This window comes from Tianweitania populi, from assembly GCF_014652875.1.
Taxonomy (GTDB): domain Bacteria; phylum Pseudomonadota; class Alphaproteobacteria; order Rhizobiales; family Rhizobiaceae; genus Tianweitania; species Tianweitania populi.
In genome coordinates this window covers 340,318-394,792 of record NZ_BMZQ01000001.1, presented here as the reverse complement: position 1 = coordinate 394,792, position 54,475 = coordinate 340,318, and the positions used below count along the sequence as shown (strand labels likewise).

Sequence of the window (54,475 nt, the reverse complement as noted above, 5' to 3'; positions counted from 1 at the left end):
CCCGCGCCACGCCATCGCCAGTGCCAATCCTCTGATCCCGAGCCGCGATCGTCGCATCTGGCCGACACGACTTCATGTCGAACGGGTCGCGAAACCGAAACCCGTGTAGCGAGCCGCGCCGCGCCTCGAAGAAATCCATGATCTCATAGAGGTCACTCAGCGAGCGCACGCCGGTGCCCGCATCATAATGCCTGCGCGAATGGCGCAGCCGTGCATTGCGCTGCTCACGCCCCGACGTCATCTGCACGATCTCGACCCGCCGCTCCGGCCCGCCGGTCGCGCCGAAGGACACGGCTGCGGGAAACAGCACGTCATGAAACTCAGCCATTTCCGCTCCTGATTAACGTCCGCGCGCGCCGCGCGACACGGCCTGCGCCAGCATGCCGGTGATCTGCGCTTCCGATTTGCGGAACGAAGCCGCATCGCTTGCCGTCACGTTGAAGGTGATGTTGACCGGCGCACCACCGCCACCGCCCGACGCGACGCCCAGCCGCCCATCGGACCCCCGCGCCAGCGGCAGGATCGCTTCCGCGCCCGCTTCGCCCATCAACCCGGTGCCTGATGCCATCGGGAAGTAAGACGGCGTCGACACCACCCCGCCCTTGGCGAACGGCGTCACGCCGCCTGTCAGTCCGCCAAAGATGTTCGACAGCAGCGATCCGGTCAGCTGGCTCAGCGGCGCCAAGCCCGCCGACAACGCCCGCCCCGCCAGGTTCGAGCCCAGCCGCCGCAGAATGTCGTCCAGCGACTTCCCGCTCACCGCCGCACTCTTCAGCGCCCCAGTCAGATCCCGCCCGAACCCTTGCGACACCGTGCGCAAATTATCGAGCGTCGCCAGAAACGGCGCGGCATCCGCCTCGATGCGGATACGCACATCGTCAGCCATAAGGTCCTCCATCGGGGAATTGCTGCATCATGCGATCAAACTCGCTGCGCCCGAGCGGCTCGCCGCCGCCAGCCGGAAACAGCGGCTTGATCGCCGCCGCCAGTTCGATCGGCGTCATTGCCCAGAAAGCGCGGGGCTCAAGCCGCAGCAGGCCGAAACCAAGCGCCATCGCCTGGTCCCACGGAAAGGCCGCGCTCGCTTGCGCGCTTCCACCTGCTGCGGCACTTAAGGGTTTGCGGAAGGCGCTCCGAATGTCGCCTGCAGGAGATCGCTGACGATCTGCGCAAAGCCTGCCACGCCGCCCTGAGTCGTCATCCCACGCACCGTGTCGTCCTTAATGTCGTTGCCGCCGCCTCGCAGACCCGCGCTGATCACCGCGATCATGTCGCCAGCCGAAAGCGAACCGCTGGAAAAGCGCTGCACCAGCGCGCCCAGATCATCAGCCGCAAAGGCATGCTCCAGTTCGGCCAGCGCGCCCAGCGTCAAACACAGCCGATACTCACGGCCATCCAGAACAGCGGCCACCTCGCCGCGTCGCCGGTTCACGCTCATAGGGCCACGAACCCGACAGCACCCGCCGATTCGAGCGACACTTCAAAGGTCACCTCGCCGTCATGCGCGCCGGAATATTCCAACGCCGTGATCTGGAACGGACCCTCGACGGTCCCGAAATCCGGCACCAGAAACTGCCAGCGCCCGATCGCGCCGGAGAAGAAGGCTGAGCGCATCGCCGCATCTGAAGCTGCATCCTTGAAGATACCGGCCCCGCTCACCGACGCCCGCTGCACGCCACTTGCTGCCAGCAATTCGCGCCAGCGTCCGGCCGAATCCGCGTCGGTCACATCCACCGTTTCGCTGTTGAAGGCGAGCCGCTTGGTGCGGAGCCCCGCAACCGTGGTGAAGGCGCCGCCGGCCTCCATTTTGACAAGCAGATCCCTGCCCCTTTGAGCAACCATAAGCAGTCTCCAGATTGTTTGAGGACTTTGGGCCTTAAGCGGCCGGTTCGGTCACGGCGCGATAGCGCAGCAGCCCATGATAAAGGGAGAGTTCCTCATCGAACCGCGACTCCGCGAAATCCGGTGTGAGGTTCACGAGGTGATGGCCATGCGGCACGAGCTTGCCGTCGCGCAAAATCTCTTCGACGCGTCCCATCAGTTCGAGCGTCTCGGTCTTGCCCCTGGCCTTCGACCAGACATGGATCGAGAACAGGTGCTCGGTGCCGATCTCCGTGCCCGTGCTCCAGTCATAAGCGCTGCTGCGCCCGAAAGTGAGATAGGGAAAGCGGACATTGGCGGGCGCATGGTCGTGGATGCGGTTGCCCACCACGGCACTGATCGCCGCGTCACCCCGCAGCGCCGCGAAGATCACCTTCTGCAATTCAACCGCCGCGGCTGCCATCGCGCCCCTCCCTGGTTGCAGTCTCGCCATCGCGCAGGGCGCGACGTTCCGGCTGTTCGTCCGCCCCGCCCCATTGCACCTCATCCTGCACACCATGCAGCCGGGTGCGCAAGGCGCGAACCATGCCATCCAGCGTCAGCGAAAAACTCACCTTCATCGGCCCTGTTCCCGCGTTCGACAAACAAGATAACGGCCGGATTCATCAGGATCATGAACGGTCACGATGTCGAACAATCGCGCCCCCAACCGAAAGCGCATGCCGCTCTTCACAAGGTCGCGAAAACGAAGCGTCACCCGATGCGTCACGCTTTCCAGCGATTGATCCGCCCCAAAGCGCGCATCCGCCCGCACCGGCTCCAGCCGCGCAAACACGGTGGCGACTTCCGTCCAGTGTTCGACATGCCCGCCCGCGCCATCCTCGCTCAGCGTCACGTCTTCCAGCGCCAGCTCGGTGCGCAGGCTGCCCGGCTCGATGAAACTCACCATCTAGAGCCTCCGCGAACGATAAGGCGCAATCAGGCGCTCATAACCCTTCGGATAAGACGCCGGCTGATCCTTGGCTGACAGCACCGCGCGGAACTCGAACCAATGACTCGCCAGCATCACCACTGCGCGCTTGAGCAGATCGGGCACATCCGTTCCCGCCGGCCCGAAACCCGCGACGAAATCCACCTCGATCCCGTTCATCGCTCGCCCCGGCTGCGGCGCCTGGTCGAAGTGAAGGCGTGTCGGCCGCGCATCGGCATCGAGCAGCATCGTCGCCGGATCAACAATCGCCGCACCGCCATCCCTTCCATAGATCGTCACCGACAACACTTCGCGCACGGGATGCTTGTGGATCAGCACGCGGTTGGATGCCGGCCAGCGATCGATCGTCAGCCGCCAGCTTTGCTCGATCAGCGCACAGCCCGTGGCCTGTTCGACCTCAGCCCGCGCTGCCCGGATCAGATCCGCGATCAGCCCATCCTCGCTCGCATGATCGAGCCGCAGATGCGCCTTTACATCGGCCACGGTCACCGGCTCGGCCGCCGGCTCGACGGTGCGAAACAGAGTCATGAAAATCCCTCAAGCGTCTGGCGGAAAAGAAAAAGCCCCGGCAGATCATGCCGGGGCTCATGTGTTTGTTCAGGCTCGGGCGATCAGGCCGTCGCGAACTTCAGCAGCTTGATCGCGCTAAAATCCTGCACACCGCCGCCGACGCGCTTGGTCACGTAGAACAACACATACGGCTTGGCGGAATACGGATCGCGCAGCACGCGCACGCCGGTGCGGTCAACGATCAGATAGCCGCGCGCGAAGTCACCGAAGGCAATCGCCGTCGAGTCCGCCGCGATATCCGGCATGTCCTCGGCTTCCACCACCGGGAAGCCCATCAACGAAGCCTTCTGACCAACACCCGCCGGCGGCTGCCAGAGATAGTTGCCGTCGCCGTCCTTCATCTTGCGCACCGCGGCTTGCGTTTTGCGGTTCATCACGAAGGACGCGTTTTCGCGGTAACCGGCCTTCAGCGCATAGATAAGGTCAACGAGTTTGTCGGCCGGGTTCGTCGCGGCAAAGGCACCCGCCGCACCCGTTGCGATCGTGCCGAGCGAGCCCCAGGACCAGTTCGGCTCCGCGACCTTGTCGTAGGCGAGGAAACCCTTCGGCTTGTTGACGCCGTTGCCCGTCACGAAAGCCGTGCCTTCCTGTTCGGCGAAGGCGAGTTCGATCTCGTCAGACAGCCAGGTGTCGAGATCCACCGCGCTGTCTTCCAGCAGCGCCTGCGTGGCGGATGGCATGGCGTAAAGCTCGGCCGCCGGGAACTCGAGTTCGGCCAGCGTCGGGCTCGCCGTCTGCGTGCGCGCCGCCGTTTCGCCCACCCAGCCCGTCGCCGGACCGGTCAGCGCGAACGGCTTCTTCAGCACGGCCGTGGACACCTGGCGCACCGAAGCAATCGAGCGGATCGGCGACAGCACGGAAAGCCGCTTGGCGATCTCCGTTTCGGTCTCAACCGGCACGAGATAGCCGCCGTCCGAACCCGAACCAATGCTCATCGCTTTGGCTTCCACGGAGCGTATGCCGCGCTCGTCACCGGAGCGCACATAGGCTTCGAAGGCGTCCTTGTGCTCGCTCGCGCCCACCTCACTGCTGCGACCCAGCGCCGGGCGCGCCTTCTTCAAAAGCAGCTCGTCCAGCTTGCGTTGCTGTGCATCGAGCGACTTGGAGATGCGATCGACCTTGTCGGTCGACAGCACATCCGCCGTCATGCGCGTTTCGAGTTCGCCGAGGCGGGTGTCGTTAGCGTCCTTGAACGCCTCGAACGCGCCCATGAAATCGTCAAACGCGCCCTTCACATCATACGGCGCACCGCTCTTAGTTTCCGGCGCACGCTTGCTCTGCATGGTCTGCATATTTGATCCTCAGTTCTGGAACAGGTTTGCGGCCGCGCGGATTGTGTCCGCCAGCCTTTCAGGTCGGCCTTGCGCGGCGTCTCGCTCGCGCTTCAGTTCGGCGAAGCCCTTGCTGATCACCAGCTTGGCTTGCGCCCGCGACAGCCCAGCATCCTGCGTGAGCCAGCGTTCGAATTTACGGGTCGTGGGAAGGCTTTGCGCCCCGCTCTTCACCTGGCGGATGCGCGCGCCCGGCAGCATCGGAAAGGTCACCACGGAGATTTCCCAGAGGTCCGCTTCCAGAATGCGCCGGAACCCAGTCGCCGCTTCCTTGCGTGCCTTTTCCGCACGAAAGCCGATCGACAAACCGTCTAGCGCACCCGCTTTCATCAGCGCCAGGATTTCACGCCCCCGCGCCACCTCGCTCTGCAGCCGCCCGCGCACGAACAGCCCGCGTTCGTCCTCGCGCAGTTCGGTCCATATCCCGATCGGCTGCGCCGGATCGTGCTGGAACAGCATGCGCACGCCGCTGGCACCCCGCGCTCGCAGCGACTTCGCGAAAGCCCCGCGCTCCACGATGTCACGCCCAAGATCCGGCGCGCCGAACAGGCTGGCGTAACCGGTGAACGATCCTTCCGCGTCCACCTCTTCCACGGCAAGCGCCACGCGCTTGGTTTCGATCCCGCTCATCGCGCCTCGCTTTTTTCGGATTTGGTTGTGCCGCGCTCAAACAGCCGCATCACGAAGCCCAGCGCCCACCAGGCACAAAGGCTTGCGGCAGCCGAACCCATCAGCATCAGTTCGAAGGGACCGAGGGCCACGCCAAGGTCCAGCTCGTGGGCGATCTTCAGCCCCACGCCCCCGCCGAACACGACGCCGCTGACGAGGCCGACGGCAAAGCGCACCGCCGCCTCGCGTCGTCCGCGCGGCAGGATGTAGGCGAGCGAAATCGCCGAGCCGGCCGCGGCACCTACGCCGCGCGCCAGCCAGATCATGGCTGTGTCATTCATGATGATTGTCCTCACGGCAACGGCCGGTAGCCGACCGCCTCGCGTTTCTCGTCATCGGTCAGGAACGTCGCCGCACTCAGGCGCGACCACAGCGCCTCGCGCTCGGCCGCCAGCCCCTCGATCTGGTCCGCATCGAACCAGAGCCTCAGGCCCTCGCCGAATGACGGCCCCAGCCATGCCGAAAACTCCCGCGCGGTCTTTGCCACCAGCGGCAGCACCGTCAGGCGGTAAAAGGCGCGGTTGGCTTCCTGATAGTTCGCGTAAGTGTTGTCGCCGGGGATCCCCAGCAGCATCGGCGGCACGCCGAAAGCGAGCGCAATGTCGCGGCTGGCGGCATTCTTCGCCTCGATGAAGTCCATGTCCCTGGGCGAATAGCCCATCGCCTTCCAGTCGAGCCCGCCTTCCAGAAGCAACGGACGCCCGGCGCGCTTGGCACCGGAATAGCCGTCCTCAAGCTCCGCCTTCAGCCGTTCGAATTGCTCGTCCGTGAGATTGCCGCCCTCCTTCGGCGCATAAACCAGCGCACCGGAAGGCCGCGCCGAGTTGTCGAGCAGCGCCTTGTTCCACTGCCCCGCCGCATTATGCGTATCGAGCGCCGTCAGTGCGGCTTCCAGCGGCGCAAAGCCGTAATGATCGTCCACCGGATGAAACAACTGGAGCTGCAGCGCCCCATCCGGCCCCAGCGGCACAGTTCGCTTATCGCGCCCCTCGCCCACATTCAGCGCCACGGGCCAGCCACGCTCGTCCGTCGCCACCCGCGTCCGGTCCGGCCGCAGCAGATGTAGCTCACGCCGCTCGCCCGCGCTCACCAGCTCGACATAGGCATTGCCCGAAAGCAGCAGGTGGCCATAAAGCCCTTCCAGGAAGGCCGCGCCCGCCATGCGCCGGTTGGGTCGCGCAAGCAGCTTCAGCAGCGGATGCGCGTCATGCTCAGTGACGCCTTGATAAAGCAGCCACGGCACCGCCGCCGCCGCTTCCGCGATCATGCGCACGGAGCGATGCACGATCGGGTTCTTCATATAGCCTTCGCGGGCCAGCGCGCCGTAATCGCGCCGCGTCCAGTGCGCTGCGGCTTGCCCATGCAGCGCCACGAAGCCGATCCCGCCGGCTTCCTTGCGCTCCGGGCTTAGGGCCACGCTCCGCCACGGCCAGTTCCATGCCTTCATCATCCCAGCCTTATCTCGTGAGTTCAGGTCAGCGCATCTGCCGGATGCGCGGCTGAGCATCGCCAGCGGCCATCAACTCGCTGATTGCCCAGACAAGCGCATCCACCCGGTCCGGCGAACGGCCATCGGCCAGCCCATCCGCGCCGAAGTCGCACATTTCGTCTTCCAGTTCGGGAAAGCGTGTCGCGTGGATCACGCGCCCTTGCGCATAAAGCGCCGCGATCGGTTCCGCCCGCAGCCACTTGCCGCGTTTTGCGCGAACAGCCTTCACCGGCACGCTTGCATCCACCGCCCGCAGCACGCTTTCCACCATCGCGCCGCCCTGGTTCACTTCCGCCACGATGCAATCGGCATTCAGCTTGCCGTAAAGCCGCACCACGACCGCCGCCCATTGATGCGGCGCGACACCGGACACTGTCGCATCTGCCAGCACCACGGCATGCCCCCCGGCATCCAGCCCCGCCGCGACAATGCCGCAGCGGTTGCCCTTGCCTTGCCCACCAGCCGGCGGATCGACCGCGACCACGATGCGCCCGATCTCCCCCACCGGCCGCCTCGCCGACTCTAGCAGAACCCGTGTCCAAAGCGCGTCCTGCCGGTCGTCTATCAGCTCGCCCTCGAGCTCCTGCCGCCCCAGCCGCGTGCCGCCGTAAAGCCTGTTCACGGTCGCCATGAAGCTCGGCGCGAGATTGTCGGCATTGTCGCTCGTCTTCATCCGCGTTACCGCGACCGTCGCATCCGCCAGCAGCCGCTTCATCAGCGGCGTCGGCTTGGGCGTCGTGGTCAGGATCTGTCGCGGCCGCTTGCCCAGCCGAAGCCCGAACTGCAGCATGTCGAACACGCTTTCCGCGTTCTTCCATTTCGCAACTTCATCGCACCACGCCGCCGCAAACTGCGGCCCCCGCAGACTTTCTGGATCTTCGGACGAAAAGATCTGCGCCACCGCGCCATTGTCCCAGACCAACCGCCGCCGCGTCGCTTCAAAACGCGGCCGGTCATGCCGTGCGATCGTCACCAACCCGGACGGCCCGTCGATCATCACCTCGCGCACATCGCCCAAGGTTTCGCCCACCAGCGCGATCTGCCCATGCCGGTCACCGAGTTCCGCGAAAGGCGGATAGCCCCGCACCATCGCATTGACCCACTCCGCCCCCAACCGCGTCTTGCCCGACCCGCGCCCGCCGATCACCAGCCAGGTGTCGGGCTTGTCATCGAACAGCGGGTACTGCTGCGGTCGGGCGATCGCGATCCATTCCCGCGCGATCAGCCGCGCCTCGTCTTCACTGAGGTTAGCCAGGTTTGTTGGCTGTTCCCCTTTCTGTTCCTCGGGCGAGATCGAGGATTCGCTGGTCGATCCGTTGGATAATGGTGCCGACCCGCTCATCTCTTTCCCCACTCCCCGCCTGCGCCTCCGCTTCCTGGGACGAGACCATGTCCTTCAGCTTTTCGATGGCGCGAAACAGCACGCCGATCATGTCGATGCGTGATTTGTCGACGGTGGGACTGGCTTCGCTTTCGCCGATCAGCGTATCGATCAGCTTTTCCAGTTTTTCGATCCGGCCTTGCAGCCGAAGCTTGCGTCCTGCCCCGGTGCCTGCCGCATAGGCATCCACCCATTTGTCCCGCAGGGCCTTGGCGAAAATGGTATCTTCCGGAATACGGCCCGCCGTGGCGAGGATCGGAAGTGTGGGTCGCGCCCCCTCATAGATCGCGCGAAGAGCCGCCCAGGTCGGCCCGACCTTTGCTGTCATGTCTAAAATCTATCCCCGGCTGATGCGTCTCGTGCGACTGTCCGCGTCGACGCTTTCCCGCGCCGCCGGCTCTCAGTCACAACTGTCTGACGATAGCTGTAACCTACCCGAGCACCGTCACGGTGTCAAGGACTATTTTCCTATTTGGGAAATGCGTGCGGCCTATGTGGAAGGACATCGGCCGACGAGCTGCGCATTCAGCCCCGTCTAAAGCTGTTCGCGCAGCTTCGCTCCAAGCATGGCCTTAAGGCGCTCAAGCTCTGGGTCGGTCCACCCCGAAGGCCGCGTTACATAGACCCAGCCGTCGATATAATGCTCGGGCGCGTAGACATGGCCGTAGCCCATCGGGGTCGTCGTGGCCGTCATAAGATCGACTACCAATTGCAGGAACGTGATGACCGGATACCAGCGCAGATCGGGGGACACATCCGGCGCCCGCTTACCCTCCAACCAGGCCGGACGTCGATAGGCGGCACGGGTATCGAAGAAGGTGATGGGGTCGCTGCCATATTGCAGAAAAGCGATGCGAAACCCGTTGCCGGCACTCTCCAGACCAAGCTGGTTCGTCTGGTTGGTGAAGCGGATCGGCCAAGCACTGTCCAAACGCGGCAGCCAGGCCGGCGAGTTGGGCAAGCGCGCCTGCGTGGCTTCGCGCCAGGTCGGCGTGTTGAAGGGCGGCCCCACCAGGAACACGCCGTCAAACGGATCGTCGATCACCTGGAACAGGTTGGTAGACAGATCGGAGTTCAGCGCGCCCAGACTGAGGCCATGCAGGTAAAGCCTCGGCCGGGTTTTCGTGGGAAGATCGCGCCAATAGCCATAGATCGCCGCGAACACGGCCCTCGATGTCTCGGCACCGACATCCGGCTCCGCAAGAAGCGCTAGCCAACTCGCCAGATAGGAATATTGCACCGCCACGGTAGAGACGTCGCCGCGATGCAAATATTCCAGGGGTTGCTGGGATGCGGGATCGAGCCAGCCAGTGCCTGTGGGCGTCGCGATCACAAGAACCGAGCGATCGAACCCGCCGATGCGCTTCAACTCCTCGAGAGCGAGTTGCGCGCGATCCTCGATCGTTTCGGCTGATTCCACGCCGACATAGACCCTGAGCGGCTCCATTGCGGGCGCTCCGGTGAAAGCCTCGATATCGGCTTTATTTGGCCCCGCCGCGATTGCCTGCCGTCCCGTCCGGCCAAGATGATCCCACTCCAGCAAAGAAGCGGAGCTGCCGGTTTTCAGCGGGTCCGTCGGCTGTCCGACGCTGTCTTCGATCAAGGCATCGAACTGTTGGTAGGACGCATCCATCACACGGAACACGGCGCTTGCCAGCAAACCGTTGCCCAAAAACCAGAACAACCAGAAGGCCAGCACCAGCGCGATCAGATAGGAAAGCCGGCGCGGCAGGTGACGTTTCAAGCGTTGCGCGATGGTGAAGAACGCCATGCGAAACAGCCATCCGAGGGTGGTCAAAACAAGTGCCACGATCAGCGCAATGCCGCCCACGGCAAACGGCCTCACGCTGGCGACCGGCTCCAATCCCATGAGAAGCCGAACGGAGTTCTGCCAGGCGGACGCCTGCCACAAAAAGACCGCTCCGACGACGAGCGCGATCATCGTGATGACGATCTTCACGCTGAAGGCATGGCGGCGGTGAACGCCTTTGTGCAAGCCGAGATAGAGCCCAAGCCACTTCAGAAGCATCGCAATCGCGTAGCCGACCGAAAAGGCCACACCCGACAACAGGCCCTGAACCAGGAAGTCCCTCGGCAGAAGGCTCGGCGTCAGTGATGCAGCGAAGAAGACCGTTCCCAAGCACAAGGCCGGCACGGAAAAGGATCGGGGAAAGCTAAGAAACAGGTCTTTCATGCGCGTCCGATACCCCGAAAGACCCGTCGATATCAAAAGCTGATCGCAGCTTGCGCAAAGGTTTCGCGATGCAGAGCGGCGGCCCGGGCTCTCTCGGTCAGAGCTAAATTGGAGAACCGACGCAACGTCACCGAATCTCTTACAAGTTCGTTAGGTCAATCGCCCTACCGTGCCTTCAGAAGTCGCTGACGCTGCACCGCTTTCTCCTTGAAGTGTGACATGAAAGCCTGCCATCGTAATTCCGGGCGAAGGGACGCGCCCGACCTGCTTGCACTTGTTTGTTTCGCGTAGAAAAGCTTGCCGGACCGTCGCCATGGATGAGCCACAGAAACCTCGCGGGAAACGCGGTCGCCTGTCTGCCGCAATGCTTGCGACGGATGCCTGGCTTGATTCCAGCCTTTATGAGGCGCGCTTCCAGTTCGGCCGTGCTTGGGAAAACATCACCATCTTTTCGCGCCGCTTCCGCGTGCGCGGCTGGCGGCGCGGTCTGGTCGAGCTTGCGTCCGAAGGCTTCACCATGGGTGCGGTCGGCACGGTGATCCTCTTGGCGCTCGCGATGCCCGCCTTCCAGGAAACCAACACCGACTGGCGCAATCAGGGCGATTTCGCCGTTACCTTCCTAGACCGCTACGGCAACGAGATCGGCCAGCGCGGCATCATCCAGCGCGATTCCGTGCCGATCGACGAGATGCCGGATCATGTGATCCAAGCACTGCTTGCCACCGAAGACCGCCGCTTCTTTACCCATTGGGGCATCGACTTCCTCGGCCTCGGTCGGGCCATGAGCGAGAACATGCGCGCCAATGGCGTGGTCCAGGGCGGCTCGACGCTGACGCAGCAGCTCGCCAAGAACCTGTTCTTGACCAACGAGCGCACCTTTGATCGCAAGATCAAGGAAGCCTTCCTTGCGATCTGGCTGGAAACCAACCTCAGCAAGAAAGAAATTCTCCAGCTTTATCTCGACCGCGGCTATATGGGCGGCGGCACGTTCGGCATCACGGCGGCGGCTGATTTCTATTTCGGCAAGTCGGTGAAGGACCTCAACCTGTCGGAAGCCGCCATGCTGGCCGGCCTGTTCAAGGCGCCCGCCAAATACGCGCCCCACATCAACCTGCCGGCCGCGCGAGGTCGTGCCAATGAAGTCTTGAGCAACCTCGTTCAGGGCGGCTTCCTTACCGAAGGCCAGGTCTTGTCCGCCCGTCTGCATCCGGCAAGCATCGTGGATCGCGGCGAGCGGCCGAGCCCGGACTATTTCCTCGACTGGGCCTTCGAACAGGCCAAGCAGATCGCCGAACCCTATGGCATCCGCTCCATGGTCGCGCGCACCACGATCGACCTGAACCTGCAGCATGCGGCCGAAGAATCGCTCGAATTCATGCTGCGCCAGCACGGCAAGCAGTACCGGGTCGACCAGGGCGCGCTGGTGATGCTGGAAACCAATGGCGCCGTGCGCGCCATCGTCGGCGGACGCGATTACGGCACGTCGCAGTTCAACCGCGCCACCAAGGCGCTCCGGCAAACCGGCTCGTCCTTCAAGCCCTATGTCTATGCCACCGCCATGGAACACGGCTTCAAGGCTGATTCCGTGATTTCCGACGGGCCGATCACCTGGAACGGCTGGTCGCCCAAGAACTACGGCCGCTCCTTCTCCGGCCGCATGTCGCTGACCACCGCTCTCGTAAAGTCGATCAACACCGTGCCCGTGCGCCTCGCCAAGGATCATCTCGGCATTCCGCCGATCAAGGCGATGGCCGAATCCTTTGGTGTGGAGTCCAAGCTCGAAGCTCACAAGACCATGGTGCTCGGCACATCCGGCATGACCGTGATGGATCAGGCGACGGGCTATGAGGTCTTCGCAAACGGCGGTTATGCCGGCATGCGCCACGGCATCACTCAGCTGTCCAACCATTCCGGCAAAGTGTTCTACGACCGCGAGCGCGACGCCCCGCCGCCGCACCGCGTCCTGTCGGAACAGGCCACGGCCTCGATGAATTCGATGCTCGTGCAGGTGCCTGAAATCGGCACCGGCCGTCGCGCCGCCCTGCCCGGCATCCGCTCGGCCGGCAAGTCGGGCACGACGCAGGCCTATCGCGATGCCTGGTATGTCGGCTTCACCGGCAACTATCTCGCCGCCGTCTGGCTCGGCAATGACGACTTCACATCCACCAACGAGATGACCGGCGGTTCTATGCCCGCCATGGTCTGGCAGCGGCTGATGGCTTATGCGCATCGCAATGTCGAGTTGAAGCCGATCCCGCTGATCGAAAAGCCCTTCATCGACAAGCCCGCCGACGCCCAGGCCATCGCCGGCCTCGCCTCCAATGCCGGAGACAGCCCCATGGATGAAGCGCCGCGCATCCTGTCGCCCGCGACCACACGCGTCCTGGCCGAGATCGAAGCGGCGTTCGCGGGCAGTGCGCCCGCTCAGATTTCTGCCCGCGACAAGCTGTCGGCGCTTTGAGGCATTGCACTTGAGCAGTCGCGCCGCTTGCGGCGGCAACCCGGCTCACGCTATGGCGGGTCACCTCGCCACGGCGCTTTCATGCTGAAAACCGTTCTCCTTGTTGGCCTCACGCTCGCGATCGCCCTCGGCGGCGGTGCCGGCAGCGTGCTTTATGCGCTGAACCATAGCGCGAGCTTCGGCGCGATCCGCGTCGGTCCATGGGTCGCCTTGCCTGATGTCGGCACGCCCGATGCAGATCCCTACATGCAGGCCCGTTACGCCCGCGAAGGCAGCCTTGCGCTTGGCCGCGCTGAAGGCGTCGAGTTCCGCGCGTCGGTGGATACACAAAACCAGCCGCTCAGCATCCAGTGCCGCTATGCGGTTGAAGGCGAAACCCCGCCTGCCCGCTTCTGGACGCTCTATGCCACGGATGAAAAACAGGTATCCTTGACGGGCATCGGCGAACGCGCCGCCGCCACCAGCTCGCTCGCCATCCTGCGCGAAGCAGAAACCACGCGCTTCGTCGTGGAAGTCGGCGCCGAGCCCGCATCCGGCAACTGGCTGCCCATCTCCGGCACCGGCTCCATGCAGCTTGTTCTGACGCTCTACGACACGCCCTTGGCTAACCGTTCGGCCTCCGACACAAACCTTCCCGTCATTCGCCGGATCGCCTGCGATGGGTAAGCTTCTTTACGCAATTCTGGTCGGCCTGGTGGGTGCCGCGATCATCCACATCGCGATCCTGTTCCTCATCCCGCACACCACGAGCCGCGATGCCTGGAGCCAGCTGGAAGAGGCCGGCGAGCTTTATCAGGTGACACCGGCCACCGGTTCAAGCGCCGATGTCGTGCCGCTTGTGCGCAACGGCGATCCGCTCTTTCGCGCCGCCGCCTGCCGCTTCGATCTCGCCGATGGCGGCTTGCAACTCTCCTCGCCGCACCAACTGCCGTTCTGGAGCCTGTCGATCCATGACCGCGCCGGCCAAACCACCTACAGCCTCACCGACCGCGCCGCATCCGCAGGCCTGCTGGACGTGGTGATCATGTCGCCCTTGCAGATGGTCGAGATGCGCCGCGCCATGCCGAACGATCTCGAGCGCGCCGTGTTCATAGAAAGCACGACCAGCGAAGGCATTGCGCTCGTGCGCGCACTGGTACCCGATCAAAGCTGGAACAGCGTCGCCGACCGCTTCTTCCGCGATCTCAACTGCCAGCCGCTGCCTTAACGCCTCAGCCCTGCAACAGCGCCGGAACTGTCGCGGTCGACCGCAAGGCAATGTCGCGCCGAGCCGAGACTGTGTGGTTGCCCTCCATCCGCTCATAGCGAATGCCCGGAAAGATGATGATGTCCGCCGGTGTCTCCGGGCTGCGCTGTCCCGATTTGCTTTCGGCACGCGGTTTGAAGTTCAAGATATTCGTCATGATCTGCAAGCCCTCTCATTTCGATAGGAGCAAGTGACTCAACGCCTCCGTCTCCCATCCAGCCAGCTGACGGTTAATGGCTTGCTAACGCCTCCCAGCTAATTTGATTGATAGGCGCTTGGGCGCCTTTCATGCACCCTTTTCAACCCAACAGACATGACCGCGTCACAGGATTTCCGCCATATCGCTGAGAAGCACGATGCGAGCCGCGCGGACCGCCTGTTTCGTGCTGCGATATCGGCATTCTGTGCGCTGACACGGCCGAGCCGGCGCGACATCATCCAGCTGGAGGAGCTTTGCCTTCAGCTCTATGACAACGTGTCGGAAGACTCGCGGCGCTATGTGTCCGCCGTTCTCAGCGAAAGCAAGTTCGCCCCGCCGGCCCTCGTCCGTCGCCTCGCCGGCGAGCGCATCGAAATCGCCGCACCGCTTCTGCTGAAATCCAACGCCTTGACCGATGTCGACCTCGTCGCTCTTGTCGGCCGCCGCGGTGCCAGCCATGCGCGCGTCATCATCCAGCGCAAGGATCTCACGCCTACCACAGCGGTGCTGATCGAAAAGGCGCTGCTGTCGCGCCAGCGTCTTGCCAAGCCCGGCATCGCCGAAGCCGCGCGCGAAAGCCTGCGCGCGATGATGCAGCCGGGATCGCCCGCCGGCCCCGCTGCCGCCACACAGCCAGACCCTGCTCATCCCGCCTATGAGACACTCCGCGCAACCGCTTTGACGGGCTCACTTCCATTCTTCGAAACGGCACTTGCCGAAGCGCTGGAGATCGAAGGCGGCCAGGCGCATTCCATCGTGGCCTCCTCCGACAAGCGCGATTTCTCGCGCGTGCTGAAGGCGCTGCGGCTCATTCCGGAACAAGCCTTCCTGCTTGTTGCCGCAACCTTTCCCGCCGGCTTCGGCCACGCCCAGGCCATCCAGTCTTTCGTGTCGCGCTATGAGGCGATCTCGCCGGAAGAAGCCGCGGCAACCCTGCGCCTTTACCAAGCCGATGCCGTGTTCGCCGGCGTCAGCCGCCGCCTGGCGGGCAACGGTAATGCTGCATCCCAACCGCAGCGGGCCCATCAGGTCGCTTAAGCCGCGACCGAGAGCAGTTCATCCACCGTCAGCTTGCCGGGCTCGATTTCGATCACCCAGATATCGGGATCGAAGCGCATTTCCTTCGCCAGCCGCGCTTCCACAGCCGCATCGTCAGCGCCTTCGAGCATGAGCGAAAACTGCCGCTCGCTCGGCCGTTCCTCGTCATAGCTCGTTTGCGGCGCCGGCCCGAACAGGGTCACCTCGCCCATGCGGTTGCGCGTTGTCACGAACACCGCGCCCGCTTCCGTTGCGCCCTTACGAACAACCGCGGCAAAGCCGCCATCGCCGAACACGCGCCGTGTCAAAGCCGAAACAAAGAAGTCCGAGGTCAGCCGCATCTCAGGCCGCCTCGTCCATGCGTCTTGTATCGAACACGTCCTGCGCGCGATGCACCTCGGCCATATGATCCAGCGTCCACTGGTTCAGCGCCATGAACGGCTCCTTCAGCGTCACGCCTAGCGGGGTCACCGAATATTCCACGGCGATCGGCGAACCTGACAGCACCCGGCGCGCCACGATGCCGTTGCGCTCCAAGCGGCGCAGACATTGCGTCAGCGCCTTCTGCGTCACGCCACCCAACTGCCGCCGCACCTCGTTGAACCGCAGCGGGCGCTCGCACAGGGCAGCCAGCACCGCGATCGACCATTTGTCGGTGATCTGATCCAGAATGACCCGGTTCGGGCTCTTCTCGCCCGCGGAATATCCAGGTGTCGACGGCATCGTTTCTTCTCCCGGTTCGTTGCAACAAAGGACCCTGGTATCTTCCGGCCTACCTGGTGTCGATCAGGCGCCTCATTGACACCTGGTATCTAGTGTATACCTCAGCCGCGTAATCCACGGAGTTTTTGCTTTATGTCTTTGTCGAATGTCGACGTCCTGTTTCAGCCGTTCAAACTGAAGTCGCTCGAACTGAAAAACCGCATCGTCATGGCCCCGATGACGCGCACCTTTGCCGCCGAAGGCATCCCCGGCGAAACCAACGCCGCCTATTACCGCCGCCGCGCCGAGGGCGACGTCGGCCTGATCCTGTCCGAAGGCACGGTGATCGACCGCCCGGGCTCGCGCAACCATCCGGGCATTCCCTTCTTCCATGGCGAAGCCGCTCTCGCCGGCTGGAAGACTGTCATCGACACGGTTCATGCCGCCGGCGGCAAGATGGGGCCGCAGGTCTGGCATACGGGCTCTACGGTCATCGCTGGTTTGGACTGGGCACAGCCCGAGCCGATCGAAAGCCCGTCCGGCCTCCTTGCACCCGGCAAGCCGCACGGCATCGCGATGACCGAAGAGATGATCGCCGACACAATCGCGGCTTATGCACGCTCGGCAGCCGACGCCAAGCGTCTCGGCTTCGACACGGTCGAACTCCATGGCGCCCACGGCTACCTGATCGACGAGTTCTTCTGGAGCGGCACCAATGAGCGCACCGACGCCTGGGGCGGCTCAACCATAAAGGAGCGGTCGCGCTTTGGCGTGGAGGTCGTCAAAGCCGTGCGTGAAGCCGTCGGTCCGGACTTCCCCGTGATCCTGCGCCTCAGCCAGTGGAAGCAGCAGGATTACACGACCCGCCTCGCCAACACGCCGGACGAAATGGCGGATTGGCTGGTGCCTCTGGTGGAAGCCGGAACCGATATTCTCCATTGCTCGCAGCGCCGCTTCTGGGAGCCCGAATTTGCGGATGTCGATGGTGCGGAAGGCCTGAACTTCGCGGGCTGGGCCAAGAAGCTCACAGGTGCGGCCACGATCAGCGTCGGCTCGGTCGGCCTGTCCAGCGACTTCATGGGCGCCTTCAAGGGCGAGAACTCGCAGCGCAGCGATATCAGCCAGCTGTTGCACCGCATGGAACGCGAGGAGTTCGACCTGATCGCGGTGGGCCGTGCCCTGATCGCCGATCCACAATGGGTCACGAAGATCCGCGCGCAGGACGAAGCCGGCTTGAAGAACTTTGACGCCACCACGCTCGGCGAACTCGTTTAAACGACGTCGGCGACCGGCCTGATCTTAACTGGTCAGGCCGATTTCCCGCATCTTGACGTACAGCTCCTCGTCGGGTTCGCCGGTCACGGCCAAGCCGAACAGCGACTGGAATTCACGAATGGCATTGCGGGTCTTGGTGCCCACCATGCCATCAATCTCCACACTTTCGTTGCCGAACGCCCGCAACCCCGCCTGTATGCGGCTGATGCGCTCCTGCGTCGGCAGGCCGGATGCCGCGACAGAGCCCGTCGCTGCTTCATGGGCGCGCGCGGCGGGATCAGCAGCCGACGGAGTTGTCGAAGCCGGCCTGATCGAAGCCGTGCTGCCCGTGCTGGTCGTAACGCCGAGTTGCGACAGAAGCGCGTCGTCGATCTCGCCCGTCATCGGCTGACCGACGATTTTCTGATAGGTCAGGATTGCCTCGGCCGTGTCCGTGCCCAGCGCACCATCGACCTTGCCGCGATAAAGCTTGAGGTCCTGCAGCACGGTCTGCACCTGCTGCACGGTAGGGTCGCCGGACGGCACCGCCTCGCCGGTTGTCGTGTTCCTTTGAACCGGCTCCTGGCCTTCCAGCGGCAACACGTTCTGCGGCAGGTCGCGCGTCGGGAAGAACGCGCCCTTATGGAAGTGCGGCTGATACCACATCGCATTCGCCGACACGAAAAACAGCGCGATCAGAAACGCCGTCGTGCCGCCAACCATCATCGGGTTGCGCGCAACGGCCGCACCGCCAGCAGCCGCGACGCGACGCACCAGGCTGTCGGCGGCCGGCGGCGGCGTCGGTTGCTTACGCGCTCTTGCGGTAGGTTTCTGCGTTTTGCGTGCCATGATCCACCATCCAGTCCATTCCCTCGTTCATCGAGGTTTGATCCGGTCCATCGACCGGAAGCGTCACCGTCACCGTTGTGCCTTCACCCGGCGTGCTCGCCACGGAAAGCGTTCCCTTATGCAGGCCCACCAGTCCCTTCACGATCGACAGGCCGAGGCCAGCACCCTCGTGGTGACGGGTGTAATCGTTGCGCACCTGCACGAACGGCCGCCCGATCTGCGCCAGATCGCAGTCGGCGATGCCGATGCCGGTATCGCTGATCCAGAACTGCAGCTTCCGCCCCTGCCGATGCGCGCCCACCGTCACCGCCCCGCCTTCGGGCGTGAACTTGATCGCGTTGCCGACGAGATTGATCAAGGTCTGCTGGATTGCGCGACGATCACCGCACAACTCGCCGACATTGCGCTCGATCTGCACCCGCAGCGCCACATGCTTGGCCGAAGCCTGCCCCGCCAGCATCGAGCGGCAGAATTCCACGGCTTCCTCGAAGCGGAACGGCTCCGGCGAAATCGTGTAAGTGCCCGACTCGATCTTGGACACATCCAGGATCGAGTTCACCACCGACAGCAGATGCTGGCCGCTATCCCGCACGATCCCGACATATTCAGTCTGCCGCGGATCCGCGAAGGGACCAGCCATGCCCTGGATCATCATGTCGGAAAAACCGATGATCGCGTTCAGCGGCGTGCGCAACTCGTGGCTGACGGCGGCCAGAAACCGGCTCTTGGCGACATCCAGACTATCCGCCCGTTCGGTCGCGATGGTCGCCTGGCGAAGAAGGTCGGCGTAGTCCTGCCGGTTGCGGATCAGAAGGAACACGCTGAGATCGGCCGCGCGCTGCGTCATCGACACCGTGAACAGCCTGATAGCCGAACCGGTCTCGCCTTCCGGCACGCGGATGCGCAGATCCACCATCTGCATCGCGCCCGTGAGCCGCAGGTTCGCCAGCGCCGTCATGTAGATCACACGATCCGACACATGCAGGCGATCAAACAGCGCCGAACCCAGGAGATGCTCCGTCGGCAGGCCCAGCACGTCCTTGGAGCGCGCATTGGCGCTCAGGACTTCGCCCGATGTATCGAGCCGCAGCACGGCGCAATCCGATAGCGTGTCGAGCTCCGAGGTCGCTTCGTCGCGCAGAACCACGCTCGGGCCAACCCAATCGTCGCGGCGCAGAACCAGCGTCAGCAGATAGCCAACCGGCAGCAGCCAGTGCCACAAACCGCCCGGCACATCAGGCAGCATGTCAAAGGCGTGCAGTCCGACGATCGCACCCAGCGTAGCCGCGCCCACCAGGCTGCCCGCCTGCAAGGCACGGCGGCTGCGGCCGGCCCACCAGGCTTCAATCGGCAGAGCCGCCAGAACCAGCGCCACCGGCGATCCAGCGCCGCCAGCACAGGCCACGACGGTCGCCAAACCTAGGGCGCCCAGCACCAGCGCACCAAGAGCTGCCGGCGCGAAGCGGCCGGTGGATGCGAGCGCGGCGACGGTCGTCCAGGATGCGGCAATGGCAGAGCAGATCAACGCCAGCATGATCGGCGCGGAATAGACTACGGCAAGGTAGGGCGTTGCGAGCGCGGCCAGCACCAGCGGCCCGAGCAGAAGGAGGCCGGTCAGGCGCAGGTGCCGCTTCGCATCCCCTTCCGAGGCGCGCACGTTCACCAGCCGACGGCAAGCAGCGGCAAGACCAGCTTTCCAGTCGCCAGATCTGCGGGCTGAATTACTCAATACAACGCACTCACTTCAGTCGCGGGGCACGAAACTTCATCGAGGGCGAAAGTCGCATCCAGCGTTTAAGGAAGAGATAAGCTCGCGCTAAAGGTGCCCATTTCCGTCGTACCGAAACGGCGCATCCGGGCGTTCCAAGCGGTTCGATTTGCCTTATGGTTAATCGTAGGTAGCGTGAGCTCCGACAGACTATGTGGCCATGTCTAGATACTTACGAGCCAACTGCCGGCACCTCACCATCCAGCCTAATCAACACCTTACATGGTTAATCAATTCTTACCGCGAAGAACCTGATTTAATTCGCCTTTTCCTTGGTTGAACGCCCATGACAAACCCCCTCAAATTACCTAAAATGCGGGGGAATGCCGCAAGCTGGCTTTGCCGGCTGCGGTTCAGGATGGCTGGTTCGAGGCGCCGGATGCTGGCCTCATTGGGGATGTCGCGATGACGTTTCTGTTGCGGATGGGATTTTGGTTCTCGCTGGTGCTTCTCGCACTGCCGTTCGGCTTTGGCGGCGAAAACAGCGAAGCGCCCTCTGTCGGCCCGATCCAGACCTTCTTTGCCGCTAAGGAAGCGATGAGCGACGTCGCCGGCCTGTGCGAGCGCAAGCCGGATGTGTGCGAAACCGGCCGTGCCGCCTTCGACACGATCAGCGTTCGCGCCCGCGAAAGCGCGCGGCTCGCCATCGAGATGGTGGATCCCGAAATCCCCGAGAAACAGCCGAAGCCGCCGGTCAGCGGCGCGCCTGATGTCATCAACCCAGCTGCCGCGCTCCTGCCCGCTCCGGCCGAAGCCGCTGTGGCTTTGACGCCCGACAGCTTCGTGATCCCTATCCCCTCGGCACGCCCGCTCGACGCTCCACATTCCTGAAGCTTTCTTGATTTCAGCCGCAATGGCTGGATGACGCTCGGCCCGTCGTCACCTATATCCGCGCCATGACCGCTTCCATCGACACGATCCGCTCGGACTTCTCCCTTCTCGATGATTGGGAAGATCGTTACCGCTATGTCATCGAGCTGGGCCAGGACCTGCCGCCCTATCCCGAAGCCGCGCGCGACGAGGCGCACAAGGTGCGGGGCTGCGCCAGCCAGGTCTGGCTGGTCGGCCAGACGTCCGGCGACCATGATCCGGTGATGACCTATCAGGGCGACTCTGACGCCCATATCGTGCGCGGCCTCGTGGCGATCGTTCTGGCGCTGTATTCCGGCCGCCACGCGTCGGAAATCCTCGCCATCGATTTCGACGAAACCTTGCGCACGCTCGGCTTGAACGAACATCTCAGCCCGCAGCGCTCCAACGGTCTGCGCTCGATGGTGCAGCGCATCCGCGCGGACGCGCAGGCCATCGCTGCCTGACCATCAACCGATCGTCGGTCGGTAATCTTCTGTGCCCCAATGGAAGCTGCGCGGCCGCGTCGAATGAGGGCGTGGCGGCTCGTAAAAGCGCGCCAGCGCACCAAGGGCGGCCTTCAGCATCACCTTGCCCGACCGAACCGGCCAGCCGCGCTCGGCTTCCACCTGTTCCAGCCCTTTGAGGAAGCAGCAGATATCGAGCAGCACGCCGGACAGTTCCGGCCCCGTCGCTTCCACGGCCTTTTCCACCCGCTGGCGCGCGGCGAGTGCCGCATCCGTCAGGTCCACCGCACCACCGGCCCCACCGCCGCGCCGGCTTGAACCCGGCATCGCCTGCCAGGTCGCGCCCAGCTTCGGCATCAGCTGGCCGCGTGTGAAATCGCTGCGCAGCCGCTCGCCGGCCCGCAACTCCGCCTCGCTTAAATAGCTTCGCCCATCCTTGCCGCGCCGCCGCGCGATCTGCGCCAGCGGCGATTCCGCCAGGTTGATCGTGACGCTTTCCCAACCCTCTTCCGTTTCCATGCTGGTCTGGTCGAGCTCCCGATGCTGCGCACCGAAGCTGTCCGCCTGCTCCCGCCGCGCAAGCTGTCCTGCTTCCGTCAGGCTGAGCGCATCGCCATCGCGTGCCACCAGCCGCTGCTTGAGCAGGCCGGCAACAACACCAGCCGCAACCGCAATCACCCCGCGCTCGCTGCGCAGCATCACCTTGCCGGTCGCCGTTGTTTCCAGCGTGGCATCCTGTTTTCCCAGGAAGGCCAGCACGCGGCGGCTCTGTTGTTGTGTCTCGAAATCACTCATCGCAGGCTCCACACTTTGCGGCCGCGCATCACCGTCTTGGCGATATGTTCGGTGCGGGCCAGGATCGCGTCGAAGGTCGGGTCGTCGCGCAGGTCCTCGATCAGGTGAACGGCATGCAGCACGGTTGTGCGGTCACGCCCGAAGCCGCGGCCGACCTCGGCCATGCTCATGTCGAGGACGGTGTGGGCGACATACATGGCGATCTGCCGGATACGCGCGACCTGGCCGCGAGACCGACCGGGCATCCGCAACTCCTTGCCGCAAACGCCGTAGAAGGCGGATGCGAGATCGATCACACAATCGCAGAGTTCCACGATCGCTTCTTCGCGTCCCTGGCGGTCTTCCTCACCCCCGCCCTCGCATTCGTCCTCGATCTGGCCAACCCGTTCTGCCGCACTCGTTCCCACCACGCGCTCTCCCGATATAGGAATACGTTCTTATACCGGGTTCGTCCTGGCATGTGAACAAAAAAGGAACATGCGAGAACAGTGAGAAGATCTAACATGTTGATCTCGTGGGGTGATTTGTGGTTCTGCAGTGTTTTTGCACAAGGATCTGATCCCCACCCCCTCCTGGCCAAGGTGATGATCTCCGCCTGTTTGCAAGCGGAGTTCATCTATGCCTATCGGACAAGAAAAGGCCGCGTTCCTGCGCGCCAAGGCGGAGTATAGCGATCATGCAAGGCAGACGGCCGCCGTGTTCATCTTATGCGGGATCGATCTGGCTGCGGGCCTTCGATCGCCTAAGCCGGAGCGTTTGAAGCTGGTCGCCAGACTGCGCCGTTTGATCGAGCGCGAACGGCTGCGTGGCGTCAATCGCCACTGGAGCTACGATCTCAACCGCCATATCGCGATGAAGCAGGCGCTGGATCGCTTGATTCGAGGCCAGAGCGGCGCGCCGCTGGCCCTATAGTGCAGGCAAACAGCCCAGAATCAAAAAGCGGCGCCGTGGCGCCGCTTCGATCAGATCAAATCCGGAAAGCTTAGCGAGCTGCCTTCGGCTTGCGGCCAAGACCCATGGACTTGGCGAGCTGCGAACGCGCTGCCGCATAGTTCGGCGCGACCATTGGGTAGCTGGAATCGAGGCCCCACTTCTCGCGATACTGCTCAGGCGTCATGCTGTAATGGGTCATCAAGTGACGCTTCAAAGACTTGAACTTCTTCCCGTCTTCGAGACACACGATGTAATCATCGTGAACCGACTTCTTCGGGTTTACGGCGGGCTTCTGCTTGTCCTGAACAACAGGCTCCGCAGCGGCCACGGAACTTCCAACGCGGCCCAATGCAGCGTGAATATCGGCAATTAGATTTGGCAATTCAGAAGCAGGAACTGAATTGTTGCTGACATAAGCAGCCACAACATCGGCGGTCAGTTCCATCAAAGCATCATCATTACGAGCAGGAGTATCGTCAATTTGCATAATGGGGGGCCCCAAGGCAGTTCGTGATATTGTTTAGTGCGCTGGAAGCGCTGATGGGCCAAATCACCATGCGTTCGGCGCAACGGGATAAAGCATGCACCCTATTTGGTGAAGACTTGGGCCCCTGTCAAATGAATATTCATTAATATAGGACCCTAACTGAGCACTGAGCCAACCCTTTTTGTAGCACATCGAAGGGAGGCAATAGCTTATTTGACGGGCAGTCTGCAGGAGAAGTGGAGTCTATTCGGACGCTTCAGCCGGTTTTGAAACGGGAGCGTCAATCATATTATCCATTTCGTTGCGCACTGAGCCGCGCCAAAGCGGATAACCTGCGGTCAGTGCCGCACGGGCGAGCAGATGTGCTGAGATCGGCGCCGTTATAATGAAAAACACGATGGCCGCTAACACCCGTGTGGCGACCGCCAGATCGGCTTCAACCACCGCCAAGGCCAGCAAAATCACGCAGGAACCAAGCGTTCCGGCCTTTGAAGCGGCATGCATGCGTGAATATACATCAGGAAGCCGCAGCAACCCGATGGCGGCCGTCAAAGTAAAGAGCGAACCAACAAGCAAAAGAATGGCAGCAATGCTGTCACATATCGCATCCATCATGTGCCCTGCTCTCCATTCAAACGCTTTTCTGTCTCGTCGCTGCGCTGCTGGATCTTGCCCTGCAGGCTGAGCGTAAAGCGTGCGAATGCGACGGTGGCAAGGAAGCCCACCAATCCCAGCGCCAGTGCGATATCGACATAGAGCGTAAAGCCGGTCTTGATCCCGATCGTCGCGATGAAGCCGATCGCAATCACCACCAACGTATCGAGCCCCACCACCCGGTCGGGCAGGGTCGGTCCACGCAACACGCGCCACATCGCCATCAGAAAAGCGAGGCTGAGTACGCCTAAGGCGACATGGATCGCAATCCATAGGAAGTCGGCGGCAAGGTTCATCCGAATGCCTCCAGAATCCGACGCTCGAAGCCGCTTTCGATATCGGCGCGAATGCCCTCGGGATCGGCTGCGTCCAGCGCATGGATGATCAGATGGCTGCGGTCAGCCGTCACATCGACCGTCAGCGTTCCCGGCGTCAGCGTGATCAAGTTGGCCAAAAGCGCGATCTGGAAATCACTTTGCACCCGCAGCGGGTAGACGATGATGCCCGGCTTCACCTGCATCCGCGGTTGCAGCACCAGCACCAGCACGCGCCAGGCGGACTTGATGAGTTCGACAATGAACAGCACCAGAAGCGCGACGATCTTTCCAGGACGCCGCACACTTTGCGGCGTGCCGAGCTGAAAGCGCACCAGCGTCAAGGCGACAGCCGAAAGCAGCAGGCCAAGCAGAAGGTTCGGCAGCGTCCAGCTACCGGTGATGCCAAGCCAGATCAGGGTGAACAAACAGGCAAGCAGCACGGGCATCAGTTTTGCCCTCCGAACACTGCCTGCACGTAGGCCGCCGGGTCGAGCAGCCCGTCGGCGGCGCGGCTTGCTGCCTGCACGAAAGGCTCGGGATAGAGGCCCATCAGGAGCGCTACCGCCGTCAGCGCCAACATCGGTCCCGGCCAGGACGATCGCTTGCCTTCCGCCAAAACAGCATCTGCAACTGCCGGACGCCAGACGGTGAGCAGAAAGAACCGGCCAAGCGTAATGATCGTCAACAGGCTCGATACAAGGATCGCCGCCGTGAGCCAGCCATGCTGCGCTTCCAGCGCCGCGCGCACCACCATGATCTTCGGCCAAAGCCCCGAGCCCGGCGGCAGACCGGCGATGCAGAGCATCAGGATGAACGCCACGCCCGTCAGAAGCGGAACCGAGGACAGCCCGCCCAGCACATGCAGGGATGCGCTGCCGGCACGATCGGCAATGAAGCCGGCCAGCAGATAGAACGCGGTCAGCGCGACCATGGAGTGCAGCGCGTAGAAGATGCCGCCCGCCAGCGCCGGCCCGGTCCCGATCGCAAGACCCGACAGCATCACGCCCACGCCGGAAATCACCAGAAACCCCACCATGCGCCGGATATCGCTTTGCGCCAAAGCACCCAGCGCACCCAGCACCATCGTCACCGCCGCAATCCAGGCCATCACGCCCGACAAACCGGCCAGTTGCATCGGAAACAGCAGAACCAGAACCCGCAGCAGCGCATACACGCCCACCTTCGTCAGCACGCCGCCGAAGAAGGCGGAAGTGACGACATTCGGCGTATGGTAGGCGGCCGGCAGCCAGGCCTGTACCGGGAACGCCGCCGCCTTCATCGCGAAGGCGGTGAGATAGAGCGCGGCCAGCGTCATCAGCGGGGCGCCATCGAGTTGTGGCACTTTTCTGACGATGTCGGCCATATTGAGCGTGCCGAGCACGCCATAAAGGTAGCCCGTCGCGATCAGGAAGAGCGTCGTGCCGATCAGGTTCAGCACCCCGTATTTCAGCGTCCCGTCGAGCTGAGCCCGGGTCGAGCCAACTACCAGCAGTCCGAAGGACGAGATCAGGAAGACCTCGAACCAGACATACATGTTGAAGATGTCGCCGGTCAGAAACGCGCCGTTCACGCCAACCGAGGTCAGCAGCAGAAACGGGAAATAGCCGTAGCGCCGTGCCGGCCGCTCGATCGACTGGACGGCCGCCACACCGCAAGCCAGCGCCACCAGCGATGCCGTACAGGCAAAGAGAGCGCCCAGCACATCCACGGTGAACGAGATGCCGAAAGGCGGCAGCCAGCGCCCCATCGTCATGACCACAGTGCCTGACGTCCAAACCCGCACGAACAGCGCCATGGTGGCGAGCGACACCAGCGCCAGCGTCGCCACTGCGATCGGCGCCTGCCAGTGCAAGCGTTTGCGCAGCATCAAAAGCGATGCGCCGGCGATGATCGGCAGAGCAATCGGCACGATCGCCAGCCAGTCCCCGGCCGGCGTAGCGGTGGTGATCATCGCGCCTGTGATATCGATCGGTCCGGCCACGTCAGTATCCCATCGGCGGCAGGACCTCGCCCTCAGGCTCGGCAACCCTGAGCTTCACCGTGTCGTCGGTTCCGACCTCCTGATAGGTGCGGAAGGTCAGCACCAGCAAAAAGGCAAAGAAGGAGAAGGAAATCACGATCGCCGTCAGGATCAGCGCCTGCGGCAGCGGATTGGCCGTTTGCCCCGTCAGTTGCATCATGTCCGGCGCCATCACCGGCGGCACCTCGCGCATGATCCGTCCGGCCGCGAAGATCAGCAGGTTTACCGCATTGCCGAACACCACGATGCCCAACAGAATGCGCACGATCGCCTTCGACAGCATCAGATAAATGCCGGCGGCGAAGAACAAACCGACGAGGAGCGAAAAGACGGCTTCCATCATCCCTCGCCCGAATCTTCCAGCGCCAGGGCAATCGACGTCATCGCCCCTGCCACCACGAGATAAACGCCGATGTCGAACAGGATGATGGTCGCGACATCGAAATGGAAAAGCGGTGCCGTCGTCCAGACACCGGTCAGGTACGGCGTGTCACGGAAGAAGGACGGCAGGCCGGAGATGGCCGACAGCAGCAGTCCAGTTCCGGCCACCGACATCGGATGAAACCACATTGCGCGACGCGCTTCGGGCACTCCGAAGGCGATTCCATAGAGGGCGAAGGCGGAAGCGGCGAGAAGACCGCCGATGAAGCCGCCACCGGGCTCGTTATGCCCGCGCAGCGTCACAAAAGCGGAAAAAAGCAGCACCAAAGCGGTCAAATACGGCGCAATCGATCGGAAAATCAGCGTCTTCATGGCCGATTTTCCCGCTTTTCCCGAGGTGTGCCGATACGGATAATAGCCAGGATCGCCAGCCCGGTGATCGTCACCACAGCGATCTCACCCAGCGTATCGAACCCGCGGAAATCGACGATGATGACGTTCACGACATTGCGCCCATGCGCGATGAGCCGGGCGTTGGCATTGAAGAAGTCCGTCAGCGCCGTATCGAAAACACCTTGCGTCACCTTCAGCAGAAGCAGGCCGAAGCCCAGTCCGCAGGCAATCGCAATCGTGCCGTCGAGCAGCTTCTCGTTCCAGGGCCGATGGTCGGTCGGGTCGAGCCGGATGCGCGTCATGACAAGCGCCAGGATGACCACCGACAGCGTTTCCACCATGAACTGGGTGAAGGACAGATCCGGCGCGCCCATCAACAGGAAAAGCACAGCAACTGCAAAGCCTTGGATGCCAAGGGAGGCGATGGCGGTCAGGCGATTGCGGGTACGCAACACGGCGTAAAGACCGGTGACCGCCACCAGCATCACCGCCCATTCATGCAGCTGGAGCATCGGAATGGAAGGCAAAGCCGGTAGCTCGCCGGCAAGGATCATCGGCAGAAGCAGTGCTGCGGCGATCACCACGAAAGCGACAGTAATATACACGTCGAGCCGCCCGTTCTGCACCACGGCCGTGACACGCACCGCCAGCCGAACTAGTCCGCGCATGACTTGATCGAAGCCACGATCCGGCCCCCAGCCAAACGCCGCCAGCCCACCGCTAATGCCGCGGCGCAAGCCATCAAGACCTAGATAGAGCACAGCGCCGATCGCAAGAGTGAACAGCGAAAGGCCGAAGGCGAGGCTTATATGCGGCAAGGGCGAAGCATGGTTGCGCACCGACGCGTCTGCTATGGCGCTGGCCATTGGATCAGCCAGAAAGCTGTAGAACCAATAGGATAGCAGAGAAAGCCCAAGCCCTGCCACGGCAAGCACCACTGGCCCCAGCCACAACAGCACCGGCGCCTCATGCGCAGCCTGCGGCGTTGGGCGCGTTTCACCAATGAAGGGCTTCAAGCCGACCTCAAAACCGATGGCGACCATGGCGGCGTTGCCGAGGATGGCGACGATCAGCACCAGCAGCGACCAAGCCCCCGCGCCTCCCGTCAAAGCCTCATAGATCGTTTCCTTGGCAAGGAAGCCGGTGAAAAGCGGGATGCCGGCCATGGAAAGCCCCGCGCCCAAGGCTGCCGCAAAGGTCAGCGGCATGGTGCGCCGCAAACCGCTCAGGTCTTCGATCCGCCGGGTGCCGGTTTCATGGTCGAGAATGCCGACCACCATGAACAGCGCGCCTTTGAACAGCGCATGCGCGATGAGATAAAGCACGGCCGCCAGCACCGCCGTTTCGGTGCCGAAGCCGGTCAGCATCACCAAAAGACCGAGCGAGCCGACGGTCGTGTAAGCCAGCATCAGCTTGAGATCGCTTTGGCGTAGCGCCAGCACGCTGCCAACGATCAGGGTCGTGCCCCCGAACAGCGGCAGAATGGTTTGCCAAAGTGCGGTGTCACCCATCACCGGGTTCAAGCGCATCAGCAGGTAAACGCCGGCCTTCACCATGGTTGCCGAATGCAGATAGGCCGACACGGGCGTCGGCGCTTCCATGGCGTTGGGCAGCCAGAAGTGAAACGGGAACTGCGCGGACTTGGTGAAAGCGGCAAGCAGGATAAGGATCAGCGCCGGCGTGTAGAAGGCGCTTGTGCGCAGGGCATCACGATCGGCCAATAGCGCTGACAGCGTGTCCGTCGTGGTCGCCATGCCGATCGTGATGAGACCGGCTAGCAGCGCCAGACCGCCCATTCCCGTGACGACAAGCGCCTGCAGGGCTGCGCGGCGGCTGGCTTCGCGCTGATGATCGAAGCCGATCAGCAGGAAGGAGGCGATGGAGGTCAGTTCCCAGAACACGAACAGCGTCAGGAACCCGTCGGCCGCGACGAGCCCCTGCATCGCGCCCATGAAGAGCAGCAGGAAACCCATGAAGCGGCCGTGATGCGGATGGCCCTTGAGGTAGCCGCCGGCATAGAGCACGATCAGAAAACCGATGCCGGAGATCAGCAGCGCGAAAGCAAGCGAGAGACCGTCCAGATACCAGGACAGGCTGACGCCCAGGCTGGGAATCCAGTCGAGGCCACCGACAACGGCCGTGCCTTCCGAAATCGACCGGATCTGCGAGGCGAAGGCGAAGAAGGCAAAGGCGGGGATCGAAGCGAGCAGCCAGGCTCCTGCCACGCCCATCCGGCGCATCACCATTGGCGCCAAAGCCGCGCCGATGAACGGCAGGCCAAGCGCAATCAATAATGTTGCATCCGTGGCCTGCTGCATGCCTCTCCTTTGACGCTGTTTCGCGTGGCGATCCCGAGTTCTCAAGCCTGCCTATCGCGGGTTGCATCAAACTGCCACCTGGGAAATTGCCTGTACAACCAAGGATATGGCCTCGATAGCCATTCTCCACGGGATTTTGGCAGCGGTGCGCGGATGACTTCGGATCATCAAATGCCTATGTTTCCGGTAGTTTCGCGCGTTTACCAACATCTGCTTCTTCAGCAGAGCAGAAGCTATTGAAATCAAACACTTTTTCGTCAGAGACCTCGCATGACCAAGCCGATCTTCCCCGCCGTCACGCCCCCGACCGTGCTTCGTCGCCCCTGGAGCGACACACGTCACGGCATCACCCGGGAAGACGATTTGGCTTGGCTGCGGGCCGACAACTGGCAAGACGTGTTCCGCGATCCGACCTTGCTCGATCCGGCGATCCGCACGCATCTGGAGGCTGAAACGGCCTATCAAACCGCAATGATGGCGGAGACGGCAGCGCTTCGCGAAGCGCTGTTCAAGGAAATGCGCGGCCGCATCAAGGAAGACGATCAATCCGTGCCCATGAAGGACGGACCCTTCGCTTACGGCTCATCCTATGTGCTGGGCGGCGAACAGCCCCGCTACTTCCGCACGCCTCGCGAAGGCGGCGAGCAGGTGATCCTGCTCGATGGCGACAAGGAAGCCGCCGACCGCGCTTATTTCCACCTCGGCGGCGTCGACCATTCGCCCGACCATAACAGCCTGCTGTGGGGCTATGACGACAAGGGTTCGGAATTCTACGCGCTGCGCGTGCGCAACCTCGATGACGGACAGGATCTCGACGAACTCGTGCCGGATACCGGCGGCGAAGGTGTCTGGACGGCTGGAAGTGACGGCTTCTTCTACACGCGCCTCGATGCCAATCATCGACCGTCGCGCGTCTTCCATCACGCAATCGGCACATCGGCCGAAACCGACCGGATGATCTTCGAGGAAGAGGATCCGGGCTTCTTCGTGGGTGTGGGCGGAACGCGCGACAACAAATGGATCATGATCTCGATCCACGATCACGAGACGTCCGAATACCGCATCTTCCCGGCCGATGATGCGAGTGCCGAGCCCAAGCTGGTGGCGGCCCGCGAGACCGGCATGCAATATGATCTGGAAGAAGGCGGCGATGTCTTCTTCATCCTGACCAATGCCGACGGCGCCAAGGATTTCAAGATCATGGAAGCGCCCGTTGAGAATCCGATTCGGGAGAACTGGCGCGAACTCGTGCCGCACGAGCCCGGTCGACTTATTCTGTCGGTCGAATCCTTCCGCGACTTCCTCGTCTGGCTCGAGCGCAAGGACGGACTGCCGCGCATCGTCGTGCGCGAGCGTTCAACCGGCGAAGAGCATCGCATCGCCTTTGACGAGGAAGCCTATTCGCTGGGGCTCGGCGGTTCGCTGGAATATGACACGGACACGATCCGCTTTTCCTACTCCTCGATGACCACGCCGTCGCAGCTGTTCGACTACAATATGCGCACGCGCGAACGCACGCTGTTAAAGACGCAGGAAGTGCCGTCCGGCCACAACCCCGACGATTACGTCACGCGCCGGCTGATGGCGCCGGCTCCCGATGGCGAGCTCGTGCCGGTATCGCTGCTCTACCATCGTGACACGAAACTGGATGGCTCCGCGCCCTGCCTGCTTTACGGCTATGGCTCCTACGGCATCACCATCCCCGCCAGCTTCAACACCAACTGCCTGTCGCTGGTGGATCGTGGCTTCGTTTATGCCATCGCCCATATTCGCGGCGGCAAGGACAAGGGCTATGCCTGGTACGAGAACGGCAAGCGCGCCGCCAAGCAGAACACCTTCACCGACTTCATCGCAGCCGCAAAGCACCTCGTTGCGGAAGGCTACACCAGCCATGACCGCATCGTTGCGCAAGGCGGATCCGCCGGTGGCATGCTGATGGGCGCCGTTGCCAATCTCGCGCCGGACGCGTTTGGCGGCATCATCGCCGAAGTGCCCTTTGTCGACGTGCTCTCAACCATGCTCGACGACACGCTGCCGCTGACCCCGCCGGAATGGCCGGAATGGGGCAATCCGATCACGTCGGAAGCGGACTACAAGGCGATTGCTGCCTATTCGCCCTATGACAATGTCGGTGCGCACCCCTACCCACCAATCCTGGCGGTGGCGGGCCTCACCGATCCGCGTGTGACCTATTGGGAACCGGCCAAGTGGGTGGCTCGGCTGCGCGAGCACTCGACCTCCGACAATCCCGTGCTGTTCCGTATCAACATGGATGCCGGCCATGCCGGTGCTTCGGGCCGGTTCTCGCGGCTGGAGGAGATCGCCTATTCCTATGCCTTTGCGCTGAAGGTGACGGGCAAGGACGCAACCAGCGGCTGATATCGCTGCGCGGATGAGCAACCATCCGCGCCTTCAATACTTCTGTGTCTGGTTCCCTGCCGCGGCTGCCCAGCCGCTCTCCCGAAAGTCGTTGCATGTCCCAGCCGCCGCACGCCACCTCGCCGCAGCAACCCTACGAGCGGCGCTGGCTGATGTTGATCATTCTGCTGCTCGCCGGCTTCATGAACCTCATCGACGTGAACATCGTGAACGTCGCTTTGCCTAGCCTGCAGCGCAACCTGCAGGCTTCGCCCAGCCAGATCGAATGGGTGGTCGCGGCTTACATCCTCGCCTTTGCGATCGGACTTCTGCCGTTCGGGCGGCTTGGCGATCGGATCGGTCGAAAGCGGATGTTCCTGATCGGCGTGTTTGGCTTTACGCTGTTCTCCGCGCTCTGCGGCATGGCGCCGTCGATCAACTGGTTGGTCGTGGCGCGCGCTTTGCAGGGCTTTTCCGGTGCGATGATGATGCCGCAGGTGCTGGCGATCGTCACGGTGACGTTCCCGCCCAATGAACGTGGCGCGGCCTTTTCCTTCTTTGGATTAAGCGCAGGGCTGGCATCCGTAGCAGGTCCGCTTGCCGGCGGCTTGCTGATAAACGCCAACATTGCCGGGCTTGACTGGCGGCCGATCTTCCTCGTCAACATTCCCGTCGGCATAGTCGCGCTGATCGCCGCGCAGATCGTGGTGCCGCGCTTGCCCGGCGACCGCAGCATCAAGAATGATGCGGTCGGCACGCTGCTGGCCGGCGCCTCCGTTCTGCTGATCATCTTCGCGCTGATCGAAGGTCGCGGCTTCGGTTGGCCGACCTGGATCTTCGGCCTCATCGTTCTGGCGGTGTTGGGATTCGGCTGCTTCTTTTTCTATGAGCACCGGCGCGAAGCAGCGGACAAGGCTCAGCTTTTGCCGGCGCATCTCCTGTCCAATAGCAATTACATGCTGGGCGGGCTGATGGTCGTGCTGTTCTTTTCCGGCGTGGCCGGCTTCTTCATGGTTCTGGCGCTTCTTCTGCAAAGCGGGCTGGGGTTCACGCCACTGCAATCGGGCCTCACCACCATTCCCTTCCCCGTCGGCGTGTTGCTGATCTCGCTGGTCAACAATCGCTTGGGCGGTCGCTTCCTGCGCCAGCGTGTGGCGACCGGCACGACGCTTCTGGTTTGCTCCATGCTGTGGCTGCGCTTCGTCATTCCTGATGTCACCAGCTTTGCCGATCACTGGACCATCGCGCCGGCCTTGTTTCTTGGCGGTTTGGGGCTAGGCGGCACGATCTCGTCTCTGTTCCAGAGCGTGCTCGCCAATGTTCCGCCACGCGATGCGGGTTCAGGCTCCGGCGCCCTGCAGTCGTTTCAGCAGATGGGCGCTGCGTTCGGCGTGGCGATCGTTGGCCAGATCTTCTTCACCATGCTGGATGCAAACGGTGCGGGTGCTGGCGACAAGGTCGCCTATATCGACGCCATGCGCACCGCGATCTTCTACGAGTTCGCGGCCTTCGGCAGCGTGGCGCTGCTGGTGTTCTTCCTCAAGGCGCCGGCCCAACAGGAGCGCGGCTCTTCGCACGCTCATGTCGTCGCCGATTGATCAGCGCGCCGGGTAGCCGTTCGGCCTGCCTGGGATGGCTTTGAGATAGGCAGCGATCGCCTCGCGATCCTCGGCGCGCAGTTGCGCGAGGTTCTTTTGCACCTCAACCATCGACCCGCCGACCGAGTCGAAGTCAGGCGTGAAGCCGGTCTCGAAGTAGTTCACGAGATCGGCTTCGGACCAACCGCCCACCGCGCCATCCGGCGTAATGTTGGGGATGCGGCCCTCGCCTTCAGCCGCGACGGCACCCGCGAGCCACTGGTTCTTGATCGAGCCGCCAGTGGCATCCCGCGGGGTATGACATTCACCGCAGTGGCCGGGACCTTCCACCAGATATTGCCCGAGCCGCACCTGCTCGGAGGCCTCGTCGCCAAGCGCAACGACCGGCTCGTCGCTGAGATTGACCTGCTTCCAAAGCCCCAAGCCACGGCGCATGTTGAACGGGAAGCCCACTTCATTCGGCGGTGCCTTGCCCGCAACGGCTGGCGTGGTTTTCAGGAAGGCGTAGAGGTCAGCGATGTCGCCGGGCTCCATGCGGGCATAGGACGTATAGGGAAAGGCTGGGTACAGATGCGTGCCATCCGGCGTCACGCCCTTCATCATGGCATTCGCCAAATCTTCCACCGACCAACTGCCGATGCCGTCCGTCGGATGCTGCGAGATGTTCGGCGCAACGAAGGTGCCGAAAGCGGTCGCGAGCTTTACGCCGCCGGGCAATTGGAGCAGCGCATCGCCTTCTGAGCCTGGCTTGGCGTGGCACGACGCGCAGCCGGCCGCAAAGAAGATGCGGCGGCCGGCTTCCGCGTCGCCGGTGTCGAGCGCGGCCACCGTCTCTGCCGACACGCGCTGCGGCGCGGACAGGACCCAGCCGGTTCCCGCCGCAACGACGCCCAGTCCGACAAGCGTCAGGCCGATCTTGGCTGGCCATCTCACGACAAGATCACTTCTTGACGCGATAGTTCTGGTGGCAGGAACCGCAGTTGGCCGTCACGGTGCGAAACTGCGCCTGGAACGCCGCGAGATCCTGCGGATCTTCCGCAACCGCAGCAGCCGTATCGGTCTGGTATTTGGCGATCAGCGTCTTGAAGCCGGGGCGATCTTCCCAGATCTTCGGTGAGGCTTCGGTGTCGCCGCCGGTCTGCGTGCCGTCCGGGAACAGCGTGTCGGCATCGAGCTTCTTGGCATCAGCCGCCATGGTCGCGAACGCCGCCTTTACGGCTGCGGCGTCAAACGGTTGCTCGCCCTTGGCGATCTTGGCCACCGAACCGACGGCGCGGCCCATGTCCTTCATGAGCGCCTGGCGGTCGGCGATGGGGTCTGCGTGAGCCATTCCAAACGACATGGCCAGCAAACTAGCGGTGAGTACGATCTTCTTCATCCATTCCTCCGAGATGATCGACAGTCCCTGAGACGCAACATGCACGACGCAGATGAAAAGTCGCGGACAAACAAGTGTGAGAACGATGCCGTGTTCATGAACACAGCGTTCAATGATGCGCGGGCGCACAAAGAAAAAGCCCCGCCGAAGCGGGGCTTTCACAAACCAACCGAACCGATATCAGGCCGAAGCGGCTTCGTAGCGCTCCAGGACGTAGTCCCAGTTGATGAGGTTATCGACGAAGGCTTCGAGGTACTTCGGACGGGCATTGCGGTAGTCGATGTAATAGGAGTGTTCCCACACATCGACGCCGAGGATCGGCGTGCCGCCGTGAACCAGCGGGTTTTCGCCGTTCGGGGTTTTGCTGATCTCGAGCTTGCCGTCCTTCAACGACACCCAGGCCCAGCCCGAACCAAACTGGCCCTTGCCGGCTTCGATAAGGTCGTTGCGGAACTTGTCGTAGCCGCCGAGATCGCTGTCGAAGGCGGTCTGCAGCTTACCCGGCAGGCTCTTGCCGCCGCCGTCCTTCTTCAGCCACTTCCAGAAATGGATGTGGTTGTAGTGCTGGGCGGCGTTGTTGAAGAGCGGCTGATCCTTGCCATAGGACGCCTTGACGATCTCTTCCACCGACTTGTCGGCGAGACCGGCCTTTTCAGCCAGCGTGTTGCCCGTGTCGACATAAGCCTTGTGGTGCTTGTCGTGGTGGTACTCCAGCGTTTCCGCCGACATGTACGGCGCAAGCGCGTCGTAGGCGTATGGAAGCTCGGGAAGTTGGAAGGCCATTGGACAATCTCCCTAATGAAATGGCTGTGCGGATACAGGTGAAACATAGGCAGCATCACTTTGATGACAACGCATCACCCGTGACGAGGTATAAAATTCCACGACGTCATGCCGTTGTGGAATGCGCCCACTCCCAGTAAAGCTCGCGCGCTTTCTTGGCGACAGGGCCCGGCTGGAAGTTCTTGTCTTCGACCTTCACGATCGGCACGACCTTGGAATGGTTGCCGGTCGAAAAGACCTCGTCCGCATCCACGAAATCGGCGACTTTGAGCGATTTCTCGACGACCTCGTAGCCGGCCTCGCGCAGAAGCGTGATGTTGCGCATGCGGGTGATGCCGGACAGGAAGCTGCCGTTCGGCACCGGCGTGTAAACAACGCCGTCCTTGACCATGAACACGTTGGATGTGCCGGTCTCCGCGACATTGCCGAGCATGTCGAGCACCAGCGCATTGTCGAAGCCGCGTGAGCGCGCTTCGAGAATGGCGCGGCCATTGTTGGGGTAAAGGCAGCCGGCCTTGGCGTTGGTCGGCATGGTTTCGAGCGATGGCCGGCGGAACGGCGACTGCGTGACCGAGAAGCCGCTTGGCGGCAGCATGGGCGATTCGTAGAGCGACAGGAGGAAGCGCGTCGATTCCGGATCGGCCGTGACGCCCATATAGCCGCCATCTTCGGCCCAATACATCGGGCGGATATAAACGGCCGTGTTGCCGTCGAACTTTTTCAAGCCGTCCTTCGTGATGCCGAGGATCTCGTCGGCGTTCATCGTCGCCTTCATACCGAGATTGACCGCCGAGACGTTGACGCGTGCGGCATGCAGATCGAGATCGGGCGCCACGCCCTCGAACCAGCGCGCGCCATCAAAGACGGATGACGCCATCCACATCGCATGGGTTTGCGGCCCGACGATCATCGGGTTGCCTTCGATCCAGTCGCCGTCGAGATAGGTCCAGGTCTTGGTCTTGGTGGGCTTGCTTTCGGTCATGTCCTTGGCGCTCTCACGAGTCGTTTCGTGCGGGCACAAAGGACCTTCTTTAGAAAGGCGTCAACCACCTGAAAGCCGCCGGATAGTGGTCCAGCATGGCTCAAGCAGCCGGACCATCAAACACCGCTGCTTGACGCGGGCTGATCTTAGGCCAATGCATCATTCAAGACGATCCGGACCAGACCATGCCCTTCTCTCATTATGTCTTCGATGCCTACGGCACCCTGTTCGACGTGCATGCCGCCGTGCGCCGCCATGTTGCTGAAATGGGCCCGGACAGCCAGCTCTTTTCGGATCTTTGGCGCGCCAAACAGCTGGAATATTCCTGGGTGCGGACTCTGATGGGTGCCTATCAGGATTTCTGGGCGCTCACCGAACAGGCGCTGGATCATACCTTTGCGCGCGTGCCGAGCGCGGATCGATCGCTACGCCAGAAACTGCTCGACGCCTACTGGACGCTGGATTGTTATCCGGAAGTGCCGAACGTGTTGCGCAGCCTTAAGGCATCAGGCGCGCGCATTGCGATCCTCTCCAACGGTTCACCGGCAATGCTTGCTTCCGCCGTGCGCTCGGCCGCGCTGGACGACATCATCGATGACGTGTTTTCCGTGGATGCAATCGGCCGCTTCAAGACCGATCCCGGCGTGTACGATCTCGTCACGACGCAATGGCGGCTTTATCCCGATGCCGTGTCGTTCCAGTCATCCAACCGCTGGGATGTTGCGGGTGCCACCAAGTTCGGCTTCCGGACGGTGTGGATCAACCGCGCCAACATGCCGGACGAGTATTTCGACCTGAAGCCGACGCTGATCCTGCCGGACCTGAACGGCTTGAGCGGCGCGTAGATCTGGCATCCATGTTGTTGCCAATTGGGCACAGTAGTGGCGGAGTTTGACAGCGGACGTTGAAATTCCACGGTTCTGCCGGATTTCTTAAGCCAGTCACGTGTTCTTGCATTGAAAGCCAATCGCCATCGGTGCCCCTGGCTTTGCGTTGAGTTGAAAAGGCAGATCCCACGTCTATGTCCGTTCACCACCCGTCCGACCGTCTCGACCGGCGCCGCTTCCTCATGGGTACCGGTGTGCTCGCGGCGTCCTCGTTCCTGGCATCCTGCGCAACCCGCATCGGGCCTGTTGATCAGGTCGTCGAGCTTGCGCCTGCCGAGCCGAGCTACGAAACCTCGAACTACGCTTCCATGTACGGACCGGTGTATGACGAAGGGTTCGAAATTCCGGCGATCCCTTATGAGAAGATCGACCCGCAATTTTACCGCCAGATCGTGCCCAATCCGACGGGCGAGCGTCCGGGCACGGTCGTCGTCGATACAAACGGGCACTTCCTGTATTACACGATGCCCAACGGCCAGGCGATGCGCTACGGCGTCGGCTTGGGACGCGAAGGTTTCGCATGGTCGGGCACGGGCGTGATCCAGTGGAAGAAAAAGTGGCCGCATTGGAAGCCGCCGGCAGAGATGATCGCGCGCCAGCCCGAGCTTGAACCCTACAGCATCGAGAACGGCGGCATGCCGCCCGGTCTGAGGAACCCGCTCGGCGCCCGTGCCCTCTACATCTTCCAGAACGGCCAAGACACGCTTTACCGTCTGCACGGCTCGCCGGAATGGGCTTCCATCGGCCGCAACGTATCATCAGGCTGCGTGCGCATGATGAACCAGGACGTGATCGACCTGTATGATCGCGTGCCCAGCGGCACGCCGATCGTGGTGATGTGAAGCTTCCATGCTTTAGTAGAAGAGCCCCGGCATGCCGGGGCTTTTTTGTTAGAAGCCGCGCTTCAGGCCACCAAGAATGCCACGCACCAATGCGCGTCCGATGGAGGATCCTGCCGAGCGCACCACTGATTTAATGGCGGCTTCCGCGACCGTCTGGCGGTTGGATGCGCGCGGCGCGCGGGGGCGTGGTGCGCTGTTGTCGTAGCCAGTGCGCGTGCGGCGCTTCGGAGCTGCTTCTTCCGGCTGCTTGTTTCGGCCGAAATCCGGCAGCGTCCATTTGGTGCCACCCTCTTCCGCCTGCGCCTTTTCTTCCTGCTCGGCAGCATCGCTGGCTCGCTTCTGCAGGACTTCGAAAGCCGACTCGCGATCGATCGCCTCATCATATTGGCCGGCGACGGGACTCCTCGCGATCAGGTCGCTGCGCTCTTGCGAGGTCACCGGGCCGACACGCCCCGAAGGCGGCCGGATCAGCGTGCGCTGGACGATCGAAGGCACGGCCTTGGCTTCCAGCACCGAAACCAGCGCCTCGCCAACGCCGAGCTGTGTAATGGCAGTGGCGCAGTCGAAATCCGGGTTGGGACGGAAGGTTTCGGCCGCCGTTCGCACCGCCTTTTGCTCGCGCGGCGTGTAAGCGCGCAGCGCGTGCTGGATGCGATTGCCAAGCTGCGCCAGCACGCTTTCGGGAATGTCGAGCGGGTTCTGGGTTACAAAGAAAACGCCGACGCCCTTGGAGCGGATCAGCCGAACGACCTGCTCGACGCGATCCACCAGCACCTTCGGCGCTTCGTCGAACAGGAGATGCGCCTCGTCGAAGAAGAAGACGAGCTTCGGCTTGTCCACGTCGCCGACCTCCGGCAGTTCCTCGAACAGTTCCGACAGGAGCCATAGAAGGAAGGTCGCGTACAAACGCGGGTTCATCATCAGCTTGTCGGCGGCCAGAACGTTGACGGCGCCCCGGCCATCCTGCGTGGTGCGCATCAGATCCTGGATGCGCAAAGCGGGCTCGCCGAAGAAGTGGTTGCCGCCCTGCTGTTCCAGCACCAGCAGCGCGCGCTGGATGGCGCCGACGGAAGCCTTGCTGACATTGCCGTAGCGCCCGCCGATCTCCTTGGAGCGCTCGGCAATATCGGCCAGCAGCGCCTGCAGGTCCTTCATGTCGAGCAGCAGCAGGCCCTCATCGTCGGCGATCTTGAAGGCGATGTTCATGATGCCTTCCTGCGCTTCCGAAAGGTTCATCAGCCGCGACAGAAGCAGCGGTCCCATTTCGGAAACGGTGGCGCGGATCGGATGGCCCTGTTCGCCGAACAGGTCCCAGAAGATCACTGGAAACGCGGCGTTTTCGTAAGGAGTCAGCCGCACTTCTTCAGCGCGCCTGAGGAGGAAATCCTGCGGCGTGCCCTTCATCGCAATGCCGGACAGATCACCCTTGATGTCGGCGCAGAACACCGGCACGCCGGCCTTGGAAAAACCCTCGGCCAGAACCTGCAACGTCACCGTCTTGCCGGTGCCCGTCGCGCCCGTCACCAAACCGTGGCGGTTGCCGTAACGCAGCAGCAACTCTTCCGACTCCTGATAGCTGTCATCCGGCTTGCGGCTTGCGCCGAGAAAGATCGTTTCAGCAGCCCACATGAAAGCCAAGTCCCTCGATCCAATCAGTCTGTCTGTCATCCTATAGTCAGCCTGATGTGCCACCACAATCAGGCTGGTAGCCGAGCCTTTGCACTTGCAAGCCGCTCGTTCGAACGCCAAGAACCTAACAAGCGTTCGGTTGATTGATTGCGCGGCTTTTGATTGCGGGCTTTGCGCGCGTGCCCTAGATTTCGGGTCACGAATATACGGGGAGTGAGAATGAACTACGGCTCGATCAGGCAGGCTGCGTTTCCCGACCCTTCGTTGGAAGCCTGGCGCACCCTTGCGGAAAAGGCGTTGAAGGGCGCTGTCTTCGAGGAAACGCTCGTGTCGCATAGCGACGACGGCTTCCGCATCGAGCCGCTTTATACTCGCGCCGAGCCGCATCTTTTGCCGCGCGCCAATCCCGCCAAGCCATGGACCGTCGTGCAGCGCATCGACGATGTGGATCCCGTTCGCGCCAACAAGCAGGCACTGGACGATATCGCTCAAGGCGCGACCGGCCTTGCGCTGGTGTTCGAAGGTGCGCCGAACGCTTTCGGCTACGGCTTGCCTGCGACACCGGAAGCACTGGCAACCGCGTTGGAAGGCGTGCCGCTGAACAAGATCCACCTGCGCATCGACGTGCATCCGCAAACGCGCATGTCGGTGGACTGGCTGGTCGAGCATCTGACCCGCAAGTCGGTCGATCCAGCCAAGCTCGACATCGCGCTCGGGCTCGATCCGGCCGCCATCTTCGGCGGCACGGGACGGCTGCGCATGTCGATCGAGGCGCTTGCGGCCTCCATGCCCCCTTCGCTCGCCCATTTCTTCGACATGGGTATCCCGGCGATCCTGATCGAGGCCGACGGCCGCGTTTATCACAATGCCGGCGCCAGCGAGGCCCAGGAGCTTGGCGCCATTCTGGCCGCCGCCGTGTCGCATCTCAGGATGATCGAGGCCAACCGCCAGCCGCTGCAGCACACCGTGCCGTATCTCGGCTTCGCGCTCTCGGTGGATCAGGATCAGCTTCTGTCCATCGCCAAGATCCGCGCGCTGCGCCAGCTCTGGACCCGCGTGCAGGAGCTTTCCGGCGTAGCACCGCGGCCAGCCAAGATTCATGCCGAGACCTCCTACCGCATGATGGCGTTCAAGGATTGCGAGACAAATATCCTGCGCACCACCATCGCCGCGTTTGCGGGCGCTATCGGTGGCGCGGACAGCCTGTCGATCCTGCCGCACACCATCACCCACGGTCTGCCGGAAGGCTTCGCCCGGCGTATTGCACGCAACACGCAGCTGATCCTGGCCGGCGAAAGCAAGCTCGACTTCGTGGTCGATCCGGCCGCCGGTTCGGGCGCGATCGAGGCGCTGACGGAAGAGCTGTGCCAGGCCGCGTGGGCCGAGTTCCAGGCGATCGAAGCTGAAGGCGGCATTCTGCAGAGCCTGAAGGACAACAAGCTGCAGGCCCGCATCAAGGCGACGGCGGATGCACGCGGCGACGCCATTCGCGGCGGCAAGCGCGAGGTGATCGGCACCACGCTTTACCCCGTCAAGGCCGAGCGTCCCGTGCAGATTATCCGAGCCGAAAGGCGCGCCGGCCTGACGGAAGGCGCAGTGTTCTGCGACCAGCTTTCGCCTCTCTTCCTCGAGCGCCTTGCGGGAGACGCCCTATGATCCCGGATTTCACCAAGCACGGGTGGTCAACTCCCGTCGCCACGCCCTCACGCGTCAAGGACGAGAACTGGACCACGCCTGAGGGCATCACGGTCAAGCGCGCTTATGGCGCCGACGACCTCGCCCGCCTGTCTTACCTCGACACCATGCCCGGCATCGCGCCGTTTATCCGCGGTCCCTACCCGACGATGTATGTCCAGCAGCCCTGGACTGTCCGGCAATATGCCGGCTTCTCGACGGCCGAAGAGTCCAACGCCTTCTACCGCCGCAACCTCGCTGCCGGCCAAAAAGGCCTGTCAGTCGCCTTCGATCTCGCCACCCATCGTGGCTATGACTCGGATCATCCGCGCGTCGCCGGCGATGTCGGCATGGCAGGCGTGGCGATCGATTCCATCCTCGACATGCGCCAGCTGTTCGACGGCATTCCGCTCGACAAGATGACGGTGTCGATGACCATGAACGGCGCAGTGCTGCCGATCATGGCGCTTTATATCGTGGCGGCCGAGGAACAGGGCGTTTCGCAAAAGAACCTCGCCGGGACCATCCAGAACGACATCCTCAAGGAGTTCATGGTCCGCAACACCTATATCTATCCGCCGAAACCTTCGCTCAGGATCATCTCGGACATCTTCGCCTACACGTCGAAGCATATGCCGAAGTTCAACTCGATCTCTATTTCCGGCTACCATATGCAGGAAGCCGGTGCGACCGCCGACCTTGAGCTCGCTTACACGATCGCCGACGGCATCGAGTATGCCCGCGCCGGTGTTGCGGCCGGCCTCGACATCGATCATTTCGCGCCGCGCCTGTCCTTCTTCTGGGCGATCGGCATGAACTTCTTCATGGAAGTCGCCAAGATGCGCGCCGCTCGCCTGATATGGGCAGCACTCATGCAGAAGAATTTCGCGCCCAAGGACCAGCGTTCGCTCTCCTTGCGCACCCACTGCCAAACTTCCGGCTGGTCGCTGACGGCGCAGGACCCCTACAACAACATCATGCGCACCATGATCGAGGCGATGGCGGCGACGCAGGGCCATACCCAGTCGCTCCACACCAACGCTTTCGACGAGGCGCTGGCGTTGCCGACCGACCATTCCGCGCGCATCGCCCGCAACACGCAGCTTCTGCTGCAAAAGGAATCCGGCACTACCCGCGTCATCGATCCGTGGGGCGGCTCGGCCTATGTCGAGCGCCTGACGCATGAGCTCGTCACCAAGGCGCTCGCCCATATTGAGGAAGTCGAAACGCTCGGCGGCATGGCCAATGCCGTGGAAAAGGGCATTCCGAAGCTGCGCATCGAAGAAGCCGCCGCCCGCACGCAGGCGCGCATCGACGGCGGCGAGCAGGCCCTAATCGGCGTCAACACATTCCAGCCGGAAACCGACATCGAAGTCGACGTCCTTAAGATCGACAACGCCGAAGTCCGCGCCCGCCAGCTGTCCAAGCTGCAACAGCTGAAAGGCACGCGCGATGTTCAGGCCGTCGAGGAAGCCTTAGACGCGCTGACTAAAGCCGCACAGCGCGACGGCAACCTGCTCGAATTTGCCGTACGCGCCGCCCGTGCCAAGGCGACCGTCGGCGAAATCTCGCTGGCGCTTGAAAAGACCTTCGGCCGCCATGCAGCGGTCGTTCAGACCATTTCCGGCGTTTACAAGAAGGAGATCGGCCAGAACCCGGTGGTTGATCGCGTTCAGCAGAAGGTCGAGCAGTTCGCCAAGAAGACCGGCGAAAAGCCACGCATCTTGGTCGCCAAGATGGGCCAAGACGGCCATGATCGCGGCCAGAAGGTCATCGCAACAGCCTTCGGCGACCTCGGCTTCGACGTCACCGTCGGCGCGATGTTCCAGACGCCGGAAGAGATCGCCAAGTTGGCCGTGGAGCACGACGTTCACATCGTCGGCGCCTCTTCGCTCGCGGCCGGCCACCTCACGTTGATCCCCGAACTACGCGAAGCGCTGCATCGTCTCGGCCGCGAGGATATGATCATCGTCGCTGGCGGCGTGATCCCGCCGCAGGATTTCGAGGCCGTACGGCAAGCTGGCGCCAGCGAGATCTTCCCGCCGGGTACGGTGATACCGGATGCAGCGGATCGGTTAATGGATGCGCTGCTTGCGTGAGTTGTAACTGATGTTGCAACTTCGAACGATCTAGGTTATACAGATGTTATAACTTGGATTGCTCCGATGGTAGATGATCAAACGCATTTCGACTTGCAGATGGAAGCTGCTCGGCGCTGCATGGATCAGTATGCTGGCGCTCTCAGCAAGCTCGGGGAGATCGAACGCCTTGAGAAAGGAACGCAGATGAACATCACGGTTCGCAAGATCGGCAATTCCGAAGGGGTTATCCTGCCGAAGGAGATGCTCGAGCATTTGAATGTTCACGCCGGAGACACTTTGGCGGTTGTTCAAGAGCAGGGTGAACTGCGCCTTCGCCGGCTCGAAGATGATCCGGAAGAGTTCGAGCGCAAGATGAAGGTCGCACGTGAGCGGATGCGCAAATATGAGACGGCCTATCGCGCGCTCGCGAAATGACTGCGTTTCACGACCGGCAGTTTATCGAGACCATGCATGCCGAACAGCTTCGCCTCCATGGTGGAGCGACCGGGCTGCGCGATGAGGGCATGCTTGAGTCGGCCCTCGCGCGCCCCTTGCAGAAGGCGGCTTACGGCGAGCCGGACCTGTTCGAGCTGGCCGCTGCATACCTCTTTGGGCTTGTGAAGAACCATCCGTTTATCGACGGTAACAAGCGCATTGCACTGGCGGCGGCCGATACGTTCCTTGTGTTCAATGGCCAGAGCGTCGAAACAACGTCCGAGGACCTTGTCCAACTCGTCTTGCTGACCGCCGATGGCACGATCAGCGAAGAGGGCGTTGCGGACTTTCTGCGTGATGTGAGTCAGCCCTTCGGCTGAACCCTTACTCCAGCCCCACAATCTCCCACTCGCGCCCGTTCACGACCGCCGCCTCGCCAATCCCCTTGCCGAACAGCGCCCGTGCCATGGGCGAAACATGGCTGATCGAGCCCTTCGACGGATCGGCCTCGTCCTCGCCGACGATGCGCCAACGCGCCTGTTTGCCGTCTTCGTCTTCAAGCGACACCGTCATGCCGAAGCGCACGATCTCGCTGCCCTTTTCCGGCGGCACGAGTTCCGCCGTTTCGCGCCGCGACAGCCAATAACGCAGGTCGCGCGCGAGCACGGCGATGCGCGTCTTGTCGCCCTCGCCTTCGGCAGCCTTGAGGTCGCTGCGCAGCGTTGCGATCTCATTGTCGATCGCGGCCAGACCTCCGGGCGTCCCAAGGTTGCGATGCGCACTGACCGGACGCTCGCCGAGCTCTGCGATGGCGTTTTCGTTGGTTTCTTCGCGGGTAAAGGCTCTGCTCATGATTGCAAGCTAGGCTCGTCCCGACGCCCATGCAACTGCCGCGGGATCGCCGCCGATGCTGAACCGACGCCATCTTCTCGCCAGTGGACTGGCCGGCCTGCCAGTGTTTGCCGGGATGCAGACAGCTGCGGCGAAAACCCAAGCTAGCGCATCAAAGGGACTGCGGCCCGGCGTGTCCGCCGACCAGAGCGCAGCTTTGCAGGGGTTGATCGATCAAGCGTCCGAGCGCAACGAACCCGTTGTCCTGTCGCCCGGCAGCTATATCGCAGCCAACCTCACCCTACCGCGCCGCCTGCGCCTGATCGGCGTTCCGGGTGCGACGCGCATCATCTATGGCGGCGGCGGCCATCTGTTGTACGGGTCGGATCTCGAGCATGTCGAGCTGACCGGCGTCGCCTTCGATGGCGCGGGCTTATGGCTCGGTGATGAGATCAAGGCGCTGCTGGATTTCCGCCGGCCGGGCGCGCTGCTGATCGACCGATGCGAGATCCTGAACAGCGCCAAGACCGGTCTCGCGCTGGAAGGGGCTGCCGGCCGCGTCGAGCGCAGCACGATCAGCAACGCCACCGAATACGCGCTTTACTCGGTCCAGGCGCGCGGGCTGACGATCAACGGCAACACGATTTCCGACTGCAGCGACGGCGGCATCCTCGTGCATCGCTGGGAGCCGGGCGAGGACGGTACAATTGTTTTCGACAATCAGGTCAACCGCATCGGGGCAAAGAGCGGCGGTACCGGGCAGTTCGGCAACGGCATCAATCTTTATCGCGCGCATACGGTCACCGTCACGGACAACAAGGTTGCAGACTGCGCCTTTTCCGCAATCCGCGCCAATGCTGCGAGCAACGCAATTATCACCAGCAACAGTTGCCTGCGTTCGGGCGAAACGGCGCTTTATGTCGAGTTCGAGTTCGAAGGCGCGGTGATCGGCAACAACATCGTGGACGGCGCGGCCAACGGCATTTCGGTCGTCAACTTCAATCTCGGCGGCCGCATGGCGACCGTCACCGGCAACATCGTGCGTAATCTGTCGACGACCGGCCCCTACCCCGGCGATCCACCCGGCTTCGGCATCGGGATCGCGGTGGAAGCCGACACGGCGGTGACCGGCAATGTCGTTGAGAACGCTCCGCTTTTTGGCATCAACATTGGCTGGGGCGAGTTCATGCGGAACGTGACTGCCACGGGCAACACGATCCAGGATGCCGGCATCGGCATCTCAGTCTCGGTAGTGGATGGAACAGGAAGCGCCGTGATCAGCAATAATGTGCTGTCACAGGTGCGCAATGGTGCGATCGTCGGCCATCGCTGGACGGAGCGGGCAACGGATGATCTTGCTACCGCGTCGGATCAGCCCTTCGCCAATCTGACGATCGCGAACAACCAGGTGAATTGAAGCAGACCGAACCGGAGTCAACCTTCGCTCAACTGGCGCATCGACCAGGGTTGTCCAGCCGCATCGCGCTTGGCCGACCAGCCGGGAGGAAGGTCGGATATGTCGTGGAGGTCGGGGTGGCGATCCACAACAGTCGACATCGCCACCAGAAGTGCCGTCGCATCATCCGGTTCTGACCCGTCCAGAAAGGCCCAGGAATGGTCGTCTTCGTAATGCGTGACGACCAGAACAGGCTGTCCGTCAACCACAGACCGACAGGTTATGCAGGCAACGTTGCGGGGCTGATCGAACGTCCAACCCGTCATTGGAACGCCTCCGGAGTGCGGATGCCGCCGACGGTGATGCCGTTCCAGTTCTTGAACACGGGATTGGCCATTGCCTTCAGCTTAGGCGCAAGATCTTCGTCGCCGCGCAGCAGCATTTCGAGCAGCCGCGCCACGATCGCTTCGGCGGCACGGGCGGCGCCGTCGTCGCATTTCAGGGCAAATCCGATCCCAAGTTCCGGAATTGCGCCGCAAAACACCCCTTCCGCACCGATTTTTACCATGATCCTGCCGGTTCCGGCCTGCATCAGCGCCGTGTCTGCCCGGTCTGTTCCGGCAACCAGAAACGGCTCGGCCATGCAGGCTGTGAACAGTCGTTTGGCGGCGGAGGCACGCTGGGGACCTAAGCCCTCGCCGGTAGCCATGCTGGCGAAGCCGAGAGCAAGGCTTTCGAGCGGCACGGCATAGGTCGGGATGGAGCAGCCGTCAGTGCCGCGATGGGCGGGATCATGTTTGGCGCCGGTGACGCTTTCCATCGCGTCGCGCACCATCTCCTGCAGCCGGTGTTCGGCCGTCACATAGCCGGTGGGGTCGATGCCTTCATGGACACAGGTGCACAGGAAGCCGGAATGTTTGCCGGAGCAGTTGTTGTGCAGCTGGTTGGGTTTCTTGCCGCTGGCGGCGAGGTCGAGGGAGGCCTGCTGCCGGCTCGGCCAATGCGTGCCGCATTCCATGTTGGCTTCGCTCAAGCCCGCGCGCTCCAGCATGCTTTGCGCGAGGGCCGCATGTTCCGGTTCGCCGTTGTGGGACGCGCAGGCAAGCGCCAATTCGCGATTGCCAAAGCCGTAAGCGTCAGCCGCACCCGATTCCACGAAGGGCAGCGCCTGGATCGACTTGACGGCCGAGCGTGGGAAGATGGGGGTTTCGACGTCGCCGAGCGCCATGATCTTCCCGCCCGATGCGTCGCATACCACCACCGAGCCACGATGGCGGCTTTCCACCTGATCACCGCGCAGCACTTCCGCCAGAACCGGATTTGTCATTATCTCACCAATGTGATCGCGAAAGCCTCGCAGGCTTCCTACATAGAGGGTGTTCCCCGTTCCGAGGCTTACCCGCTGCATGGCTGTTCTGAAAGCCGTTGTTCTCTTCATCCTGCTCGTCTTCATCCTGCCCACGGCCGCAACCACGGTTTGGTGGATGCTGCAGGAGCGTCCGAATTCCTGGCGCTCGGCCGATTGGTCGGCGAGCGGCGTGCTGCCTGTGGTCAAGGATGCTGACGACGCAGCCGTTTATGTCATGGCCGCACGCCTCGGCGGCTTGAAGGGCGCGATCTCCGTTCACAGCTGGATCGTCACCAAGGAAAAGGGTGCGCCGCGCTACAACCGCTATGACGTGGTGGGCTGGGGCAATCCTGTACGCCGCAACGGCTACCCCGCCGATGGCCGCTGGTATTCCAACGAGCCGGTGATCATGCATGCCGTGACGGGCCGGCAAGCCGAGGCGCTGATCCCGCGGGTGGAAGCGGCGGTGAATGCCTATCCTTATTCGCGCGCGGGCGATTACGTGGTGTGGCCCGGCCCGAACTCCAACTCCTTCGTGGCCTGGGTACTCCGCCAAGTGCCGGAGATCGGCGCGCGCATGCCGCCGAATGCAACGGGCCGCGATTACGCGCCGGGCTTCTTCGACATTGCCTGGTCGCCGAAGACCCGGGACTTACATGTCACGCTTGGCGGCTTCGTTGGGTTAGCGGTCGGCGCGACGTCCGGATTTGAACTGCACTTCCTCGGCGTGGTTGCGGGCATCGATGTCACCGAGCCGGCCATCAAGATCCCGGCCTTCGGCCGCGTGGACGCATCGATCCTCGGTTGAACCAAACGATGGTCACAAGACCATCATGGATCCTTCATCACGCCATCAAGGAGGAGTGAGAAACAGGTTTCAGCGAAAGCCTTTGTCGATTCGCTGATCGAGAGAGCCACCTGATGCTCGTTGCCGCCGCTCTTTTTCTCTTCTTCGCCCTGCCGGTTCTTATACGGCTGATGTGGTGGTGCCGGCGAAGCCAATGGGCGTTCTGGGACGGGCAGGATTGCAGCGCGACCGGCCTCCTGCCTGACGCCGAAAGCAGCTCGAACGCCGCCATCTACATCTTGAGCGCCCGTACATCCGGCCTCAAGGGCGCGCTGGCCCGCCATTCCTGGATCGTGATCCGCAAGCCCGGGGAACGCTCCTATGATCGCTACGACAAGATGGGCTGGGGTGAGGTCATCTGGAAGAACGGCTTCCCGGCCGATGGCCTCTGGTTCTCCAACCCGCCGGTGGTCGAACGTGCCGTGGAAGGTTCGGTTGCAGCTCGGCTGATCCCAGCCGTGGAAGCCGCCATCGCCTCTTACCCTTACGCCGAGCAGGGCAATTACTGTGCCTGGCCCGGCCCCAACTCGAACTCTTTCATCGCCCATATCCTGCGTGCCGCACCCGAACTCGGCCGCCTGCCGATCACAGCGATCGGCCGCGACTTCCATCCACGCAGCATAGCCGGCTGGCACCCGGCGCACCGCTGTTTCGAGATAAACCTGCGCGGGCTTCTAGGCTTTGCGATCGGATTGCGCTTTCTCGAAATCCGGCTACTCGGCTTGGTGGGCGGGATCGACCTTGACCGCCGCTCAATCCTCGTTCCTGCCGTGGGCGCGATCCCCATAGCCTTGCCTCGGGTGAGCGCGCCACAGTTGCTCGCGCGACGCGAAGACGCAGCGGAATACTTCGACTCCGAGCCTGCTTGATTGACCAGTCAATAAAAGATAAATCCGAGCGATGCCAAAGCTCGGAATGGAACCTGTGCGGCGCCGTGCCCTGATCGACGCGACCATCGCGGCGATTGGCGATGCTGGTACGCTTGATGTCACCATGTCCGATATCGCCGGCCGCGCGGGTGTGTCGTCGGCGCTGGCCTTCCACTATTTCGGCGGCAAGGACGACCTGCTGCTTGCCACGATGCGGCATATTCTGGCGGAACTTGCCGCCGATGCTCGCATGGCCCTGAAGAGCGCAGAGACGCCGCGAGCGCGGTTGTCCGCCATTCTCGACGTCAACTTCTCGGCCAAGCAGTTCCGGCCTGAGATCATCGCGGCATGGCTGGCCTTTTATGTGGAAGCGCAGCGTTCCGAGCCACTGCGCCGCCTGCTGCGCATCTATGCCGGCCGGCTTCATTCCAACCTGATGAGCGGGCTCTCAGCACTGCTTCCGCGCGAGCAGGCGCTGACGGCTGCCGAAGGCATAGCTGCGCTGATCGATGGGCTTTATATCCGCCGCGCGCTGAAACAGGGCACGCCTGATGCGGCATCCGCGATCGCGCTCGTCGAAGACTACCTTTCCGCCAAACTCCCATAAGGGTCCCGCACAGCATGAGCCGGCCGAACATCCTCATCATCATGGTCGACCAGTTGAACGGGACCTTCTTTCCCGATGGTCCCGCCGACTTCCTGCATGCGCCGAACCTTAAACGCCTGGCGGCCCGCTCCGCGCGCTTTCGCAACAACTATACGGCCTCACCCCTTTGCGCGCCCGGCCGCGCCGCCTTCATGAGCGGCCAGCTGCCATCGCGCACCGGCGTTTACGACAACGCCGCCGAGTTCCCCTCCTCGATCCCGACTTACGCGCACCACCTGCGCGCCTCCGGCTATTACACCGCGCTGTCGGGCAAGATGCACTTCGTCGGACCCGACCAGATGCATGGCTTCGAGGACCGGCTGACCACCGACATCTATCCCGCAGATTTCGGCTGGACGCCGGACTACCGCAAGCCCGGCGAGCGCATCGACTGGTGGTATCACAATCTCGGTTCGGTAACCGGTTCGGGCGTGGCCGAGATCACCAACCAGATGGAATATGACGACGAGGTCTGCTTTCACGCGGTCCAGAAGCTTTATGATCTCAGCCGCACCTCGGACGATGCTTCCGCCCGGCCGTGGTGCCTGACGGTCTCCTTCACCCATCCGCATGACCCCTATGTCGCACGCAAACAGTATTGGGACCTTTACGAGGACTGCGCGCATCTGGAGCCGGAGGTCGGCTTCATTCCTTACGATGAGCAGGACCCGCATTCGCAGCGGCTCTACCATGCCAGCGACTACCCCGCTTTCGATGTGACGGCCGAGGACATCCGCCGCTCGCGGCGCGGCTATTTTGCCAGCATCTCCTATATCGACGACAAGGTGGGCGAGCTGATTTCCGTGCTCGAGCGCACCCGCATGGCCGAGAACACGCTGATCCTGTTCTGCTCGGACCATGGCGACATGCTTGGCGAGCGCGGCCTGTGGTTCAAGATGAACTTCTACGAGGGCTCCGCGCGCGTGCCCTTCATGATTGCCGGCAAGGGTGTCGCGCCGGGTTTGATCGAAGCGCCGGTATCCAACCTCGACATTCTGCCGACGCTTGCCGACCTCGCCGGCCTCGACCTGTCCGGCATTGCCGAATGGACCGACGGGCAATCCGTTCTGCCGCTGACACGAGGTGAGAGCCGTTCCGAGCCGGTGCTGATGGAATATGCGGCCGAGGGTTCCTATGCGCCGATGGTGGCGATCCGCGACGGTCGCTTCAAGTTCGTGCATTGCCAGATCGACCCGCCGCAGCTGTTCGATCTCCAGTCCGATCCGCAGGAACTGACCAACCTCGCCGCCGATACCGCTTATGCGACCGAGGTCGAGCGCTTTATGACCTTCGTGCGCAGCCGGTGGGACATGGCGCGCTTCGATGCCGATGTGCGCGCCAGCCAGGCGCGGCGCTGGGTGATCTATCCCGCGCTGCGCAACGGCGCCTACTACCCCTGGGAATACCAGCCGCTGCAGAAGGCGTCGGAGCGCTACATGCGCAACCACATGGATCTCAACGTGCTCGAAGAGAGCAAGCGCTTTCCGCGAGGCGAATGATCATGATCACCCTGCACGGCCGCGCCACCTCGTCCAACGTCCAGATGGTCGCCTGGACCCTGACCGAACTTGGACTGTCCTTCGAACGCCTCGATGTCGGCGGTGCTTTCGGCGGCAACGACACGCCCGAATTCTTGGCAATGAACCCGAACGGCTATGTGCCTGTGCTGGAGATCGACGGATTGATCCTGTGGGAAAGTGCGGCGATCGTCCGCTATCTCGCAGCGAAGTACGGCGACGAGACCTTTTGGCCAAGCGATCCCGCAAAACGCGCGCCGGTCGACAAGTGGGCGGAGTGGATCAAGACCACCTTCGTATCGGCGCTGCTGACCGGCGTGTTCTGGCCGATCATCAGCACAAAACCGGGCGAGCCGCTGCCGGCCAGCTTGGATGACGGCATTGTTAAGCTGAAGGACGTGGCCGCGATCCTGGAAACCGGCGTGCCAGCCGAGGGCTATTTCGGCGGCGCTGATGTGTGCTTCGCCGACATGGTGATCGGCACCTACCTGTTCCGCTATTTCGATCTCCCAATCGAGCGCGCGGAGGCGCCAAAGCTGCGCGCTTATTACGAGCGCCTGACAAAGCGGCCGGCCTATGCCGAACACGTCATGGTCAGCTACGACACTCTGCGGGCGAAGTGAGGATGGAAGCCGATTTCGTCATCGTCGGATCGGGTTCCGCCGGCTCCGCCCTCGCCTACCGCCTGTCGGAAGACGGCAAGCATTCCGTGATCGTGATCGAGTTCGGGGGAACAGATGCGGGCCCGCTGATCCAGATGCCATCGGCCTTGTCGATCCCCATGAACATGGCGCGCTATGACTGGGGCTTCAAAACCGAGCCGGAACCGCATCTCGGCGGCCGTGTTCTTGCGACCCCGCGCGGTAAGGTGGTCGGCGGCTCGTCCTCCATCAACGGCATGGTTTATGTGCGCGGCCATGCGCGCGACTTCGACCATTGGGCGGAAAGCGGTGCGAACGGCTGGGCCTATGCCGACGTGCTTCCTTACTTCAAGCGCATGGAAACAAGCCATGGCGGCGAAGAGGGCTGGCGCGGCACCGATGGGCCAATGCATGTCCAGCGCGGAACGGGCGCCAACCCGCTCTATAAGGCCTTCATCGAGGCCGGCAGGCAGGCGGGCTTTCAAACCACGCAGGACTATAACGGCTCCAAGCAGGAGGGTTTCGGCCCGATGGAGCAGACGATCTACAAGGGCCGCCGCTGGTCGGCCGCAAATGCCTATCTGCGCCCTGCCCTGAAGCGGCCCAACGTCCGCCTCGTCAAGGGTTTTGCGCGTCGCGTGGTGATTGAGAACGGCCGCGCGACGGGTGTGGAGATCGAGACTCGGGGGCAGATGCAGGTCGTCCAAGCGCGGCGCGAGGTGGTGCTTGCGGCATCGTCCATCAACTCGCCGAAGCTGCTGATGCTGTCCGGCATCGGTCCCGCCGCGCATCTGCGCGAGCATGGCATTGATGTGGTGGCGGACCGCCCCGGTGTCGGCCAGAACCTGCAGGATCATCTCGAGCTTTATATCCAGCAGGAGTCGCTCAAGCCGATCACGCTGCATTCCAAGCTGAACTGGTTCTCCAAGGGCCTGATCGGCGCGCAATGGCTGTTCCTGCGCACCGGTCTCGGCACCACCAACCACTTCGAATCCGCCGCCTTTTTGCGCTCGAAGCCGGGCGTGGACTATCCCGATATCCAGTACCATTTCCTGCCCGCCGCGATGCGATACGACGGCAAGTCGGCGGCAAAGGCGCATGGTTTCCAGGCCCATGTCGGCCCCATGCGGTCCCAGTCGCGCGGAGCGGTGACGCTGCGCTCGGGCGATCCGGCCGACAAGCCGAAGATCCAGTTCAACTACATGGCGCATGACGAGGATTGGGCGGACTTCCGCCACTGCATTCGGCTCACCCGCGAAATCTTCGGACAGGATGCGTTCGGTGACTATCGCGGGCGCGAGATCTCGCCGGGCTCGCATGTTCAGAGCGACGAGCAGCTCGACGCCTTCATCCGCGAACATGTCGAAAGCGCCTACCACCCCTGCGGTTCCTGCCGCATGGGCCGCGCCGACGATCCGACGGCCGTCGTGGATCCGCAAACGCGGGTAATCGGCGTCGAGGGTCTGCGCGTGGCCGACAGTTCGATCTTCCCGCGTGTCACCAACGGCAATCTGAACGGCCCGTCGATGATGACTGGCGAGAAAGCGGCCGATCATATTCTGGGCCGCGCGCTGATAGCGCCCTCCAATCAGGAGCCCTGGATCAATCCGCGCTGGCAGGTGAGCGATCGCTGAGCCATAAGCGCGTCATCTCCAACACAGGCATAAGACATCAAAGTGCAGAAGAACACCCTTTACCTCCTCCTCGGCGCGCTCCTCGTGGTCGTCATCGGCCTCGGCATCTACGTCTACAGGGAGGAATCGCAACCCGAGGGCGTCCAGATCCAGCTCAACGAAAATGGCGTTTCGGTGAAGGAAAACTGAGGACTTACCGCCACACCTGTGTGGCTTGAGCGGCGTTGACGGCTTGTTGAACGATTCATCGCGCCGCTCGCTCCAAAAGAGGCACATTTTTAACGGGAATGCGGGACGACCTAATGCTCGCTCGTTGGAGCAAGCCTCTTCTGCCAGCCCAGGACTCCGATCTCCCATGCCCAAGCTTTCGCGCCGCCTTTTCGTCCTGTCCGCCCCGGTCTTCCTTGCCGGCTGCATGTCGTCGCGGACACACACTGCATCGGTGAGGCCGGCGCCGCGCGTCGTACCGGCCTATTACCAGGAGATGTATGCGGCGAAGCTGGATGAGGCCTATCCCGTCGC

General features: G+C 62.7%; 64 protein-coding genes (2 of these 64 running past the window's edge). 25 read left to right on the top strand and 39 right to left on the bottom strand.

Translation table 11 applies throughout. From position 1 onward, the window contains the following. The 16 genes from IE166_RS01955 to IE166_RS01880 form a co-directional block, all read right to left on the bottom strand. Positions 1–328 carry the 5' portion of a DUF2460 domain-containing protein gene (locus tag IE166_RS01955; RefSeq protein ID WP_189501345.1) on the bottom strand. Its footprint begins 305 nt before the window's first position, so the window shows 328 of its 633 coding nt (coding positions 1–328); it begins with the start codon at positions 326–328; its stop codon lies beyond the left edge, outside the window. Between the two features lie 12 nt (positions 329–340). Further along, positions 341–886 (bottom strand): phage tail tape measure protein, encoded by a 546-nt coding sequence (locus tag IE166_RS01950; RefSeq protein ID WP_189501343.1) that lies wholly within the window; start codon positions 884–886, stop codon positions 341–343. Then, on the bottom strand, positions 879–1,139 hold the full coding sequence (locus tag IE166_RS01945) for a rcc01693 family protein (RefSeq protein ID WP_280514863.1): 261 nt from the start codon (positions 1,137–1,139) through the stop codon (positions 879–881). Before IE166_RS01945 ends, IE166_RS01950 begins: the two co-directional genes overlap by 8 nt. Next, positions 1,112–1,438, bottom strand: a complete 327-nt coding sequence (locus IE166_RS01940) for a gene transfer agent family protein (RefSeq protein ID WP_189501338.1) — start codon at positions 1,436–1,438, stop codon at positions 1,112–1,114. The genes IE166_RS01945 and IE166_RS01940 overlap by 28 nt, the downstream gene beginning before the upstream one ends. Then, on the bottom strand, positions 1,435–1,842 hold the full coding sequence (locus IE166_RS01935; protein WP_189501336.1) for a phage major tail protein, TP901-1 family: 408 nt from the start codon (positions 1,840–1,842) through the stop codon (positions 1,435–1,437). The genes IE166_RS01940 and IE166_RS01935 overlap by 4 nt, the downstream gene beginning before the upstream one ends. A gap of 34 nt (positions 1,843–1,876) precedes the next feature. Beyond that, positions 1,877–2,284: a DUF3168 domain-containing protein gene (locus IE166_RS01930; RefSeq protein ID WP_189501334.1), complete on the bottom strand. Its 408-nt coding sequence runs from the start codon at positions 2,282–2,284 to the stop codon at positions 1,877–1,879. Continuing rightward, positions 2,265–2,441, bottom strand: a complete 177-nt coding sequence (locus IE166_RS01925; RefSeq protein WP_189501332.1) for a hypothetical protein — start codon at positions 2,439–2,441, stop codon at positions 2,265–2,267. The genes IE166_RS01930 and IE166_RS01925 overlap by 20 nt, the downstream gene beginning before the upstream one ends. Further along, positions 2,438–2,770 carry a phage head closure protein gene (locus IE166_RS01920; protein ID WP_189501330.1) on the bottom strand — a complete coding sequence of 111 codons (333 nt, stop codon included), beginning with the start codon at positions 2,768–2,770 and terminating at the stop codon, positions 2,438–2,440. Before IE166_RS01920 ends, IE166_RS01925 begins: the two co-directional genes overlap by 4 nt. Further along, the gene (locus IE166_RS01915; protein WP_189501329.1) at positions 2,771–3,340 is read right to left on the bottom strand and encodes a head-tail connector protein; all 570 of its coding nucleotides are present in this window, start codon (positions 3,338–3,340) and stop codon (positions 2,771–2,773) included. Positions 3,341–3,423: 83 nt separating this feature from the next. Then, positions 3,424–4,674 carry a phage major capsid protein gene (locus IE166_RS01910; RefSeq protein ID WP_385964193.1) on the bottom strand — a complete coding sequence of 417 codons (1,251 nt, stop codon included), beginning with the start codon at positions 4,672–4,674 and terminating at the stop codon, positions 3,424–3,426. A gap of 9 nt (positions 4,675–4,683) precedes the next feature. Continuing rightward, positions 4,684–5,343, bottom strand: a complete 660-nt coding sequence (locus tag IE166_RS01905) for an HK97 family phage prohead protease (RefSeq protein ID WP_189501327.1) — start codon at positions 5,341–5,343, stop codon at positions 4,684–4,686. Continuing rightward, complete coding sequence (locus IE166_RS01900; RefSeq protein ID WP_189501325.1) at positions 5,340–5,663, bottom strand: DUF6107 family protein; 324 nt, start codon at positions 5,661–5,663, stop codon at positions 5,340–5,342. Before IE166_RS01900 ends, IE166_RS01905 begins: the two co-directional genes overlap by 4 nt. A gap of 11 nt (positions 5,664–5,674) precedes the next feature. After that, positions 5,675–6,829 (bottom strand): phage portal protein, encoded by a 1,155-nt coding sequence (locus tag IE166_RS01895; RefSeq protein ID WP_407701820.1) that lies wholly within the window; start codon positions 6,827–6,829, stop codon positions 5,675–5,677. 28 nt (positions 6,830–6,857) lie between these two features. Beyond that, positions 6,858–8,213: a DNA-packaging protein gene (locus IE166_RS01890; protein WP_189501321.1), complete on the bottom strand. Its 1,356-nt coding sequence runs from the start codon at positions 8,211–8,213 to the stop codon at positions 6,858–6,860. Further along, entirely contained in the window at positions 8,119–8,580 is a 462-nt protein-coding gene (locus IE166_RS01885; protein WP_189501319.1) for a hypothetical protein, read from the bottom strand. Before IE166_RS01885 ends, IE166_RS01890 begins: the two co-directional genes overlap by 95 nt. 207 nt (positions 8,581–8,787) lie before the next feature. Further along, positions 8,788–10,446 (bottom strand): alpha/beta hydrolase, encoded by a 1,659-nt coding sequence (locus IE166_RS01880; RefSeq protein WP_189501317.1) that lies wholly within the window; start codon positions 10,444–10,446, stop codon positions 8,788–8,790. 313 nt (positions 10,447–10,759) lie between these two features. Between IE166_RS01880 and IE166_RS01875 the strand changes: the two genes are divergently transcribed. The 3 genes from IE166_RS01875 to IE166_RS01865 all read left to right on the top strand — a co-directional run bounded on the left by IE166_RS01875 (position 10,760) and on the right by IE166_RS01865 (position 14,114). Then, on the top strand, positions 10,760–12,907 hold the full coding sequence (locus IE166_RS01875) for a transglycosylase domain-containing protein (RefSeq protein ID WP_189501315.1): 2,148 nt from the start codon (positions 10,760–10,762) through the stop codon (positions 12,905–12,907). Positions 12,908–12,988: 81 nt separating this feature from the next. After that, positions 12,989–13,573, top strand: coding sequence for a DUF1214 domain-containing protein (locus tag IE166_RS01870; protein ID WP_189501313.1), 585 nt, complete (start codon positions 12,989–12,991; stop codon positions 13,571–13,573). Further along, positions 13,566–14,114 (top strand): DUF1254 domain-containing protein, encoded by a 549-nt coding sequence (locus IE166_RS01865; RefSeq protein WP_189501311.1) that lies wholly within the window; start codon positions 13,566–13,568, stop codon positions 14,112–14,114. The genes IE166_RS01870 and IE166_RS01865 overlap by 8 nt, the downstream gene beginning before the upstream one ends. 4 nt (positions 14,115–14,118) lie before the next feature. Here the strand turns inward: IE166_RS01865 and IE166_RS01860 are convergent, their stop codons facing one another. Beyond that, positions 14,119–14,310: a hypothetical protein gene (locus IE166_RS01860; RefSeq protein WP_189501308.1), complete on the bottom strand. Its 192-nt coding sequence runs from the start codon at positions 14,308–14,310 to the stop codon at positions 14,119–14,121. 156 nt (positions 14,311–14,466) lie between these two features. On the opposite strand from IE166_RS01860, the gene IE166_RS01855 reads away from it, so the two are divergent. Beyond that, positions 14,467–15,390 carry a hypothetical protein gene (locus tag IE166_RS01855; protein ID WP_244641291.1) on the top strand — a complete coding sequence of 308 codons (924 nt, stop codon included), beginning with the start codon at positions 14,467–14,469 and terminating at the stop codon, positions 15,388–15,390. Here IE166_RS01855 and IE166_RS01850 read toward each other — a convergent pair. Further along, positions 15,387–15,731: a DUF1491 family protein gene (locus IE166_RS01850; protein WP_189501306.1), complete on the bottom strand. Its 345-nt coding sequence runs from the start codon at positions 15,729–15,731 to the stop codon at positions 15,387–15,389. The genes IE166_RS01855 and IE166_RS01850 overlap by 4 nt on opposite strands. 1 nt (position 15,732) lies before the next feature. After that, entirely contained in the window at positions 15,733–16,113 is a 381-nt protein-coding gene (locus IE166_RS01845; RefSeq protein WP_189501304.1) for a winged helix-turn-helix transcriptional regulator, read from the bottom strand. A gap of 132 nt (positions 16,114–16,245) precedes the next feature. Between IE166_RS01845 and IE166_RS01840 the strand changes: the two genes are divergently transcribed. Then, positions 16,246–17,367: an NADH:flavin oxidoreductase gene (locus tag IE166_RS01840; protein WP_189501302.1), complete on the top strand. Its 1,122-nt coding sequence runs from the start codon at positions 16,246–16,248 to the stop codon at positions 17,365–17,367. Between the two features lie 24 nt (positions 17,368–17,391). On the opposite strand, the gene IE166_RS01835 is transcribed toward IE166_RS01840, so the two are convergent. Further along, the gene (locus IE166_RS01835; protein WP_189501300.1) at positions 17,392–18,195 is read right to left on the bottom strand and encodes a peptidoglycan-binding domain-containing protein; all 804 of its coding nucleotides are present in this window, start codon (positions 18,193–18,195) and stop codon (positions 17,392–17,394) included. Next, positions 18,155–19,858: a PAS domain-containing sensor histidine kinase gene (locus tag IE166_RS01830; RefSeq protein WP_189501298.1), complete on the bottom strand. Its 1,704-nt coding sequence runs from the start codon at positions 19,856–19,858 to the stop codon at positions 18,155–18,157. Before IE166_RS01830 ends, IE166_RS01835 begins: the two co-directional genes overlap by 41 nt. 510 nt (positions 19,859–20,368) lie before the next feature. Here IE166_RS01830 and IE166_RS01825 point away from each other — a divergent pair. Both IE166_RS01825 and IE166_RS01820 read left to right on the top strand, forming a co-directional pair. Further along, complete coding sequence (locus tag IE166_RS01825) at positions 20,369–20,794, top strand: DUF5330 domain-containing protein (protein WP_189501296.1); 426 nt, start codon at positions 20,369–20,371, stop codon at positions 20,792–20,794. 65 nt (positions 20,795–20,859) lie between these two features. Beyond that, positions 20,860–21,279 carry a SufE family protein gene (locus tag IE166_RS01820; protein ID WP_189501294.1) on the top strand — a complete coding sequence of 140 codons (420 nt, stop codon included), beginning with the start codon at positions 20,860–20,862 and terminating at the stop codon, positions 21,277–21,279. Between the two features lie 3 nt (positions 21,280–21,282). Here the strand turns inward: IE166_RS01820 and IE166_RS01815 are convergent, their stop codons facing one another. Then, positions 21,283–22,074 (bottom strand): DUF6456 domain-containing protein, encoded by a 792-nt coding sequence (locus IE166_RS01815; protein WP_244641290.1) that lies wholly within the window; start codon positions 22,072–22,074, stop codon positions 21,283–21,285. Continuing rightward, entirely contained in the window at positions 22,071–22,484 is a 414-nt protein-coding gene (locus IE166_RS01810) for a helix-turn-helix domain-containing protein (RefSeq protein ID WP_244641289.1), read from the bottom strand. Before IE166_RS01810 ends, IE166_RS01815 begins: the two co-directional genes overlap by 4 nt. A gap of 208 nt (positions 22,485–22,692) precedes the next feature. On the opposite strand from IE166_RS01810, the gene IE166_RS01805 reads away from it, so the two are divergent. Further along, the gene (locus IE166_RS01805; protein WP_189501292.1) at positions 22,693–22,986 is read left to right on the top strand and encodes a cytoplasmic protein; all 294 of its coding nucleotides are present in this window, start codon (positions 22,693–22,695) and stop codon (positions 22,984–22,986) included. Positions 22,987–23,056: 70 nt separating this feature from the next. Here IE166_RS01805 and IE166_RS01800 read toward each other — a convergent pair whose 3' ends face one another. The 8 genes from IE166_RS01800 to IE166_RS01765 form a co-directional block, all read right to left on the bottom strand. Further along, positions 23,057–23,494 (bottom strand): MucR family transcriptional regulator, encoded by a 438-nt coding sequence (locus tag IE166_RS01800; RefSeq protein ID WP_189501290.1) that lies wholly within the window; start codon positions 23,492–23,494, stop codon positions 23,057–23,059. Between the two features lie 243 nt (positions 23,495–23,737). Further along, complete coding sequence (gene mnhG, locus IE166_RS01795; RefSeq protein WP_189501288.1) at positions 23,738–24,109, bottom strand: monovalent cation/H(+) antiporter subunit G; 372 nt, start codon at positions 24,107–24,109, stop codon at positions 23,738–23,740. After that, positions 24,106–24,444 carry a cation:proton antiporter gene (locus tag IE166_RS01790; protein ID WP_189501285.1) on the bottom strand — a complete coding sequence of 113 codons (339 nt, stop codon included), beginning with the start codon at positions 24,442–24,444 and terminating at the stop codon, positions 24,106–24,108. Before IE166_RS01790 ends, mnhG begins: the two co-directional genes overlap by 4 nt. After that, on the bottom strand, positions 24,441–24,911 hold the full coding sequence (locus tag IE166_RS01785; protein ID WP_189501283.1) for a Na+/H+ antiporter subunit E: 471 nt from the start codon (positions 24,909–24,911) through the stop codon (positions 24,441–24,443). Before IE166_RS01785 ends, IE166_RS01790 begins: the two co-directional genes overlap by 4 nt. Next, positions 24,911–26,416 (bottom strand): Na+/H+ antiporter subunit D, encoded by a 1,506-nt coding sequence (locus IE166_RS01780; RefSeq protein WP_189503179.1) that lies wholly within the window; start codon positions 26,414–26,416, stop codon positions 24,911–24,913. Before IE166_RS01780 ends, IE166_RS01785 begins: the two co-directional genes overlap by 1 nt. 31 nt (positions 26,417–26,447) lie before the next feature. After that, on the bottom strand, positions 26,448–26,825 hold the full coding sequence (locus IE166_RS01775) for a Na+/H+ antiporter subunit C (protein ID WP_189503178.1): 378 nt from the start codon (positions 26,823–26,825) through the stop codon (positions 26,448–26,450). After that, positions 26,825–27,238: an MnhB domain-containing protein gene (locus tag IE166_RS01770; RefSeq protein ID WP_189501281.1), complete on the bottom strand. Its 414-nt coding sequence runs from the start codon at positions 27,236–27,238 to the stop codon at positions 26,825–26,827. The genes IE166_RS01775 and IE166_RS01770 overlap by 1 nt, the downstream gene beginning before the upstream one ends. Further along, complete coding sequence (locus IE166_RS01765) at positions 27,235–29,577, bottom strand: putative monovalent cation/H+ antiporter subunit A (RefSeq protein ID WP_189501279.1); 2,343 nt, start codon at positions 29,575–29,577, stop codon at positions 27,235–27,237. Before IE166_RS01765 ends, IE166_RS01770 begins: the two co-directional genes overlap by 4 nt. A 270-nt stretch (positions 29,578–29,847) precedes the next feature. Here IE166_RS01765 and IE166_RS01760 point away from each other — a divergent pair, with 270 nt between their 5' ends. After that, positions 29,848–31,956 (top strand): S9 family peptidase, encoded by a 2,109-nt coding sequence (locus tag IE166_RS01760; RefSeq protein ID WP_189501277.1) that lies wholly within the window; start codon positions 29,848–29,850, stop codon positions 31,954–31,956. A gap of 95 nt (positions 31,957–32,051) precedes the next feature. Continuing rightward, a complete protein-coding gene (locus IE166_RS01755; protein ID WP_244641288.1) occupies positions 32,052–33,533 on the top strand; it encodes an MFS transporter in 1,482 nt (493 codons plus the stop codon). Here the strand turns inward: IE166_RS01755 and IE166_RS01750 are convergent, their stop codons facing one another. From IE166_RS01750 to IE166_RS01735, 4 genes are all read right to left on the bottom strand, one after another. Continuing rightward, on the bottom strand, positions 33,534–34,466 hold the full coding sequence (locus IE166_RS01750; protein ID WP_189501275.1) for a cytochrome c: 933 nt from the start codon (positions 34,464–34,466) through the stop codon (positions 33,534–33,536). Positions 34,467–34,473: 7 nt separating this feature from the next. Then, a complete protein-coding gene (locus IE166_RS01745; protein ID WP_189501273.1) occupies positions 34,474–34,911 on the bottom strand; it encodes a c-type cytochrome in 438 nt (145 codons plus the stop codon). Between the two features lie 180 nt (positions 34,912–35,091). Then, positions 35,092–35,694 carry a superoxide dismutase gene (locus tag IE166_RS01740; RefSeq protein ID WP_189501271.1) on the bottom strand — a complete coding sequence of 201 codons (603 nt, stop codon included), beginning with the start codon at positions 35,692–35,694 and terminating at the stop codon, positions 35,092–35,094. A 106-nt stretch (positions 35,695–35,800) separates the two neighbouring features. Continuing rightward, positions 35,801–36,676 (bottom strand): branched-chain amino acid aminotransferase, encoded by an 876-nt coding sequence (locus IE166_RS01735; RefSeq protein WP_189501269.1) that lies wholly within the window; start codon positions 36,674–36,676, stop codon positions 35,801–35,803. A gap of 185 nt (positions 36,677–36,861) precedes the next feature. On the opposite strand from IE166_RS01735, the gene IE166_RS01730 reads away from it, so the two are divergent. Beyond that, positions 36,862–37,521 carry a haloacid dehalogenase type II gene (locus IE166_RS01730; protein WP_189501267.1) on the top strand — a complete coding sequence of 220 codons (660 nt, stop codon included), beginning with the start codon at positions 36,862–36,864 and terminating at the stop codon, positions 37,519–37,521. A 176-nt stretch (positions 37,522–37,697) separates the two neighbouring features. Next, positions 37,698–38,405 carry a L,D-transpeptidase gene (locus IE166_RS01725; RefSeq protein ID WP_189501265.1) on the top strand — a complete coding sequence of 236 codons (708 nt, stop codon included), beginning with the start codon at positions 37,698–37,700 and terminating at the stop codon, positions 38,403–38,405. Between the two features lie 48 nt (positions 38,406–38,453). On the opposite strand, the gene IE166_RS01720 is transcribed toward IE166_RS01725, so the two are convergent. Beyond that, complete coding sequence (locus tag IE166_RS01720) at positions 38,454–40,034, bottom strand: helicase HerA-like C-terminal domain-containing protein (protein ID WP_189503176.1); 1,581 nt, start codon at positions 40,032–40,034, stop codon at positions 38,454–38,456. A 219-nt stretch (positions 40,035–40,253) separates the two neighbouring features. On the opposite strand from IE166_RS01720, the gene IE166_RS01715 reads away from it, so the two are divergent. The 4 genes from IE166_RS01715 to IE166_RS01700 all read left to right on the top strand — a co-directional run bounded on the left by IE166_RS01715 (position 40,254) and on the right by IE166_RS01700 (position 44,604). Continuing rightward, on the top strand, positions 40,254–41,690 hold the full coding sequence (locus IE166_RS01715) for a methylmalonyl-CoA mutase family protein (RefSeq protein WP_189501263.1): 1,437 nt from the start codon (positions 40,254–40,256) through the stop codon (positions 41,688–41,690). Further along, a complete protein-coding gene (gene scpA, locus IE166_RS01710) occupies positions 41,687–43,807 on the top strand; it encodes a methylmalonyl-CoA mutase (protein ID WP_189501261.1) in 2,121 nt (706 codons plus the stop codon). The genes IE166_RS01715 and scpA overlap by 4 nt, the downstream gene beginning before the upstream one ends. Positions 43,808–43,993: 186 nt before the next feature. Then, positions 43,994–44,224 (top strand): AbrB/MazE/SpoVT family DNA-binding domain-containing protein, encoded by a 231-nt coding sequence (locus IE166_RS01705; protein ID WP_189503175.1) that lies wholly within the window; start codon positions 43,994–43,996, stop codon positions 44,222–44,224. Beyond that, on the top strand, positions 44,221–44,604 hold the full coding sequence (locus tag IE166_RS01700; RefSeq protein WP_189501259.1) for a type II toxin-antitoxin system death-on-curing family toxin: 384 nt from the start codon (positions 44,221–44,223) through the stop codon (positions 44,602–44,604). The genes IE166_RS01705 and IE166_RS01700 overlap by 4 nt, the downstream gene beginning before the upstream one ends. A 4-nt stretch (positions 44,605–44,608) precedes the next feature. On the opposite strand, the gene greA is transcribed toward IE166_RS01700, so the two are convergent. Then, on the bottom strand, positions 44,609–45,076 hold the full coding sequence (gene greA, locus IE166_RS01695) for a transcription elongation factor GreA (protein ID WP_189501258.1): 468 nt from the start codon (positions 45,074–45,076) through the stop codon (positions 44,609–44,611). 55 nt (positions 45,077–45,131) lie between these two features. Between greA and IE166_RS01690 the strand changes: the two genes are divergently transcribed. Further along, positions 45,132–46,472 carry a TIGR03808 family TAT-translocated repetitive protein gene (locus IE166_RS01690; RefSeq protein ID WP_189501256.1) on the top strand — a complete coding sequence of 447 codons (1,341 nt, stop codon included), beginning with the start codon at positions 45,132–45,134 and terminating at the stop codon, positions 46,470–46,472. Positions 46,473–46,489: 17 nt separating this feature from the next. Here IE166_RS01690 and IE166_RS01685 read toward each other — a convergent pair whose 3' ends face one another. After that, on the bottom strand, positions 46,490–46,777 hold the full coding sequence (locus IE166_RS01685) for a hypothetical protein (RefSeq protein WP_189501254.1): 288 nt from the start codon (positions 46,775–46,777) through the stop codon (positions 46,490–46,492). Beyond that, positions 46,774–47,778, bottom strand: coding sequence for an asparaginase (locus IE166_RS01680; RefSeq protein WP_189501252.1), 1,005 nt, complete (start codon positions 47,776–47,778; stop codon positions 46,774–46,776). Before IE166_RS01680 ends, IE166_RS01685 begins: the two co-directional genes overlap by 4 nt. A gap of 79 nt (positions 47,779–47,857) precedes the next feature. Here IE166_RS01680 and IE166_RS01675 point away from each other — a divergent pair, with 79 nt between their 5' ends. From IE166_RS01675 to IE166_RS01640, 8 genes are all read left to right on the top strand, one after another. Beyond that, entirely contained in the window at positions 47,858–48,607 is a 750-nt protein-coding gene (locus IE166_RS01675; protein WP_189501250.1) for a DUF3750 domain-containing protein, read from the top strand. 113 nt (positions 48,608–48,720) lie between these two features. After that, entirely contained in the window at positions 48,721–49,515 is a 795-nt protein-coding gene (locus tag IE166_RS01670) for a DUF3750 domain-containing protein (protein ID WP_189501248.1), read from the top strand. Between the two features lie 31 nt (positions 49,516–49,546). After that, complete coding sequence (gene betI, locus IE166_RS01665) at positions 49,547–50,122, top strand: choline-binding transcriptional repressor BetI (protein ID WP_189501246.1); 576 nt, start codon at positions 49,547–49,549, stop codon at positions 50,120–50,122. 14 nt (positions 50,123–50,136) lie between these two features. Further along, complete coding sequence (gene betC, locus IE166_RS01660) at positions 50,137–51,660, top strand: choline-sulfatase (protein ID WP_189501243.1); 1,524 nt, start codon at positions 50,137–50,139, stop codon at positions 51,658–51,660. Between the two features lie 2 nt (positions 51,661–51,662). Next, positions 51,663–52,301 (top strand): glutathione S-transferase family protein, encoded by a 639-nt coding sequence (locus IE166_RS01655; protein WP_189501241.1) that lies wholly within the window; start codon positions 51,663–51,665, stop codon positions 52,299–52,301. A gap of 2 nt (positions 52,302–52,303) precedes the next feature. After that, on the top strand, positions 52,304–53,953 hold the full coding sequence (gene betA, locus IE166_RS01650) for a choline dehydrogenase (protein WP_189501239.1): 1,650 nt from the start codon (positions 52,304–52,306) through the stop codon (positions 53,951–53,953). Positions 53,954–53,995: 42 nt separating this feature from the next. Continuing rightward, a complete protein-coding gene (locus tag IE166_RS01645; RefSeq protein WP_189501236.1) occupies positions 53,996–54,142 on the top strand; it encodes a hypothetical protein in 147 nt (48 codons plus the stop codon). A 166-nt stretch (positions 54,143–54,308) separates the two neighbouring features. Then, positions 54,309–54,475, top strand: partial view of a L,D-transpeptidase gene (locus IE166_RS01640; RefSeq protein WP_189501234.1) — the 5' portion only. The gene runs 514 nt beyond the window's last position; the window shows 167 of its 681 coding nt (coding positions 1–167); its start codon is at positions 54,309–54,311; the stop codon falls past the right edge of the window.

Coding starts and splice junctions, on each gene's coding strand:
- IE166_RS01850 (WP_189501306.1), bottom strand. CDS start 15,731: ATGCGGCTGACCTCGGACTTCTTTGTTTCGGCTTTGACACGGCGCGTG.
- IE166_RS01675 (WP_189501250.1), top strand. CDS start 47,858: ATGGCTGTTCTGAAAGCCGTTGTTCTCTTCATCCTGCTCGTCTTCATC.
- IE166_RS01680 (WP_189501252.1), bottom strand. CDS start 47,778: ATGACAAATCCGGTTCTGGCGGAAGTGCTGCGCGGTGATCAGGTGGAA.
- IE166_RS01905 (WP_189501327.1), bottom strand. CDS start 5,343: ATGAGCGGGATCGAAACCAAGCGCGTGGCGCTTGCCGTGGAAGAGGTG.
- mnhG (WP_189501288.1), bottom strand. CDS start 24,109: ATGATGGATGCGATATGTGACAGCATTGCTGCCATTCTTTTGCTTGTT.
- scpA (WP_189501261.1), top strand. CDS start 41,687: ATGATCCCGGATTTCACCAAGCACGGGTGGTCAACTCCCGTCGCCACG.
- IE166_RS01775 (WP_189503178.1), bottom strand. CDS start 26,825: ATGGAAGCCGTCTTTTCGCTCCTCGTCGGTTTGTTCTTCGCCGCCGGC.
- IE166_RS01820 (WP_189501294.1), top strand. CDS start 20,860: ATGACCGCTTCCATCGACACGATCCGCTCGGACTTCTCCCTTCTCGAT.
- IE166_RS01880 (WP_189501317.1), bottom strand. CDS start 10,446: ATGAAAGACCTGTTTCTTAGCTTTCCCCGATCCTTTTCCGTGCCGGCC.
- IE166_RS01815 (WP_244641290.1), bottom strand. CDS start 22,074: ATGAGTGATTTCGAGACACAACAACAGAGCCGCCGCGTGCTGGCCTTC.
- IE166_RS01855 (WP_244641291.1), top strand. CDS start 14,467: ATGACCGCGTCACAGGATTTCCGCCATATCGCTGAGAAGCACGATGCG.
- IE166_RS01725 (WP_189501265.1), top strand. CDS start 37,698: ATGTCCGTTCACCACCCGTCCGACCGTCTCGACCGGCGCCGCTTCCTC.
- betA (WP_189501239.1), top strand. CDS start 52,304: ATGGAAGCCGATTTCGTCATCGTCGGATCGGGTTCCGCCGGCTCCGCC.
- IE166_RS01870 (WP_189501313.1), top strand. CDS start 12,989: ATGCTGAAAACCGTTCTCCTTGTTGGCCTCACGCTCGCGATCGCCCTC.
- IE166_RS01920 (WP_189501330.1), bottom strand. CDS start 2,770: ATGGTGAGTTTCATCGAGCCGGGCAGCCTGCGCACCGAGCTGGCGCTG.
- IE166_RS01875 (WP_189501315.1), top strand. CDS start 10,760: ATGGATGAGCCACAGAAACCTCGCGGGAAACGCGGTCGCCTGTCTGCC.
- IE166_RS01800 (WP_189501290.1), bottom strand. CDS start 23,494: ATGCAAATTGACGATACTCCTGCTCGTAATGATGATGCTTTGATGGAA.
- IE166_RS01890 (WP_189501321.1), bottom strand. CDS start 8,213: ATGAGCGGGTCGGCACCATTATCCAACGGATCGACCAGCGAATCCTCG.
- IE166_RS01805 (WP_189501292.1), top strand. CDS start 22,693: ATGCCTATCGGACAAGAAAAGGCCGCGTTCCTGCGCGCCAAGGCGGAG.
- IE166_RS01735 (WP_189501269.1), bottom strand. CDS start 36,676: ATGACCGAAAGCAAGCCCACCAAGACCAAGACCTGGACCTATCTCGAC.
- IE166_RS01915 (WP_189501329.1), bottom strand. CDS start 3,340: ATGACTCTGTTTCGCACCGTCGAGCCGGCGGCCGAGCCGGTGACCGTG.
- IE166_RS01785 (WP_189501283.1), bottom strand. CDS start 24,911: ATGCCCGTGCTGCTTGCCTGTTTGTTCACCCTGATCTGGCTTGGCATC.
- IE166_RS01885 (WP_189501319.1), bottom strand. CDS start 8,580: ATGACAGCAAAGGTCGGGCCGACCTGGGCGGCTCTTCGCGCGATCTAT.
- IE166_RS01720 (WP_189503176.1), bottom strand. CDS start 40,034: ATGTGGGCTGCTGAAACGATCTTTCTCGGCGCAAGCCGCAAGCCGGAT.
- IE166_RS01930 (WP_189501334.1), bottom strand. CDS start 2,284: ATGGCAGCCGCGGCGGTTGAATTGCAGAAGGTGATCTTCGCGGCGCTG.
- IE166_RS01865 (WP_189501311.1), top strand. CDS start 13,566: ATGGGTAAGCTTCTTTACGCAATTCTGGTCGGCCTGGTGGGTGCCGCG.
- IE166_RS01730 (WP_189501267.1), top strand. CDS start 36,862: ATGCCCTTCTCTCATTATGTCTTCGATGCCTACGGCACCCTGTTCGAC.
- IE166_RS01765 (WP_189501279.1), bottom strand. CDS start 29,577: ATGCAGCAGGCCACGGATGCAACATTATTGATTGCGCTTGGCCTGCCG.
- IE166_RS01655 (WP_189501241.1), top strand. CDS start 51,663: ATGATCACCCTGCACGGCCGCGCCACCTCGTCCAACGTCCAGATGGTC.
- IE166_RS01835 (WP_189501300.1), bottom strand. CDS start 18,195: ATGGCACGCAAAACGCAGAAACCTACCGCAAGAGCGCGTAAGCAACCG.
- IE166_RS01825 (WP_189501296.1), top strand. CDS start 20,369: ATGACGTTTCTGTTGCGGATGGGATTTTGGTTCTCGCTGGTGCTTCTC.
- IE166_RS01685 (WP_189501254.1), bottom strand. CDS start 46,777: ATGACGGGTTGGACGTTCGATCAGCCCCGCAACGTTGCCTGCATAACC.
- IE166_RS01770 (WP_189501281.1), bottom strand. CDS start 27,238: ATGAAGACGCTGATTTTCCGATCGATTGCGCCGTATTTGACCGCTTTG.
- IE166_RS01940 (WP_189501338.1), bottom strand. CDS start 1,438: ATGAGCGTGAACCGGCGACGCGGCGAGGTGGCCGCTGTTCTGGATGGC.
- IE166_RS01670 (WP_189501248.1), top strand. CDS start 48,721: ATGCTCGTTGCCGCCGCTCTTTTTCTCTTCTTCGCCCTGCCGGTTCTT.
- IE166_RS01690 (WP_189501256.1), top strand. CDS start 45,132: ATGCTGAACCGACGCCATCTTCTCGCCAGTGGACTGGCCGGCCTGCCA.
- IE166_RS01895 (WP_407701820.1), bottom strand. CDS start 6,829: ATGAAGGCATGGAACTGGCCGTGGCGGAGCGTGGCCCTAAGCCCGGAG.
- IE166_RS01705 (WP_189503175.1), top strand. CDS start 43,994: ATGAACATCACGGTTCGCAAGATCGGCAATTCCGAAGGGGTTATCCTG.
- IE166_RS01700 (WP_189501259.1), top strand. CDS start 44,221: ATGACTGCGTTTCACGACCGGCAGTTTATCGAGACCATGCATGCCGAA.
- betC (WP_189501243.1), top strand. CDS start 50,137: ATGAGCCGGCCGAACATCCTCATCATCATGGTCGACCAGTTGAACGGG.
- IE166_RS01910 (WP_385964193.1), bottom strand. CDS start 4,674: ATGCAGACCATGCAGAGCAAGCGTGCGCCGGAAACTAAGAGCGGTGCG.
- IE166_RS01790 (WP_189501285.1), bottom strand. CDS start 24,444: ATGAACCTTGCCGCCGACTTCCTATGGATTGCGATCCATGTCGCCTTA.
- IE166_RS01755 (WP_244641288.1), top strand. CDS start 32,052: ATGTCCCAGCCGCCGCACGCCACCTCGCCGCAGCAACCCTACGAGCGG.
- IE166_RS01845 (WP_189501304.1), bottom strand. CDS start 16,113: ATGCCGTCGACACCTGGATATTCCGCGGGCGAGAAGAGCCCGAACCGG.
- IE166_RS01760 (WP_189501277.1), top strand. CDS start 29,848: ATGACCAAGCCGATCTTCCCCGCCGTCACGCCCCCGACCGTGCTTCGT.
- IE166_RS01745 (WP_189501273.1), bottom strand. CDS start 34,911: ATGAAGAAGATCGTACTCACCGCTAGTTTGCTGGCCATGTCGTTTGGA.
- betI (WP_189501246.1), top strand. CDS start 49,547: ATGCCAAAGCTCGGAATGGAACCTGTGCGGCGCCGTGCCCTGATCGAC.
- IE166_RS01740 (WP_189501271.1), bottom strand. CDS start 35,694: ATGGCCTTCCAACTTCCCGAGCTTCCATACGCCTACGACGCGCTTGCG.
- IE166_RS01840 (WP_189501302.1), top strand. CDS start 16,246: ATGTCTTTGTCGAATGTCGACGTCCTGTTTCAGCCGTTCAAACTGAAG.
- IE166_RS01935 (WP_189501336.1), bottom strand. CDS start 1,842: ATGGTTGCTCAAAGGGGCAGGGATCTGCTTGTCAAAATGGAGGCCGGC.
- IE166_RS01715 (WP_189501263.1), top strand. CDS start 40,254: ATGAACTACGGCTCGATCAGGCAGGCTGCGTTTCCCGACCCTTCGTTG.
- IE166_RS01925 (WP_189501332.1), bottom strand. CDS start 2,441: ATGAAGGTGAGTTTTTCGCTGACGCTGGATGGCATGGTTCGCGCCTTG.
- IE166_RS01860 (WP_189501308.1), bottom strand. CDS start 14,310: ATGACGAATATCTTGAACTTCAAACCGCGTGCCGAAAGCAAATCGGGA.
- greA (WP_189501258.1), bottom strand. CDS start 45,076: ATGAGCAGAGCCTTTACCCGCGAAGAAACCAACGAAAACGCCATCGCA.
- IE166_RS01900 (WP_189501325.1), bottom strand. CDS start 5,663: ATGAATGACACAGCCATGATCTGGCTGGCGCGCGGCGTAGGTGCCGCG.
- IE166_RS01950 (WP_189501343.1), bottom strand. CDS start 886: ATGGCTGACGATGTGCGTATCCGCATCGAGGCGGATGCCGCGCCGTTT.
- IE166_RS01780 (WP_189503179.1), bottom strand. CDS start 26,416: ATGATCACCACCGCTACGCCGGCCGGGGACTGGCTGGCGATCGTGCCG.